General features: G+C 36.7%; 42 protein-coding genes (1 of these 42 only partly in view). 26 read left to right on the top strand and 16 right to left on the bottom strand.

Going from position 1 to position 50,258, the window contains the following annotated elements:
* Positions 1–507: 507 nt before the first annotated feature.
* The gene (locus ACLHG9_RS02685) at positions 508–1,884 is read left to right on the top strand and encodes an exonuclease domain-containing protein (protein WP_410219975.1); all 1,377 of its coding nucleotides are present in this window, start codon (positions 508–510) and stop codon (positions 1,882–1,884) included.
* A gap of 4 nt (positions 1,885–1,888) precedes the next feature.
* Here the strand turns inward: ACLHG9_RS02685 and ACLHG9_RS02680 are convergent, their stop codons facing one another.
* A complete protein-coding gene (locus ACLHG9_RS02680; protein ID WP_410219974.1) occupies positions 1,889–2,437 on the bottom strand; it encodes a hypothetical protein in 549 nt (182 codons plus the stop codon).
* A 121-nt stretch (positions 2,438–2,558) separates the two neighbouring features.
* Positions 2,559–5,195: a valine--tRNA ligase gene (locus ACLHG9_RS02675; RefSeq protein ID WP_410219973.1), complete on the bottom strand. Its 2,637-nt coding sequence runs from the start codon at positions 5,193–5,195 to the stop codon at positions 2,559–2,561.
* A 104-nt stretch (positions 5,196–5,299) separates the two neighbouring features.
* On the opposite strand from ACLHG9_RS02675, the gene ACLHG9_RS02670 reads away from it, so the two are divergent.
* A complete protein-coding gene (locus ACLHG9_RS02670; RefSeq protein WP_410219972.1) occupies positions 5,300–5,770 on the top strand; it encodes a GNAT family N-acetyltransferase in 471 nt (156 codons plus the stop codon).
* Positions 5,771–6,116: 346 nt separating this feature from the next.
* Positions 6,117–7,901, top strand: coding sequence for an aromatic amino acid hydroxylase (locus ACLHG9_RS02665; RefSeq protein ID WP_410219971.1), 1,785 nt, complete (start codon positions 6,117–6,119; stop codon positions 7,899–7,901).
* Positions 7,902–8,033: 132 nt separating this feature from the next.
* On the opposite strand, the gene ACLHG9_RS02660 is transcribed toward ACLHG9_RS02665, so the two are convergent.
* On the bottom strand, positions 8,034–8,588 hold the full coding sequence (locus tag ACLHG9_RS02660; RefSeq protein ID WP_410219970.1) for a PhnA domain-containing protein: 555 nt from the start codon (positions 8,586–8,588) through the stop codon (positions 8,034–8,036).
* A 163-nt stretch (positions 8,589–8,751) separates the two neighbouring features.
* Between ACLHG9_RS02660 and ACLHG9_RS02655 the strand changes: the two genes are divergently transcribed.
* Together ACLHG9_RS02655 and ACLHG9_RS02650 are read left to right on the top strand one after the other, a co-directional pair.
* Complete coding sequence (locus ACLHG9_RS02655; RefSeq protein WP_410219969.1) at positions 8,752–9,453, top strand: SDR family oxidoreductase; 702 nt, start codon at positions 8,752–8,754, stop codon at positions 9,451–9,453.
* A 79-nt stretch (positions 9,454–9,532) separates the two neighbouring features.
* Positions 9,533–10,099 (top strand): C40 family peptidase, encoded by a 567-nt coding sequence (locus ACLHG9_RS02650; protein ID WP_410219968.1) that lies wholly within the window; start codon positions 9,533–9,535, stop codon positions 10,097–10,099.
* A 75-nt stretch (positions 10,100–10,174) separates the two neighbouring features.
* Here ACLHG9_RS02650 and ACLHG9_RS02645 read toward each other — a convergent pair whose 3' ends face one another.
* Entirely contained in the window at positions 10,175–11,062 is an 888-nt protein-coding gene (locus tag ACLHG9_RS02645) for a flavin reductase family protein (RefSeq protein WP_410219967.1), read from the bottom strand.
* 1 nt (position 11,063) lies between these two features.
* On the bottom strand, positions 11,064–12,062 hold the full coding sequence (locus ACLHG9_RS02640; protein ID WP_410219966.1) for a fumarylacetoacetate hydrolase family protein: 999 nt from the start codon (positions 12,060–12,062) through the stop codon (positions 11,064–11,066).
* A gap of 311 nt (positions 12,063–12,373) precedes the next feature.
* Between ACLHG9_RS02640 and ACLHG9_RS02635 the strand changes: the two genes are divergently transcribed.
* The 3 genes from ACLHG9_RS02635 to ACLHG9_RS02625 all read left to right on the top strand — a co-directional run bounded on the left by ACLHG9_RS02635 (position 12,374) and on the right by ACLHG9_RS02625 (position 15,918).
* Positions 12,374–13,540: a homogentisate 1,2-dioxygenase gene (locus ACLHG9_RS02635; protein WP_410219965.1), complete on the top strand. Its 1,167-nt coding sequence runs from the start codon at positions 12,374–12,376 to the stop codon at positions 13,538–13,540.
* A gap of 26 nt (positions 13,541–13,566) precedes the next feature.
* Positions 13,567–14,694: a 4-hydroxyphenylpyruvate dioxygenase gene (gene hppD, locus ACLHG9_RS02630; RefSeq protein WP_410219964.1), complete on the top strand. Its 1,128-nt coding sequence runs from the start codon at positions 13,567–13,569 to the stop codon at positions 14,692–14,694.
* A gap of 294 nt (positions 14,695–14,988) precedes the next feature.
* The gene (locus ACLHG9_RS02625; RefSeq protein ID WP_410219963.1) at positions 14,989–15,918 is read left to right on the top strand and encodes a YihY/virulence factor BrkB family protein; all 930 of its coding nucleotides are present in this window, start codon (positions 14,989–14,991) and stop codon (positions 15,916–15,918) included.
* Here ACLHG9_RS02625 and ACLHG9_RS02620 read toward each other — a convergent pair.
* Together ACLHG9_RS02620 and ACLHG9_RS02615 are read right to left on the bottom strand one after the other, a co-directional pair.
* Positions 15,915–16,193, bottom strand: coding sequence for a hypothetical protein (locus ACLHG9_RS02620; RefSeq protein ID WP_410219962.1), 279 nt, complete (start codon positions 16,191–16,193; stop codon positions 15,915–15,917). The two genes, ACLHG9_RS02625 and ACLHG9_RS02620, sit on opposite strands and share 4 nt — an antisense overlap.
* A 277-nt stretch (positions 16,194–16,470) precedes the next feature.
* Entirely contained in the window at positions 16,471–16,770 is a 300-nt protein-coding gene (locus ACLHG9_RS02615) for a hypothetical protein (RefSeq protein ID WP_410219961.1), read from the bottom strand.
* A gap of 139 nt (positions 16,771–16,909) precedes the next feature.
* Between ACLHG9_RS02615 and ACLHG9_RS02610 the strand changes: the two genes are divergently transcribed.
* Entirely contained in the window at positions 16,910–18,058 is a 1,149-nt protein-coding gene (locus ACLHG9_RS02610; protein WP_410219960.1) for a tetratricopeptide repeat protein, read from the top strand.
* A gap of 6 nt (positions 18,059–18,064) precedes the next feature.
* Here ACLHG9_RS02610 and ACLHG9_RS02605 read toward each other — a convergent pair whose 3' ends face one another.
* From ACLHG9_RS02605 to ACLHG9_RS02590, 4 genes are all read right to left on the bottom strand, one after another.
* Positions 18,065–18,529 (bottom strand): DUF4268 domain-containing protein, encoded by a 465-nt coding sequence (locus ACLHG9_RS02605; RefSeq protein ID WP_410219959.1) that lies wholly within the window; start codon positions 18,527–18,529, stop codon positions 18,065–18,067.
* Between the two features lie 24 nt (positions 18,530–18,553).
* Positions 18,554–19,138, bottom strand: coding sequence for a riboflavin synthase (locus ACLHG9_RS02600; RefSeq protein WP_410219958.1), 585 nt, complete (start codon positions 19,136–19,138; stop codon positions 18,554–18,556).
* Positions 19,138–20,622, bottom strand: a complete 1,485-nt coding sequence (accC, locus tag ACLHG9_RS02595; protein ID WP_410219957.1) for an acetyl-CoA carboxylase biotin carboxylase subunit — start codon at positions 20,620–20,622, stop codon at positions 19,138–19,140. Before accC ends, ACLHG9_RS02600 begins: the two co-directional genes overlap by 1 nt.
* Positions 20,623–20,694: 72 nt before the next feature.
* Positions 20,695–21,723 (bottom strand): threonine aldolase family protein, encoded by a 1,029-nt coding sequence (locus ACLHG9_RS02590; protein WP_410219956.1) that lies wholly within the window; start codon positions 21,721–21,723, stop codon positions 20,695–20,697.
* A 282-nt stretch (positions 21,724–22,005) separates the two neighbouring features.
* On the opposite strand from ACLHG9_RS02590, the gene ACLHG9_RS02585 reads away from it, so the two are divergent.
* Positions 22,006–22,854 carry an N-acetylglucosamine kinase gene (locus tag ACLHG9_RS02585; RefSeq protein ID WP_410219955.1) on the top strand — a complete coding sequence of 283 codons (849 nt, stop codon included), beginning with the start codon at positions 22,006–22,008 and terminating at the stop codon, positions 22,852–22,854.
* A 67-nt stretch (positions 22,855–22,921) separates the two neighbouring features.
* Here the strand turns inward: ACLHG9_RS02585 and ACLHG9_RS02580 are convergent, their stop codons facing one another.
* Positions 22,922–23,611, bottom strand: coding sequence for an NUDIX hydrolase (locus ACLHG9_RS02580; RefSeq protein ID WP_243357459.1), 690 nt, complete (start codon positions 23,609–23,611; stop codon positions 22,922–22,924).
* Positions 23,612–23,748: 137 nt separating this feature from the next.
* Between ACLHG9_RS02580 and pfkA the strand changes: the two genes are divergently transcribed.
* The 4 genes from pfkA to ACLHG9_RS02560 all read left to right on the top strand — a co-directional run bounded on the left by pfkA (position 23,749) and on the right by ACLHG9_RS02560 (position 27,175).
* The gene (gene pfkA, locus ACLHG9_RS02575) at positions 23,749–24,735 is read left to right on the top strand and encodes a 6-phosphofructokinase (RefSeq protein ID WP_410219954.1); all 987 of its coding nucleotides are present in this window, start codon (positions 23,749–23,751) and stop codon (positions 24,733–24,735) included.
* A gap of 8 nt (positions 24,736–24,743) precedes the next feature.
* Positions 24,744–25,586, top strand: coding sequence for a hypothetical protein (locus ACLHG9_RS02570; RefSeq protein ID WP_410219953.1), 843 nt, complete (start codon positions 24,744–24,746; stop codon positions 25,584–25,586).
* Positions 25,587–25,592: 6 nt separating this feature from the next.
* The gene (gene gap, locus ACLHG9_RS02565) at positions 25,593–26,594 is read left to right on the top strand and encodes a type I glyceraldehyde-3-phosphate dehydrogenase (protein ID WP_410219952.1); all 1,002 of its coding nucleotides are present in this window, start codon (positions 25,593–25,595) and stop codon (positions 26,592–26,594) included.
* Between the two features lie 365 nt (positions 26,595–26,959).
* Positions 26,960–27,175 carry a hypothetical protein gene (locus ACLHG9_RS02560; RefSeq protein WP_410219951.1) on the top strand — a complete coding sequence of 72 codons (216 nt, stop codon included), beginning with the start codon at positions 26,960–26,962 and terminating at the stop codon, positions 27,173–27,175.
* A 74-nt stretch (positions 27,176–27,249) separates the two neighbouring features.
* Here ACLHG9_RS02560 and ACLHG9_RS02555 read toward each other — a convergent pair whose 3' ends face one another.
* On the bottom strand, positions 27,250–29,628 hold the full coding sequence (locus ACLHG9_RS02555) for a PAS domain-containing protein (RefSeq protein ID WP_410219950.1): 2,379 nt from the start codon (positions 29,626–29,628) through the stop codon (positions 27,250–27,252).
* 232 nt (positions 29,629–29,860) lie between these two features.
* On the opposite strand from ACLHG9_RS02555, the gene ACLHG9_RS02550 reads away from it, so the two are divergent.
* The 10 genes from ACLHG9_RS02550 to ACLHG9_RS02505 all read left to right on the top strand — a co-directional run bounded on the left by ACLHG9_RS02550 (position 29,861) and on the right by ACLHG9_RS02505 (position 44,021).
* Positions 29,861–30,427 (top strand): RNA polymerase sigma-70 factor, encoded by a 567-nt coding sequence (locus tag ACLHG9_RS02550; protein ID WP_410219949.1) that lies wholly within the window; start codon positions 29,861–29,863, stop codon positions 30,425–30,427.
* Between the two features lie 71 nt (positions 30,428–30,498).
* On the top strand, positions 30,499–31,638 hold the full coding sequence (locus ACLHG9_RS02545) for a FecR family protein (protein ID WP_410219948.1): 1,140 nt from the start codon (positions 30,499–30,501) through the stop codon (positions 31,636–31,638).
* A gap of 135 nt (positions 31,639–31,773) precedes the next feature.
* A complete protein-coding gene (locus ACLHG9_RS02540; protein ID WP_410219947.1) occupies positions 31,774–35,157 on the top strand; it encodes a SusC/RagA family TonB-linked outer membrane protein in 3,384 nt (1,127 codons plus the stop codon).
* Between the two features lie 10 nt (positions 35,158–35,167).
* A complete protein-coding gene (locus ACLHG9_RS02535; RefSeq protein WP_410219946.1) occupies positions 35,168–36,619 on the top strand; it encodes a RagB/SusD family nutrient uptake outer membrane protein in 1,452 nt (483 codons plus the stop codon).
* A 17-nt stretch (positions 36,620–36,636) separates the two neighbouring features.
* The gene (locus tag ACLHG9_RS02530) at positions 36,637–37,410 is read left to right on the top strand and encodes a DUF4843 domain-containing protein (RefSeq protein WP_410219945.1); all 774 of its coding nucleotides are present in this window, start codon (positions 36,637–36,639) and stop codon (positions 37,408–37,410) included.
* Between the two features lie 18 nt (positions 37,411–37,428).
* On the top strand, positions 37,429–38,979 hold the full coding sequence (locus tag ACLHG9_RS02525; protein WP_410219944.1) for a PKD-like family lipoprotein: 1,551 nt from the start codon (positions 37,429–37,431) through the stop codon (positions 38,977–38,979).
* A 78-nt stretch (positions 38,980–39,057) separates the two neighbouring features.
* Complete coding sequence (locus ACLHG9_RS02520; RefSeq protein ID WP_410219943.1) at positions 39,058–40,440, top strand: TlpA family protein disulfide reductase; 1,383 nt, start codon at positions 39,058–39,060, stop codon at positions 40,438–40,440.
* Between the two features lie 64 nt (positions 40,441–40,504).
* Complete coding sequence (locus ACLHG9_RS02515) at positions 40,505–41,692, top strand: TlpA family protein disulfide reductase (RefSeq protein WP_410219942.1); 1,188 nt, start codon at positions 40,505–40,507, stop codon at positions 41,690–41,692.
* A 10-nt stretch (positions 41,693–41,702) separates the two neighbouring features.
* Entirely contained in the window at positions 41,703–42,872 is a 1,170-nt protein-coding gene (locus tag ACLHG9_RS02510) for an aspartyl protease family protein (RefSeq protein WP_410219941.1), read from the top strand.
* Positions 42,873–42,878: 6 nt separating this feature from the next.
* Complete coding sequence (locus ACLHG9_RS02505; RefSeq protein ID WP_410219940.1) at positions 42,879–44,021, top strand: thioredoxin family protein; 1,143 nt, start codon at positions 42,879–42,881, stop codon at positions 44,019–44,021.
* A 112-nt stretch (positions 44,022–44,133) separates the two neighbouring features.
* Here ACLHG9_RS02505 and ACLHG9_RS02500 read toward each other — a convergent pair whose 3' ends face one another.
* The 3 genes from ACLHG9_RS02500 to ACLHG9_RS02490 all read right to left on the bottom strand — a co-directional run bounded on the left by ACLHG9_RS02500 (position 44,134) and on the right by ACLHG9_RS02490 (position 47,973).
* On the bottom strand, positions 44,134–46,578 hold the full coding sequence (locus ACLHG9_RS02500) for a bifunctional YncE family protein/alkaline phosphatase family protein (protein WP_410219939.1): 2,445 nt from the start codon (positions 46,576–46,578) through the stop codon (positions 44,134–44,136).
* Between the two features lie 104 nt (positions 46,579–46,682).
* Positions 46,683–47,417, bottom strand: coding sequence for a hypothetical protein (locus ACLHG9_RS02495; protein WP_410219938.1), 735 nt, complete (start codon positions 47,415–47,417; stop codon positions 46,683–46,685).
* Positions 47,410–47,973 (bottom strand): RNA polymerase sigma factor, encoded by a 564-nt coding sequence (locus ACLHG9_RS02490; RefSeq protein ID WP_410219937.1) that lies wholly within the window; start codon positions 47,971–47,973, stop codon positions 47,410–47,412. Before ACLHG9_RS02490 ends, ACLHG9_RS02495 begins: the two co-directional genes overlap by 8 nt.
* Positions 47,974–48,142: 169 nt before the next feature.
* Between ACLHG9_RS02490 and ACLHG9_RS02485 the strand changes: the two genes are divergently transcribed.
* Positions 48,143–49,114: a hypothetical protein gene (locus ACLHG9_RS02485; RefSeq protein WP_410219936.1), complete on the top strand. Its 972-nt coding sequence runs from the start codon at positions 48,143–48,145 to the stop codon at positions 49,112–49,114.
* Between the two features lie 117 nt (positions 49,115–49,231).
* On the top strand, positions 49,232–50,258 hold the 5' portion of the coding sequence (locus ACLHG9_RS02480; protein WP_410219935.1) for a PKD domain-containing protein. It continues 977 nt past the right edge of the window; 1,027 of the gene's 2,004 nt are visible here — the first part of the coding sequence; its start codon is at positions 49,232–49,234; its stop codon lies beyond the right edge, outside the window.

Raw genomic sequence — 50,258 nt, 5'->3', positions numbered from 1 at the left:
TTACCTCCGTAAGCGGAGTGCAAAGGTAGAAATCTTTTCGGCTTCCGCAAAATATTTCTGAAAATATTTTGAAGTTTTTTTCCCCTGGACCCATCCCGCCAAAATCCCCACAAAAACTCCCTCAAAGTATCCCTACAAGCTTTTCAACCATCGTCCCTTACCTCCGTAAGCGGAGTGCAAAAGTAGAAATCTTTTCCCGGTTTGCAAACTTTGAACAAACCTTTTCCAAAGACAAAAACATAACTACATAACTATCAGGGAGAAAAATTTTGAAATTTATTTATATTCAGTTAACACAGTCTTAACTTAAGGTCTAAAAACCCAATTTACGAGCAATATTTTAAAGTATTTTTTTCATTTTAATCTTAGAAATGGTTGATAAAAATATCAAATAACGGTATTAAAGAGTTAAAACTATATCATCTTAATCACTTTTACTCCATTTTTTGAGCTCAGATATTTACAAAAGTCATTTTACTAAATAAATTAGCATTATATTTGCGTATAATGAAACCTCAGCAACAGCCTCCTTTATTTGCCATTGTAGATATTGAGACCACCGGAAGCTATGCTTCTGCAAACGGTATTACTGAAATTGCTATTTATATATATGATGGCAACAAGATCATAGATGAGTACCAAACCTTAATTAATCCTCAGCAACCTATTCCTTATTATATAGAAACGTTAACGGGCATCCATAATGACATGGTACAGAACGCACCTGTTTTTGAAGATGTAGCTTATATTATATATGAGAAATTAAAAGATAAGGTATTTGTAGCCCATAATGTAAATTTCGACTACAACTTTGTTTCTCATCAACTCAAAACTGCTGGTTTTGATTTTAAAGCACCTAAGTTATGTACTGTGAGATTAGCCCGGAAATATCTACCCGGATTTGCTTCTTATAGTTTAGGTAAATTGTGCGATCATTTAGGCATTAATATTACAAGCCGTCACCGTGCTGCTGGCGATGCCAGAGCAACTGTAACTTTATTTGAACAAATTATAAAGAAAAGCGGTTTTGACGCACTCTTATCTTCTGGCAAACTTAAGGTAAAAGAGCAACGCTTTCCATCTCATGTTAACAGCGAAGACCTTAAGCTGCCAGACAGACCTGGTGTTTATTTTTTCAGAGATAAAGCAGGTAAACTTATTTATGTAGGCAAAGCAACCAATATCAGAAAACGGGTTAACAGTCATTTTATTGGAGAAAATCTCTCTGCCCGGCGGCAAAAGTTTATTGATGAGATATTTCATATTGATTTTGAAGAAACAGGCACCGAATTAATGGCTCTACTTAAAGAGTGTCATTATATTAAACAGCACTGGCCTACTTACAATAATGCGTTAAAAAAGTATGAACCCAAGTTTGGCCTTATTGATTATATAGACAACAGAGGTCTATTGAGGCTTTGTATTATAAAAATGAAAAAGGGTTTAACGGCACTAAGGTATTTTCAGAACGTATATGAAAGCACAGCCTATTTACTTAAACTTATCCATGAGTTTGACCTGAGTTTTTCGCTATGTAGTTTTTATGCTGAAAGTCCGGCACGGGAGGATCAGAAAAAAGTCTTAACAGAAATTGATTTCGATGGTTACAATGAAAAAGTAACCCAAGCAGTAGAATTTATTAAAAACGACACTGAAAGTTTTGTACTTGTAGATAGCGGAAGAAACCCGGAAGAATACAGTTATATATATTATAGGAATAACAGCGTATATGCTTTAGGTTTCACGGAAAAAGATAATTCTTTTAACAGCACAGAAGACCTGGTTAAAAATGAAGATCTATGCCACAGTAATTATTATATGTGTAATCTGGTAAAAAACTATGCGTTAAAATTCCCTTATAAAGTAAAGGACATTACAATTTAATTGTTTATTTCGTTTTTAGGGGTTTAATAGAATTAATTACAAAAGTGTATTTTCCCAAATCGTATCCTCTAAAATCGGCTACCTGAATATACTTTACATCAGCTCTTTTTCCTTGACGTTGTAAACTGGCCTGTATAGTATAATGTTGCCCTTTTTCTAGTTGTTTAGCCTGATTATCTGAAATAATGCCATTTATTGTGATTTGTATGTAATTAAGTAAGCTGTTTAATGGTCTTGTTGTATCGCTGTACCCTGTAAAAACAGCTATTTTAACGGGCTGTCCGCTTTCTACCGTATCTTTTAACGTCTCTACCTGCAAAGGCATGTTCTGTAAAAAATCAGGTTCGTTACTCCAATGGATCACTTCCCGTTGAAATTTATCGGTAGTTTCGGGGTTAGCTTCATTATTCTCTACCCAGTTTTTATGCTGGTTAATAAATTCGCTCAATTTTTTTTCTATTACAACATTTGATTTTAACTCTTCAGTTTGCTTTTGATCTCCACTGCAAGAAAATAAAAACATTAATAAAATTAATCCAAAAGAAACTCTCATAATTATTGTAATAAAGGTTGTACGGACTAAAATAAGATTTATTTTAGAATTTATTCTTAGCAGCATAAAAAAAGCCATCTGGATTTAATCCCTATGGCTTTTTCATATTTCAAATTAATTATTATAAAGCTGCTAAGCTTTCTTTTATCGTAGCAATTTTCGATTCTGCATCTGCTTTCTTGTTGCGTTCATTTTCCACAATGTCTGCTTTTGCATTCTGTACAAATCTTTCGTTATTTAATTTAGCATCTACAGATTTTAAGAAACCTTCTAAGTATTCAAGTTCTTTAGTTAAACGTTCTTTTTCTGCTTCAATATCTATGTTCTGTGCTAAAGGAATAAAGAACTCGTCTTTACCCACCAAAAAGTTAGCTGCTCCTGCTACTTTTTCAGTAACAAAAATAATTTCATTAATATTAGCCAGTTTACTGATTACATTTAGCCATTTACTGTAATCTGTGCCAGATTGTACATTTATATTTAAGCCGAGTGCTTCTTTGGGTGAAATCTGACGTATATTTCTTACATTCCTGATTTCAGAAACCAATGTTTTTATCAATTCGGCTTCTTTGAGTAATTCTTCATGAACAGAACCAATAACCGGGTACTGTGCCACAATACAGCATTCTTTTTCGTTACGTGCACCAAACAATTCATCGTGATACAATTCTTCTGTAATAAAAGGCATGAACGGATGTAATAAACGTAAAATCTGTTCAAAGAATTGAATAGTGGCTTTTCTTGTTTCTGCATCAACCGGTTGTTGGTATGCAGGTTTTACCATTTCAAGATACCACGAACAGAAATCATCCCATACCAGTTTATAGCTGGCTGTTAAGGCTTCTGATAAACGATATTGTTTAAAGTTATGTTCAATTTCAGTTAAGGCTTCATTAAAGCGACTTTCAAACCAGGCTATAGTTTGTACATTCGGGTTTTCTAAATTGCGATCAACTTCCCAGCCTTTAACTAAACGGAAAGCATTCCAAACTTTATTGGCAAAGTTTCTTCCTTGTTCACAATAGGCTTCATCAAACATCAAATCGTTACCTGCAGGCGATGACATTAACATCCCTACCCTAACTCCATCAGCACCGTACTGCTCAATTAAACCAATAGGATCTGGTGAGTTACCTAATGATTTAGACATCTTACGTCCTATCTTATCCCTTACAATACCTGTTAGATATACATTGGTAAATGGCTTTTTACCCATAAACTCGTGCCCGGCCATAATCATACGCGCCACCCAAAAAAACAGAATTTCAGGAGCAGTAACCAAATCATTGGTAGGATAATAATAATTGATGTCCGGATTATCTGGGTTTTTAAATCCATCAAATACCGAGATAGGCCATAACCATGAGGAGAACCAGGTATCCATTACATCATCGTCCTGACGTATGTCGTTAGCTGAAAAACTTAATTCAGTACCATTGGCCTGTCTTTTAAATTCTTCATAAGCTTCTTCTCTAGTCTTTGCAACTACCCACTCATCTTTAGGATTATACCAGGCCGGAATACGCTGTCCCCACCATAACTGGCGTGAAATATTCCAGTCTCTTACATTTTCCATCCAATGACGATAAGTATTGATAAACTTATCGGGAATCAATTTTACTTCTCCGTTTACCACCGAATCCAAAGCTGGTTGAGCCAGCTCTTTCATCTTAACGAACCATTGCAACGAAACTTTAGGTTCTATAACCGCATCAGTACGTTCAGAAAAGCCTACCTGCGATTTATAGTCTTCTACTTTTTCAAGATTACCAGCTTCTTCCAGCATCTTGGCAATTTTTTTACGGGCAATAAAACGGTCTTCGCCAATTAAAATTTCGGCTTTCTCATTCAATTTACCGTCATCATCTAAAATATCTAAAAACGGGGTAAGATTATACTTAATACCCAGTTCATAATCATTAATATCATGAGCTGGAGTAACTTTTAAACAACCTGTACCAAATTCCATATCCACATACTCATCGGCCATGATTTCAATTTCACGACCAATTAAAGGAATGGTTACTTTTTTACCCAACAGATCTTTGAAACGCTCATCGGCGGGGTTCACAAAAACAGCTGCATCAGCCATGATGGTTTCAGGCCTTGTAGTGGCAATGGTTACATATTTATCGGTACTGCCTGTTACAAAATATTTAATATAGTATAGTTTTTGGTTAACTTCTTTACGAATTACCTCTTCATCAGAGATAGAAGTTTTTCCAAGTGGATCCCAGTTTACCATACGGTAACCTCGGTAAATCCAACCTTTTTTATATAAATGGATAAAACAATCTATAACCGCTTCAGAAAGATCATCTTCCATGGTAAAACGAGTACGGTCCCAATCACAGCTGGCACCTAGTTTTTTTAACTGCTCAAGGATAATGCCTCCGTATTTTTCTTTCCATTCCCAGGCATGTTCTAAAAATTTCTCGCGGCTTAAATCGGCTTTATTAATACCCTGCTCTTTAAGCATAGCAACCACTTTAGCTTCTGTTGCAATAGAAGCATGGTCAGTTCCAGGTACCCAACAGGCATTTTTACCTTGCATACGAGCTTTTCTAATCAATACATCCTGTATGGTATTGTTAAGCATATGCCCCATGTGCAATACGCCCGTAACATTTGGCGGAGGTATTACAATAGTGTAAGGTTCACGTTCATCGGGTTCTGAATGAAAAAATTTATGCTCTAACCAGTAGCTATACCACTTTTCTTCGGTTTCTTTAGGATTGTATTTTGTAGCTATACTCATGTAATAAGGTATTCAAATCTTTGCAAAAGTACGTTTTTAGGCACATATTTTAAAGGGTATGGAACCGAGAAAAGTTTACCTTTACAGTTGTAACCAATTAGCTTATGAGAATAGTTAGCCAAAGCAATTTAAGCAACACAGAGAAAAAACAGGTTTTAAACTTATGGAACAATGAGTATCCCGAGAAACTTGCTTATGAGCATATGGAAGCTTTTCAAGAATATCTAAATCATTTAAGCGATCAAAACCACTATCTCTTAAAAGATGATACAGGCAACATACAAGGCTGGGGATTCACTTTTAAGAGATCAGATGAGAAATGGTTTGCGATCATTATTTCTGAGCAACTTCAGGGAAAAAGAATCGGCAGTGAAATGTTGAGTCGTCTAAAACAGGAAGAAAACGAATTAAATGGATGGGTAATAGATCATCACAACGACAAAAAATCAAATGGTAATCTCTACAGGTCACCTATCGCATTTTATCTGAAAAACGGATTTGAGATTATTTCAGCAACAAGGCTCGAACTTGTAACACTTTCAGCAGTAAAAATAAGATGGATAAGACAACACTAGCAAAGCAGAAATATAAAGAATGAAATAAAGTTGATTACCACGTAACACTGAAAATTGACCTGGCGAAATGAAAAAAGGAGATCAGCTTCAACTTTAAGGAAAATCCGTTTTTGAGTTTTCTGTAAATGATAAATATTATCAAACTGACAGATATAGGTTAGCATTAACAAGCATTTTGTAAATTGGATTCTGAAGCTAAGAATCCATAGTCTAAATGGTATCCGCTTAAACAGTCTTTTGGTCTATTAACCTGTAAACAAAACGTTAAAAAAATCAAAACACGCTTGTTTTCTTTGATTCGTAGGTAAAACCATCTAATTTAGACTCTTTAAAAGAACATGCAGAGATGAGCGATTTTAATGATTTTAATAATCAGCAAGTAGCTAAATTGCCTAAACATTTAAGGCAGTTTATTGTAGATCAGAATTATGAAAAATACACGCCAATTGACCAAGCTGTTTGGCGTTATGTAATGCGTCAAAACTACAGTTATTTAAAGCATGTGGCTTATTATCCTTACATCAAAGGCTTGCAACGGGCAGGGTTAAGTATTGAATATATCCCTGACTTGCAAACCATGAATGATAATTTAGGTAAAATTGGCTGGGGCGCAGTTACGGTCGATGGTTTCATCCCTCCCGCAGCATTTATGGAATATCAGGCTTACAGGGTACTGGTAATTGCTGCAGATATTCGCCAGATCAATCATATCGAATACACGCCTGCTCCGGATATTATACATGAAAGCGCAGGGCACGCACCTATTATTGCCGATACCGATTACAATAACTATCTAAGTTATTTTGGTTCCATCGGTGCTAAAGCTATGTTTTCCAGCAAGGATTTTGAACTTTACGAAACAATCAGGAAGTTATCTATCTTAAAGGAAGCACCTGATGCCGATGAAGCCGAAATTGCCAAAACAGAAAAAGAACTGAAGTTCATTTCCGAAAATATGGGAGAGCCTTCTGAAATGGCTTTATTAAGCCGTTTACACTGGTGGACAGTAGAATACGGGCTGATCGGCACTTTAGAAGATCCTAAAATTTACGGAGCCGGGTTACTTTCTTCTATCGGAGAAAGCGCAAGTTGCATGGATCCTAAAGTTAAAAAGATCTGGTATGATATAAATACCGTAAATTATGCTTACGATATCACCAAAGAACAACCACAATTGTTTGTAACCCCTACGTTTCAGAACTTGATCGATGTACTGGAACAGTTTGCCGATACAATGGCCTTCAGACGTGGAGGTAGCGAAAGTATTTTAAAAGCCATTGAATGTAAAAACCCCGGTACGGCTGTTTACAGCTCGGGCTTACAGGTTACGGGTATATTTACTGATTTAGGCTTAGATGAGAAAAACGAATTAACCTTCATTAAAACAACAGGGCCTTCTGCGCTTGCTTTTGGTAATAAAGAACTTTCTGGACATGGAAAGACTTATCACCTTGATGGTTTTTCTTCACCTGTGGGTAAACTGAAAAATGTGCAAAAAGCACTTGAAGATCATAACATAAATGAATTAGCAGAATTAGGTATTGTTAAAGATCAGGTTTGTGAGCTTGTTTTTGAAAGTGGAATCAGAGTTAAAGGCGCATTAAGCGCAATGCTTTTCAAAGAAAATAAATTGATTCTCCTCACTTTTGAAAACTGCGAAGTGAAAGAAGAAAATGGCAATATCCTGTTCCAACCTGAATGGGGTGTTTATGATATGGCCGTTGGCGAAAAAATCATATCTGTATTTAATGGTGCTGCCGATAAAGATGCTTACGAGGAGATTACACACATCAGCAATCAGTTTACCCATAAAATTACTTATGATGAGGCTACTAAACGCTTACATTTATTGTATCAGCAGGTAAGAGATATTCGTGAAAGCGGAAAAGGTAATGAAAATCTGGTCAATATTTTTAATGAGCTAAAAACCGCATACAGGCACGACTGGCTATGCGCTATGCAGGTATTAGAAATTCTACACGACAGGAAATTTGATCCATCATTAGAAAAAGAAGTGAAGATTTACCTGGAAATGAAAGCGGCAACCGAAAAAGAATTGGCCAAATTAATCAATGATGGTTTCCATGTCATCAAAAATCCGGTTACGCAATTAATTACAGTTGAAGATTAATGAAATAACTATACCTCAATAGAGAAAGTGAAATCATTCGCTATAGGCTGTCAGCAATTTTTTATAAAAAATTACAGCTATTAAATAAAAAGGGGCGAAATCTAAAATTCGCCCCTTTTCTTTTATAAATGTTTAGTTATTCTTTTTCACATACTTGGTTAAAATCACAATCATCTGGTCGTTTATTTTACCTTCAATCTGTTCAATATTATCCTGTACTAGTCTTATACGTTTAACTACGGTTCCTTTAGGCGCACTGAAATTGGTTCCTTTTACATCCAAAGCCTGGGTTAAAACTACGGTATCTCCGCTTTCCAGTACATTACCAAATGCATCTTTATGTACTTCTGCAGTTTCTAAACCATTCAATGCCCACTGCACAGTGTCTTCATCTAAATCTACCATGCTCAATACATTTTCAGCCCAGTCTTCGCTTTTATAAGTATGTAGCAAACGATAGCTTAAAGCCTGTACACTTGGCTCAGGACTCCAGATACTACCTTCTAAACAACGCCAGTAGTAGCCTTTATCATTTCCTTCCATATTAGCCATACATTCATTACATATCGCCACCTGATTGTCTATACTGTCGTCCTTTTTCGGGCTTATCGTATAAGCAATTGTCGCTTCATTTTTACTACATAACTCACATAAACCTCCGCTGCGCTCTTGTAATTTGCTTACCATGTTCTCTGAATTTGATTTTGCGCAAAGGTAAGTTTTACAGCTATGCTTTCAAAACAGCCACCTCAAATATGGGAGTGGCAGATTTATCTTATCTTTGTAGCCATACTGATATTAAGAACCAGCGGATAAATTCGCTCTGTTCTTTTCCTCTAAGTTATTTAACATGAATATTATTATTACGGGAGCCAGTAGCGGCATTGGCTTTGAAGCTGCACTTGAATTTACTTTAGACCCCAAAAACACTGTTTTGTGTATTGCCCGTTCGGCTGATAAATTAAGAAAACTGCATGAAATAGCTACAAGTATTACCCCTGACTGTAAATTATTACCCGTTGCTTTTGATACTGTAAGAGACGATTACAATGCCTTAATTCCTTTCATCAAAGAAAAATTAGGTAAGATTGATATCCTGATTAACAATGCCGGAGCTTTAGTAAATAAACCATTTTTAGAAACTACTGAAAATGATCTGGCCGATATGCTCGAAACCAATGTAATGAGCCATTTTAAAATGATCAAATACACAGTACCTTTTATGGAAAAAGGAAGCCACATTGTAAATATTGGCAGCATGGGCGGTTTTCAGGGCAGTGTTAAATTTGCAGGTCTATCTGCCTATTCGGCCAGCAAAGGCGCATTACATACTCTAACAGAATGCCTGGCGCAAGAACTGGTAGATACAGGTATAAAAATCAATTGTCTGGCTTTAGGTTCTGCGCAAACCGAAATGTTAGAAGCTGCTTTTCCAGGGTACGAAAGTCCGGTAATGGCTTTTGAGATGGGAAAATACATTGCTGATTTCGCTAAAACAGGTCATAAATTTTTCAACGGTAAAATATTGCCCGTAGCAGTTACTACCCCTTAAAAACATGTAAAAATCCAAACTAAAGCAATAGTTTTCAACAATTTAAGCTTTTTTTGTTTTGTTTATTTAATTTGCGAACATGAAGAACACCCTTGTAATTATCTTCTTTTTAATGACTGTAAGCTTAAGCAGTTTTGCACAGCAGCAAAAGACAGAAAAATTAGAAAAAGAGAAAGAAGTTTCTTTACCACAACAATATCGCGAAATCGTAACCGGTATTTTAAGTAAAATACCTGATGCTGCATCTTCTAAAGTAAGTCAGATGATGGATTTTGCAAAATCTCTGTTAGGTACCCGTTACAGGTATGCATCAAGCAACCCTGAAAAAGGTTTCGATTGTTCGGGTTTTGTTACTTATGTGTTAAAGCAGTTTGGCTTTAGTGGTGCACGTTCATCGGTTGATTATGCCGCGAAAGGTAAGACCATAAAATTAGCAGATGCCAAAGTTGGCGATGTACTGGTATTTACAGGCAGCAATGCAAAAATCAGAAGGCCTGGCCATGTAGGGATTATTTATTCTATTGATCAGGATGGTAATATTAAATTTATACACTCTTCATCAGGCAAGGCCAAAGGTGTAACTATTACCGATTTAGAAGGTTATTACAAAACCCGTTTAATGAAAGCCGTAACAGTGGTAGAATAATCGCTAAAAAAGACCATAAAAAGCCCGGTAATTTTAAACAAATTACCGGGCTTTAATTTTTATCACAATTGAGGTTTATAGTAAAACTACTTTCAATGCATCAACCACATTACCTTCTTTTAAGAATAATTTAGCCAACTCGTGCAGCTCTCTTTCCCTGTTACTTTCATCGCCAATGGTTGCATCTAAAATATCTTTAACATTAACTTGGTAACGAATGGCTTCTATTTCTTCTGCGGTCGGTAAATGTTCTACATTGCCTAGCATACCCAGATCATTTCCGCTAAGCACTTTTGAATTACGTACGTTATGCGGTAACTTGTCTATGCCTATACCTAAAGTAGCCAAAGGTTTAGCCACTTTAAACAGGCTTTCTGCCGTAACACGGCAATACCAGTCGCCACCCAAACGTGCTACCAAATCTATTTTCTGCTGGTCTATTTTTCCATCAGCATCCAATATTTCTTCTTTGATATGAATACGTTTGATTTCGGCAATAACAAGATTACCTGCGCCATTCTGTTCACCCAAAGCAATTACATCATTAATTACGCATTCTAATTGAACAGGTGCTTCCGCTACCCTTGGTGGTTTAACTAAATCCGACTTCAGCATGGTAAAACCAGCTTTCTCAAATTCGTTTATGCCTTTAGCATATTCAGTACTAGCCAAACTGGTTTGTTGTACCATTGCATAATTAACAATATTAATTACACATTCTTTAACGGCTAAAACATTTTCGAGCGTATGTTTGGTAGTATTATCTCTAACTCTTCTTGCTGGCGAAAACACACATACCGGTGGATTTGAACCCATTAAATTAAAAAAACTGAAAGGGCTCAAGTTAACATTACCTACTGTATCTATGGTACTGGCAAAACAAATAGGCCTCGGTGCAATGGCATATTGCAAATAATTCTGCAATTGTACAGGACTCAGATCTTTACAATCAAGACTTAGCATTTTATTTCTTTTTAAGCGCCAGGATAGAGAAATCTGTTTCTTCTTTGGTAATTATGTTGGTTAAACAACCTAAACCGGTAATTTCCATTTCCACATTATCGCCCGGTTGCAACCATTGTACTTGATAATCAGGATTATTTAATAAACCTGTACCATTCAATTCTAAAAAGCAGCCTGTTCCTACTGTACCAGAACCTATTACATCTCCTGGTAAAATATCCACACCATAAGCGCAGCGCTCAATAATCTCTGCGAATGTCCAGTCCATATCGGCCATATTGCCTGCAGAAACCTCTACACCGTTAACACGACAAGTCATTTTCAAGTTATAGTTATTACCTACATGCCCTTCTTTAGCTGGTACTTTATATGCCTCTAATTCATCAGGTGTAACCAGCCATGGCCCAATTACGGTACTGAAATCTTTACCTTTGGCCGGTCCTAGATTAAGCAGCATTTCTTCCATTTGCAAGGTACGTGCACTCATATCGTTCATGATCATATATCCGGCAATATACTCATCTGCTTCGGCTGCTTTGATGTTTCTACCTTTTTTACCGATCACTACCGCTACTTCCAATTCAAAATCCAGTTTCTGGAAATGATCAGGCATACACAGAATTTCTCCCGGCCCTTGTATAGCATTGTGATTGGTAAAATAGAAAATAGGGTACTGATCAAACTCCGCAATCATATCAACCTTACGGTTACGGCGGGCTGCTGCCACATGCTGACGAAAAGCGTAACCATCTCTGCATGAAGTTGGATGTGGTACAGGTGCTAATATCTCATAAAATATCTCTTCTTTAGGACTGATTTTTCCCGAAAGAATATCTTCATTTACCTGCTTGGCTATTTCCATTAACGGTTCGCCACCTTGCAAAAAAGCGTTCATATCATTTGGGATAAGCTTATTGCATGAGTTTAAATTATAGATATGTCCGTTTGCATAAATTCCTAAAAGCTCTTTATCATCGGTTTTATAAGATACCAGTTTCATAATCTAATATTTGATTTTTTCCGTTTCAAAGCTATGAAAAATTAATTAAGCCCTGTAAAATGATGTTCAAAATATTATATTTGGATTGTACCGATAAAAAGAGTTAAATTTGTAAAACACCAGATATGAGTTTAGTTCTAACATACCGTAACCATGATGCAGCTTCTGTACTTGCTGCTTTCAAATACGCTATGCTTTCTAAGATTATATTTGCTCAGTATTCTTTTTAGTCGTTTTCTTTATACGTCTGCATTAAGCGCTTTCGCGTTTGTTTTATATACACATTAAACCTTAATCAATTACCTAAAGTTATGCCTATATATCATACATTAGGGCAAATCCCACCCAAAAGACATACGGTTTTTCGTAAACCTGATGGAAATCTTTATGCCGAAGAATTAGTTTCTACGGAAGGGTTTTCAAGCTTGTATTCTTTGGTTTACCACTGCCATCCGCCAACCATTGTAAAGGCATTGGGCGAACCTTATTCAGTAGAACCTAAAATTGCCCGTGCAAAGCATTTGCGCCATACAAGTCTGATCGGCTTTAACATCAAACCTGCGGATGATTATCTGGAAAGCAGGAAACCTGTTTTGGTAAACGACGATTTACATATTTCGTTAGCGGCCCCGCGTAAATCGATGACCGATTACTTTTACAAGAATAGTCAGGCCGATGAAATGATTTTTGTACACGAGGGTTCGGGTAAATTAAAAACAGGCTTTGGAGAAATCAAATTCGAATATGGAGATTATGTGATCGTACCACGCGGAACGGTTTACCAAATGGAATTTGATACAGAAAACAACAGGTTGTTTATTGTGGAGAGCTTTAGTCCTTTACGTACACCTAAGCGTTACCGTAATGCTTTTGGACAGTTAGAAGAACATTCTCCTTTTTGTGAGCGCGATATTAAACGCCCGGAAAATCTTCAGACCTTTGATGAAACCGGCGATTTTAAGATTCTGATTAAAAAACAAGGGTTGATTTATCCTTATGTTTACGGCACTCACCCTTTTGATTACATAGGATGGGACGGTTTTCATTATCCGTGGGCCTTCTCGATCCATAACTTTGAACCGATCACAGGCCGTTTACACCAACCACCTCCAGTACACCAAACCTTTGAAGCTCATAATTTTGTGGTATGTTCTTTCGTGCCACGAAAATATGATTATCATCCCTTATCTATACCTGCTCCTTACAACCACAGCAATGTTGACAGCGATGAAGTACTGTATTATGTTGATGGCGATTTTATGAGCAGAAAAAGTGTAGTGAAAGGACAGATTACTTTACACCCGGGCGGTATACCTCACGGACCGCATCCTGGAACCGTAGAAAAATCTATAGGACAGGAAAAAACAGAGGAGCTGGCTGTAATGATAGATCCTTTCAGACCATTAATGTTAACTGAAGATGCCATTGCTATTGAAGATGAAAGTTATCACAAAAGCTGGCAAATTAATATTGAATAACTTATTATACTTAATATTCACACAAAATGACACAGACATTTGCAGAGAAAATTGCCAAGGCACAGGATTTTCTTCCTATCAACGGAACAGATTATATCGAGTTTTATGTGGGTAATGCCAAACAGGCAGCTCATTTTTATAAAACTGCCTTTGGCTTTCAATCACTGGCATATACCGGACCAGAAACCGGTGTTAAAGACAGGGCTTCTTATGTTGTACAACAAGGTAAGATCAGACTGATTTTTACTACTGCATTAAAATCAGATCATGCTATATCAGAACATGTAAAAAAACACGGAGACGGTGTTAAGGTTTTAGCACTTTGGGTTGATGATGCTTACAGCGCTTTTGAAGAAACCACTAAACGTGGTGGTAAACCATTTTTAGCTCCTCAAACTTTAACCGATGAATTTGGTGAAGTAAAAATGAGTGGTATCTATACTTATGGTGAAACCGTACATATGTTCATTGAGCGCAAAAACTATAAGGGTACTTTCATGCCAGGTTACGAAGCCTGGAACAGTGATTACAACCCTTCTGAAACTGGTTTGCTTTATATAGATCATTGCGTAGGTAATGTGGGTTGGAACCGCATGAACGAAACTGTAAAATGGTATGAAGATGTAATGGGTTTTGTAAACATTTTATCGTTTGATGATAAGCAGATCAATACAGAATACTCAGCTTTAATGAGTAAAGTAATGAGCAATGGTAATGGCTTTTCTAAATTCCCGATCAATGAGCCGGCAGAAGGCAAGAAAAAATCGCAGATTGAGGAATATTTAGAGTTTTATGAGGGCGAAGGTGTGCAGCACATTGCCGTAGCCACTAAAGATATTGTAAAAACAGTAACCGAATTAAAAGCTCGTGGTGTTGAATTTTTAAGTGCTCCGCCTGAAGCCTATTATGAAATGATGCCAGGACGTGTGGGAGAAATTGATGAAGATATCGAACCTTTAAAAGAATTAGGAATCTTGGTTGACTGTGATGAAGAAGGTTATTTATTACAGATCTTTACCAAACCTGTTGAAGACCGTCCTACTTTATTCTTTGAAATTATTCAAAGAAAGGGAGCCCAGTCTTTTGGAGCAGGTAATTTTAAAGCTTTGTTCGAATCAATAGAAAGAGAACAGGCCCGCAGAGGAAATCTTTAAATCTTGCATTAATATATTAATATCTAACCCGGCTTTACAAGTCGGGTTTTTTATTGCCTGGTTTTAACAATGTCCTAAAGCGTAATAAATAATTACAAAAATAACAATGGTAGACAGACAGCCCCCGCCCAGTTTCTTAGCGCTGTACCCGGCAATAACGGTTCTCCAAAAATTGTTCATAAACAGATTCTTTTATAATACAAACCTGCTTTACGTTCAATTTGTTTTCTATTTGGTATTAATATTACCATAGGTTATAAAAGGTTATTTAATTTGTTAATTTTGGGCTTGCTCATGGAAAAACCGGTTTATCAAAGTAAAGCATCATTTTTAGGTTTATATACTAATCTTAAAAACAGTTTCCTGTTACTTAAAAAAAATGATCCTTTAAGATTAGCTGGAGCAACTGCTTTTTTTGCCAATTTTGCTATCCCTCCTATCCTCCTTATACTCATCAGGTTGTTTGGCTTTTTTGTAGATAGAAAAACTTTGGCATCGCAAATATTCGATCGTATCTCCCAAGTGCTTATTCCCAGTAGTGCGAATGAAATAAGACAGGTTTTAAGAAATATCAGAGCTATAGACCATGGCTGGTGGGCCACTATACTGAGCTTTCTTTTCTTCATTTTTGTGGCCACTACCTTATTTAACGTAATCAAGAATTCTGTTGAGCAGATATGGCATATCGGTTTTAATGCCCAGGGTAAGTTTTTACCTACTTTAAAAAACCGCGGACGCTCATTAGGTATTATCTTACTTGCCGGAATCTTGTTTTTTGTTGGGGTTGTTTTTGATAGTATACAAGCTATTATAGGTGCTTACCTAAATGATTCTTCTCCTACTTTTGGCAAATGGCTGTTAACTGTTTTAAATCAACTGATTTTTGCCTTTACCATTAGCATTTGGTTCACTATACTTTTCAGGTACTTGACCAACGCACGGCCTCATTTTAAGATAGCCATACAGGGCGGCCTGCTTATGGGCGTATTATTTACTTTTGGGCGTTATGTGTTACGAATTTTATTACCGCTCAGTAATATTGAAAATATATATGGTGCTTCGGGTTCTATTGTACTGGTGATGCTTTTTATATTTTACACCTCGCTTATTTTCTATTTTGCTGCCTGCTATATAAAAGTGATCAGTGATAAAAAGCATGTTGAAATAAGGCCATTAAGGGGCGCCTTTAATTATGAATTAAAAGAAATTAAAACTCATTTTTAGCTTTTATTTAAACTGAGTTTTTCAAATCCCTGCAATTCAAATACTGCAAGCCTTTCTACTACGTTGAAGTATAGGGTACCAAAAAAGTCAAATAGATACTGGCCGTTTCTGGCAGTGATACAAATCATTTCTTTTAGCATTCCATTTGGTGCAGATTCAGCCTCGTTGAGAATCATATCCTCATTCTGGATCTCTATTGTTGGAATTTCAATCGCGAAGTCTTTGAGCAGATCGGCAAACACTTTACCCTTAAGCAACATTTCTTTAATTTTCATAACACAAAATTTGGAGAAAGAATAACCATTTAGGGGGCAAAAAGTTTGCGAGTGTTGAAAAATAAAAATCAATAAGCTTCCTGCATTACAGATTCTGAATGTCGAGTATAGTTGGAAAGATGCTGAAACGAGCTCAACATGATACACAAAAAGAGCAAATAGCATTACCTACAGAAAGAAGTAAATAATTCTATACTAATAGTACCAGGCTGAGGCTGTTGAAACCAAACTGCTTTGAAAACATTCACGTTCAATACGACCAGTCTTAGCTCAACAATTATTTACGGTTGGCATTATTTAAAGCCTGTTGCTCTTTTAATGCATCAACTTTATTCTTATCTCCAAATTTTTCTGTCTTACTGGCAAAAGCATCTAAAAGTTCTTTGATATTATCAAGGTTATCTGATACTCTTTGGTGCATATCGGGCAGGTCTTTTTCAAGGCGCTGATCACCTAATTCAATATTATCTACCTCTATTTTGCCAATTTTTTGGATGATGGCCTGTTGCGAGTGCTGCAGATCCTCAAGCTCTCTCACAATTTTTTCCATCAGTTCGAATTTCTTTAACGTATCCATAAAATGCTGAGTTGATTAAACATTCATTCTTTTATAATAACCTTTACAGACCTGAATAGTTTTTAATTTTATAAAGCTTTTTGGTTAAAATTTTGATTTAACCAAAACAACTAATAATTTAGTTAAAAATTTTAACATCATGAAAAAAGTTATTTTAGCCGGTCTCCTTTGTTTTTTAGCCTTTTTTTCAAAAGCCCAGACAGCCCAATTAGACAAAGAGAAATTATTCGATTTTTACCAAAGCCAGCGTTATGCAGAAGCGGCTTCTTATTTAAAATCTTTGTATTCTGACGATATCAGTGATCTTAAAATATTATCACAAATGGCTTACAGTTACATGATGTCTGCCAATCTTCCTGAGGCCGAAAAAATCTATGAACAAATAAACCAATTACAACCTAACACTATAGGTACCCTTTTTAATTTGGCCAGCATTAATATGAGAAGAGGCGTAAGAACCAAGACTGTGGCTTACCTTAAACAGATATTAGCCCTCGATAGCAATAATTTTAATGCTTATAAGCAGCTTGCCAATTATCTAGACAGTCCGGTGCTCAAACTAAAATACCTTGAAAGAGCCAATAGGATAAATCCTGCTGAAGGGGATGTAGCCTATGACCTGGCCGATCTTTACAAAACTGAAAAAGAATATGAAAAAGGTTATAATGTTCTGCAGAAAGCTATCAGTGCCGATACAGGGAATTTCATTTTGCAGGAGGCGCTGTTACCACTGGCCATACAGCTAAAAAAATACAAAGAAGTTATTTCTATAGGCGAAAAGCTGCTAAGCAATGAAGCCAGTCCTAATGTAATCCGTGATGTAGGAAAAGCTTATTTCTTTTTAAAAGATTATGAGAAGTGTATTTTCTACTATAAGATAATGGAGAAATTAAATGCACAGAATGAAAACATCCTATATTTCATGACCCTTAGTTACCGTGAGCTGAAAAAATATGATCTCGCCATTGCTTATGCCAAAAAAACGATTGATGAGGCTATTTCTCCGAATACAGCGTTTTACCACAATACGTTAGGTAATCTTTATGAAAACAAAAATCAGCTTACCAATGCCATGTCTGCATTTAAAAGGGGTTTAACTTTTGGCAATGAAAAAGATATTTTATACAGTATAGCTGTACTCTACGATACCAAACTTAATCAGCCTGCCAATGCTTTAAATTATTATAAGCAGTATCTTAAAAGTAAAGAGCTGAAAGAGATGGACAAAGCGCAGGTAGAATATGCCAAACAAAGAGTAGTATGGTTAAGCGCACCACATAAACAATGATACCAATTACGCAGAAAGATCTTCAAAAACAGGTTTGACGTTTGTCCAGAATTCATCTAAAGCAATAATCCTATATTTAAGAAAAGAAATTATTTCGGGCCATTGCTGCTGGTTGTAAACGCTCAGACCTGATCTTTCTGCAAAAACTTTAGCAATGGGTACAGATTGTGTATTTATTGTATCAGGCAACCACTCCCATTCTTCGCTTAAAGTATCATGTAGCATATTTTTAAACATCAAAAGCTGCTCATAAAATAACGCTCTTACACCTGCATCTGGATGGGTGAGTTCTATTGAAATGCTTACTTTTTTCTGATCCGCATCGGTACGAAAAAAAATATGCTTCATACCTGTTTTGTAATTTATCCAGTTTACAGTACCGCCTTCAGCTCCCAAAACGGGCTTCATATATTTACCAAAAGTAATCCAGAATTGCTGACGAAGCCGGGCGGCTTCTTCTTTACTATACATATTAATTAGCGTGTTTATAAAAAATTACCGCTGCATTAATCTTGCCACGTATTTACCTATGATATCAAATTCAAGGTTTACGGTTTGCCCCTGACTAATCTCTTTTAGATTGGTATGCTCATACGTATAGGGAATAATGAAAACTGAGAACTCATCTTCGATAGAATTTACAACCGTTAAACTGATACCGTTTACACATACAGAACCTTTTTCAACCGTTACATTACCTTTTGTGCGGTCATATCTGAAACGGTATTCCCAACTGCCATCCAAAGGTTTCACATACAAACATTCTGCAACCTGATCAACGTGCCCCTGTACAATATGACCATCTAAACGTGCGTTTAGCTGCATACAACGCTCTAAATTAACAATACTGTTTACTTTAAGTGTACCCAGATTTGATTTCTCCAGCGTTTCTGCAATTGCGGTTACTGTGTGAGTATCATCCTTTAAATGTACTACAGTTAAACACACACCATTGTGAGATACACTCTGATCTATTTTTAACTCTTCAGAAATAGCAGATTGAATGGTAAAATGCAGGTTATCTCCTTCTCTTTCGATGTGTTTTACGGTACCCGTAGTTTCTATTATTCCTGTAAACATTAGTATTGTTTTCTGTTTCGAACCCAGTTGCTGTTTTCTGCATTAACGGGGCTTTCACTTGAATTTGTTTCTTTTTTATCCAGTGCCACCACTGCGGCAATAGCTGCAATCAGGGCTTCATCAGGTTTTTCATTAACCAAGCTTTCTGAATTAAAGTATTTGTTAACGAAATGTGTATCAAATTTACCTGAGACAAAAGCCTCGTGCTGCATTACAAATTTACCAAAAGCCAAAGTAGTTTGTATTCCAGTAATGTCATATTCATCTATTGCTCTTATCATGCGCTCTATCGCTTCTTTCCTATCCTTTCCATAGGTAATCAGTTTAGCAATCATCGGGTCATAATAAATAGGAATTTCCATACCTTGTTCAAAACCGTCATCTACACGTACGCCATTGCCCTGAGGGGTTTTATAGGTCTGCAAACGACCTATATCTGGAAGGAAATTATTTTTAGGATCTTCAGCATAAACACGCAATTCAATAGCATGACCGTTCATTTTCACCTCATCCTGTGTAAAGCCGAGTTTTTCGCCTCTGGCAATTTTGATTTGTTCTTTTACCAGATCAAGCCCCGTAATCAGTTCGGTAACTGGGTGCTCTACCTGCAAACGGGTATTCATTTCCAGGAAAAAGAAATCCAGATTTTCGTCTAAGATAAATTCTACCGTTCCGGCTCCTACATAATTTACTGATCTGGCTACATCTACCGCACATTTACCCATTTTCTCCCTGATTTCGGGAGTAAGCACTGAAGAAGGTGCTTCTTCTACCACTTTCTGGTGGCGTCTTTGCACAGAACATTCACGTTCAAATAAATGTACAATATTCCCATGCGTATCGCCCAAAACCTGTATTTCTATATGGCGAGGAGAGGTTACATAGCGTTCTATAAAAACAGAACCATCGCCAAACGCCGAGGTCGCTTCACTTACGGCCAGGTTCATCTGCTCTTCAAAATCGTTTACATTTTCTACTACACGCATTCCTTTGCCACCACCACCGGCAGCAGCTTTAATCAAGATAGGGAAACCCACTTCCAGTGCCCGCTGTCTGGCTTCTGCCACATTGGTAATGGCTTCTTCAGTTCCAGGAACCATAGGAATATTGTATTTTAAAGCAGCAGCTTTAGCTGATAATTTATTGCCCATAATCTCCATTGCCTCTGGAGTGGGGCCAATTAAGGTTAAACCGGCAGTAGCTACCATTTTAGCAAAAGCCGGATTCTCTGATAAAAAGCCATATCCGGGATGTATGCCTTGCGCACCTGTCATTTTACAAGCCTCTATGATTTTTTCTCCCAAAAGATAAGACTGATTTGAAGGGGGCGGACCAATACAAACTGCTTCATCTGCATAACGCACATGTAGCGCATTTCTATCTGCTTCAGAAAAAACTGCTACTGTTTTAATTCCCATTTCTTTAGCAGAACGCATAATGCGCAAAGCAATTTCGCCACGATTGGCAATCAATATTTTATCCATTTATTAATACAGCTTTTTGGTGGTGCAAGATGTTAAAAAATATTTAAAACCCCTGAGGTACTCTTTGTTAAATTATATTTTTATGTTTTTTAAAACAGATACTGCTCTGTCTACATCAGCCGGAGTAATTTCTAAATGTGTTACCCATCTTATAGTTCTTGCTGAAGTAGTATTACATAAAATGCCCTGTTTTTTTAAAGCAGCCACAACCTGTTGTGCAGTTACTTTTTCATGCACATCAAATAAAATGATATTGGTTTCTACCGGCATTACCGATTGTACAAAAGAGGTTTCTTTTAAAGCGTTCTGCAAAGTTTTTGCATGCCAGTGGTCAATACCCAAACGCTCTACATGATGATCTAAAGCATAAATACCTGCTGCTGCCAGATAACCCGCCTGGCGCATACCACCACCCATTACCTTTCTAATGCGTTTGGCCTGTTTAATGGTTTCTTTAGAAGCCAGTAACACCGAGCCTACAGGTGCACCTAACCCTTTAGATAAACATACAGATATGCCATCAAAATACCTGCCATAATCTGCCGCTTTATCACCTGTGGCTACCAAAGCGTTAAAAATACGGGCACCGTCTAAATGTAATTTCAAGCCCTTAATGGTACACAGGTTATGAATAGGCTCTATGTCTTTTAAGCGGTAGCATTTTCCGCCACCCTTATTCACGGTATTTTCCAATACTACTAAACTCGATGCGGGATAATGGATGTTTTCCTCATTAATTTCGGGTTCTATCAACTCAGGTGTTAAAATACCTCTGTTTCCATTTAACAAACGTACCGAAGCCTGCGAATTAAAAGCTATACCTCCACCCTCATATCTGTAAACGTGTGCGGTCTGGTCGCAAATCACCTCGTCTAAAGGCTGTGTAAAACATTTGATGGCAATCTGGTTGCTCATTGTACCCGAAGGGCAGAACAAACCCGCTTCCATATTAAATAAATCCGCCAGTTTTTCTTCCAGTTTTATCACTGTTTCATCTTCACCAAAAACATCGTCGCCTACTCTGGCAGCCATCATGGCCTCAAGCATCTGAGCAGTAGGTTTAGTTACGGTATCACTTCTAAAATCAATTATTTTATCCATGTGCTTTTAATCTATAGAACAAATATGCCTATTTAAATAAAGTATATCAGTTTTAGAATTAAAAAATTTACAAAATAAAAAAAGTACTTTAAACCAATGCCGGAAAAACAACATCATTAGTGTAAAAAATACACTATAAATAAACCACCTTACTAAAGTCAAAGAGCAAACGTTTTAAAACCAATTATTAAGGGCCATTAAAAAACTGATTATTAATTTTATTTTTAGGAAAAAGCCCTTTATATTGGCTCAGTTTTTCATCAATTTTATAAAAACCTAAACATGATAGTTATTGCAGATGGTGGATCTACAAAGACCAACTGGTGTTTGATCAATGAAGCCGGGAGAAAAATTCATTTTAATACAGAAGGCTATAATCCATATTTTGCCAGTACAGAATATATCGAAAAATCGCTCAGAAAAAATTTACCAGACCATGTAGAACCTGAAAAATTAAATGAGGTTTATTATTATGGTGCAGGTTGTTCTACCGATGCGAATAAAAAAATAGTGGCCGACGCCATGAAAAGCGTTTTCATAAATGCCAAAGTAAACATTGACCATGATCTATTGGCTTCTTGCCGTGCTTTATTGGGTGATGAGCCTGGCTTTGCAGCTATATTGGGTACAGGTACCAACACCTGTTTTTATGATGGTAAAGAAATCACACTGAATATAGATTCTTTAGGCTACTTTTTAGGTGATGAAGGTAGCGGCAGTTACATTGGCAAACGTGTGCTGGCCGATTACATGAAAGGTTTTATGCCTAAAAATTTAAGTAAGCATTTCTTTAACGTATTTGGTTTAACCAACGAAGATATTTTTGATGCCATTTACAATAAACCACTTCCTAACCGTTTTTGCGCCAGCTTTAGTAAATTTTTATACGATTACAAAGCAGAATTTCCTGATTATACCCGCAATGTGGTAGAAACAGCTTTTGTTGCTTTCTTTGAAAATCTAGTTATCCACTATCCTAATTACAAAGATTATCTGCTTAACTGTGTAGGTTCTGTAGGTTACAATTTCAGAGATATTTTAAGTTATACTGCTGATAGGTACGAAATGGGCGTAGGCAAAATTATCCGTTCACCAATAGATGATCTGGTCGATTATCATTTAAAGAAATAACAACTGTTCTAAGAAAAACAGCCTGTTTTCTGATGAGAAAACAGGCTGTTTCATATAACAAGACCTATTAAAAAGAAATTTCTTTACCGTACAGTTTGTTGTATTTGCGCTTATCAAACTTATATAATGTAGCTGCCCTGAAAGAAACACCTCTTTGTTTTTCGTCCAGCTCTTTTAGTACCTTAAAGCTTAGTATCTTTTTCCTGAAATTACGTTTGTCTAGCTTTTTGTTCAAAATTAGCTCGTAAACGTTTTGTACTTGTGTTAAGGTAAATTTCTCGGGAAGCAACTCAAATACCAAAGGTAAATGCCTTACTCGTCTTTTTATTTTTTCGAGGCCTTTCTCTAAAATATACTGATGATCAAAAGCCAGCTCAGGCACCTGGTTTACATTTACCCATTGCGCATTACGGGCAAAACTGGTTAATGGTTTCAAAGGTTTTTCACCAGAAAGACGCAACATGGCATAGTAAGCCACAGACACGACCCTACCCTGCGGATGCCTTTTTAGCTCGCCAAAAGTATAGAACTGTTCCATGTACACATCGCTCAGGCCGGTAAGTTCTTTTAAAATCCTGGAGGCAGACTGATCTACACTTTCATCCACATTAACCCTGTTTCCTGGCAAAGCCCACCAGTCTTTAAATGGATCTTCGTTCCTTTCTATCAATAGAATTTTTAACGCGCTCCCATCAAAACCGAAAACCACGCAATCAATAGACAAAGCGAAATTAAAACCTTGTTGTATATTTTTCAAAGCAAAAAACGTTTTAATTAAGTTTAAGTTAGTAAAAAACAAAGAAACAAAATAATGCCAGTAAATTGTTAAAAATTAAAAATTTTGAAAAAAAATTACTTAGTGTAAAAAATACACGCTATATTCGTAATATAAGCATGGAACCGAATATTAAAAATATCGCTGTACTAACTTCAGGCGGAGATGCCCCGGGCATGAATGCCTGTATAAGAGCAGTTGTACGTACCGGCATATATTATGGCAAAAACATGTTTGGTGTAATACAGGGTTATCAAGGCCTTATCAATAACAATATCGAAGCCATGAATGCCCGCTCTGTAAGTAATATCCTTCATCTTGGCGGTACAATTTTAAAAACGGCACGCTGCCTTGAGTTTAAGGAAGACTCCGGCATGGAACTCGCTTATCAAAATCTTAAAGCTAAAGGGATTGATGGTTTAGTGGTTATTGGCGGCGACGGAACTTTTACCGGAGCAAAAAGATTTGCAGAAAAATTCGACATCAAGGTGATTGGTATACCAGGCACTATAGATAATGACCTTTACGGAACTGATTTTACCTTAGGTTATGATACAGCCATCAACACCGTAATAGAAGCCATTGACAAGATCAGAGATACCGCCGATTCTCATGACAGGTTGTTCTTTATTGAAGTTATGGGAAGAGATTCGGGCTGCATTGCTTTAAGAAGTGCTATAGCCAGCGGTGCAGAAGCTGTATTACTCCCTGAACGCGAAACTTCTCTTAAAGAACTAATTACCAAACTTAAAGAAGGTGCTTCTACCAAGAAATCATCGAGTATAGTGATTGTTTCTGAGGGAAATAAATACGGTGGTGCTTATGACATAGCTCATGCTGTTAAACGTAAATTTAAACATTACGACACCAAGGTTACCATTTTAGGGCATTTACAGCGTGGCGGAAGTCCCAGTGGTTTCGATCGCATATTGGGCAGCAGATTGGGTTTTGCAGCCACCAAGGCTTTAATTAAGGGCGAAACCTTAAAAATGGCCGGATTGCATGGCAACGAAATTAAACTGACAAACCTTGCAGATGCCTTAAATAAGAACAACTACAAACTGGAAGACGACCTTCTTGAAATGACACATGTTTTATCTATTTAATTGTTAACATGATTGCAGTAATTTATAGCGGATCTAAAACAGCTTTCTGGAAATTATACGCAGACGATAAAATTGTTGCGGAAACTTCGACCCAGGGGCTTAACCCTTATTTTAATGAAGAAAAACAGATTTTCGCTTTTTTAAATAAAAATACTACGCTGATTAACAACGCCGAAAAAATCAAGAAAATTTACGCGTTTGTTGCCGGTACCCGAACCAAATCTGCCCAAAATAATTTAAAAGAGATCTTAGAAAAGTTCTTTATACATAGCAAAATAAAGATTAAGGACGATTTATATGGTGCATCCATTGCGGCATGTCATCATAAAAGCGGAATTGTGGGCATTTTAGGCAGTGGTGCTAATTGTGCCTATTTTAACGGAAAATCTCCTCAGGAAAACAATTTTGGCTTGGGCTATATTTTAGCCGATGAGGGTTCTTCCAACTATCTGGGAAAAATTTTATTAAAGAACTTTTTAGAGGAAAAAATTCCTGATGACCTGAAGGCGAAATTAGAAAGCAAATACAATTTAGATCGTCCTTCTATATTGGAACGGATTTATAAACGCCCCAATGTACAGAGCTATTTAAGTTCATTCTTTGATTTTTTTGTTGAAAACCGCAAGCATAAATTTATAGAGCAGATCATTGATCAGGGTTTTGAGAAATTTCTGGAGACTTATATCAAACCTACCCGAGCCAAACACCAAAACGAAGAGATACATTTTGTAGGCTCTGTAGCCGGAACTTTCCAGGACAGGTTACGTCTGGTTGCACAAAAACACAATATAGATATCACATCTATAACCAAAGAACCCATACACAACATATTACATTATTACACAAACTGATTTAAAATGACTAAAGTAGGAATAAACGGATTTGGCCGTATCGGAAGACTTGTTTTCAGAGCGGCTTTAAAAAGAAATATAGATATTGTTGCCATTAACGACCTGATTGATCCTAATTACATGGCTTACATGTTAAAATATGATACGGTTCACGGTCAGTTTGACGGTACCATTGAGGTAAAAAACGGCCATTTGGTTGTTAACGGTAAAGAAATCAGGATTACTGCTGAGAAAGATCCTGCTAATTTGAAATGGAATGAAGTAGGCGTTGATATCGTGATCGAATCTACCGGTCTTTTCTTAACCAAAGCTGATGCGCAGAAACACATCGATGCGGGTGCAAAAAAAGTTGTTTTTTCTGCCCCGGCCAAAGATGATGATGTACCTACCTATGTAATGGGTGTAAACCACCAAGATCTTACTGCTGATCAGACTATTGTATCAAATGCATCATGTACCACCAACTGCTTAGCACCAATTGTTAAAGTTTTGCATGATAACTTTGGTATTGTAGAAGGCTTAATGAGCACCGTACATGCTGTAACTGCCACACAAAAAACAGTTGATGGCCCTTCGGCTAAAGACTGGAGAGGCGGACGCGGCGGTTTCTCAAACATTATTCCTTCTTCTACAGGAGCTGCCAAAGCGGTTACCAAAGTAATTCCCTCATTAAAAGGTAAATTAACCGGCATGTCGTTCCGTGTACCTGTAGCAGATGTTTCTGTAGTTGATTTAACTGCGAGATTAGAAAAACCGGCTACTTATCAGCAAATTAAAGATGCCATGAAAACTGCTTCTTTAGAAGGTCCCTTAAAAGGTGTTTTAGGTTATACCGAAGACGAAGTTGTTTCTTCTGATTTTATTGGCAACGACCATGCTTCTATCTTTGATGCCGGAGCTGGAATTTCTTTAAACGATAACTTTGTTAAAGTGGTATCATGGTACGATAACGAATGGGGTTATTCTTGTGCTTTAGCAAAATTTGTGGAATACTATGGAAAAATATAATTGATGCCTCTTCATCATTGACCAGAAAAGCACCTTTAGGGTGCTTTTCTGGTTTTACAGAATGTCACAGATATGTCACAAGGAATTACTAAACATAAATTTAATCTTAGTGTATTACTTACACTAAGAAATTGTTCTTACTTTTGTAATCTCAAAAGAAGAACATTAATTAATAAGATAAAGACATACCCGTTCATACACAGGTTTATATTTGGTTAGAAAGAGAGATGCGTCTGGATGGAGCATCTCTTTTATTTTTCTACAACTGCCTTTCATTTATTTACAATAAAATTTTAATAAATTTATATAGGGTAATGAGTCATATACCTATCTTAAAACTATGACCTGAATTAATTATCTCGATCATGAAGTTACTTAACTTAGGCTCCTCTCTTTCTCGTGAGGAAATGAAAAAAATTAAAGGTGGAGACGATATCCAATTCTGTGGAAAAACAGGACAGATTGCATATAACTTTCCTTTAGGATGTTGTTCCGGACTTTCTTGCTCTCGTACATTTGGAGAGCCCCCACGTTGTTACTCTTTAGATGATGTTTATCCTTGTGAAGTAGCACCTATTTAATTTATAAAGCTCAGGGAAGCCCAATAGATTTCTCTGAGGCTTTTATTACCCAATTAGATCACCCCTCCCACAAATTAATTTACTTTATTCGGCGCAAACAAAATTTTAAAGCTTGTACCTTCATCTAACACACTTTCCACCTCTATTTTGCCTCCCATTGCTTCAATCTGGTTACGGGTAATGAACAGACCTAATCCGCGGGCATCGTTATTACCATTAAAGGTTTGGTAAAGTCCAAATATTTTTCCTTTATTCTTTTGCATGTCAATCCCCAGTCCGTTATCTGTAATGATTAGTGCAACACAGTCATCTTGCATTCGATTTTCGATATTGATAACAGGCTTGCGATCAGGATGCGTATAACGCAAAGCATTGGACAAAAGGTTTAATAAAACACTCTCCAGGTATGACTTGTTAAATATTACCTCAATATCTATAGCAACATGATTATTGATTGTTGCCCGCTGGCTAATGATCTGCCCATTTAAGGTACTAATAGCTGCTTCGACATATTGTTTTAGGTTTAAAGGCTCTTTTAAAATATCAAAACGGGTATTGATATTTACAATATTGCTCAGATTGCTTAAGGTTTCATTAAGGGTATCGACTACTTTTTTAAGCAGATGCAAAAGCTCTTTTTTCTCCTGATCTGTTTGTGCTTCTTCTATAAGTGCTACAATACCATGTATATTGCCTGCATGTGAACGTAAATTATGAGAAACAATATGCGAAAAGTTTAACAGCCGTTCATTTTGCTCCCTTACCAGTGCAAAAGATTTGGATAAAGAGTCTTGGGCTTCTTTTTGAGCTGTAATATCAATCATAATTCCCCGCAGTTTTTCAGGATTTTGGACTGAGGGTGTTACACTCACAATATCTTTTACCCAAACTATAGAACCATCTTTTGCTCTTATACGGTATTCTCTTTCATGGTTTTGTTGTTTCAGCAAAAATTCATTTACATAGTTGAACAGGCCTTCATGATCATCCTCATGCAAATGTTTGGCATGAAAATCAGGGTCAGACAGCCATTCTTCTGGCGTATAGCCTAAAATATCATAAACCTTGTTGCTGATAAATGAACTTTCATAACCGTTTTCATGAATTTCTTTCTCCCACACAATACCATCTATAGAGTTGATCAAGTTGGCGATGTGTTGCTTAGAAGCAATCAGTTCCTGCTCGTAGTCTTTTCTTGAGGTGATATCCTCTACAATGATGATATGGTTGTTGAGCTCCTCGCCTTCACTCCATAATAGGGTTACAAAAACCTGTGCCCATTTAGCCTCACCATCTTTGCAGATATAACGCCTTTCAGCTGTATAATTCTTGATCTGCCCATTAATCATGCTTTTAAACTGGGTACGGTCTTCTCTCAAATCATCCGGGTGAATTAAACTTTTGATTTTAGTTTGCTGTAATTCTGAAGCAGAATACCCCAATAAATTACACAACTGCGCATTCACTTCTAAGAATTCTCCTGTGATGGAATTTACCCTGCCAATACCTACACCAGCATGGTCAAATATGGTTTTGTATTTATTTTCGGCAAGTATGAGCTCGTGCGTCCTCTTATCTAAAATATCTGTAAGCTCTGCCTGTTTACGTAAAAATTTAAATAAAAATATGCTACAAATCAAGGTCATTGAAACGCCAAGCAATAGCACTGGTAAAATGTTAATCAGATTATCGCTGGCATCTTCATCTATGGCATATACTTTCCAGTCGCCTTCAGGAATTGTAATAGATGTTGTATGTCTGTGTTTAAATTCTTTATTATAAGGTAAAAAGAACTCTTCTTTACCTGTTAAAGGATTATTTTTAGCCAGCTGAAACTGATAGTTTTTAGCCTTAACATTTAGGCCGGTCATTGATGAGAGGCTGTCTAAAGTAATGACAACGGCAGAAAATCCCCAAAATTTATTTTTTATAAAAATGGGTAGCCTGCCCACCACACCTATTTTACCTTGCATTAATTTTACGGGTCCTTGATAATAAAGCTGCTTAAGGTTTTCTGATTTTTTCGCTTCTATGAGGTTTAATCCGCCATCCTTAAACAAATCGTGATTAAGTGCTTTTTCGTTCCCTTTTAAAGGATAAACGTATTTGATCACACCATTAGGAACCAACTGAACGGCTTGTAGATAAGGGTTAGATTTAATGATCTTTTCGGCCACTTCTTCAAACTCTCTGGGATTACCTTCATTATCTATGGTTAAAGCCAGGGTTAAGGCAACATTCTGGTTGGTTTTATTCAATTGTTCAAACCGCTGCTTTACATTTTCTAAGATACTGCTGATGTATATTCTTTTCGATTCCTGTACAATCTGGTAACGCTGTCTTACAATAAGAATAACAATAGCAAAAACAATCACGAAAAAAAATGAACTTGAAAGCTTGGCATTTTGCAGTACCCAGCCTATTAATTTCGATCGTTTGGTTTCAATTTCCATGTAGAAGCGTATAAAATTTCAGCGTTTAGTGCAGAATTAGCTAAATTATAAATTAACCTTTACTTATCAATATAAGCATCCCGATTTCCCAAGTTTATTATTTTGTTCTATAAAACATTAAATATCTTAATGTAAGCTGTTTGTATCGTAACACTTTTGTTGTACTTTTGATTTGCAAACCATCAACACCACACAATTTATTATTAGAGTACTATTTTTTTCATTTGCGTAAATGGATAAAGAGGTAAGATTTTCGGATTTAGAATTACTACAAATGTTAAAAAATGGTAGTGCATTGGCATACACTATTATTTATAACCGGTATTTCGAAACCTTATATATTCATGCGCTCCAAAAACTAAACGATAAAGAAGAGGCTAAGGATATTATTCACGAATTATTTACTCAGATCTGGAAAAAAAGAACCGAAATAGAAATTACCGGAGGACTTAAAGCATATTTATATACTGCGGTTAAAAACAAAATTTTAGATTTTATCGCTCATCAACAGGTAGAGAATAAATACATCAACTCATTGCAAAGTTTTATTGATCAGGGCATATGTATAACCGATCATAAAATCAGGGAAAAACAATTGACCGAACTTATTGATAACGGTATACAGCAATTGCCCAATAAAATGCGTGAGATCTTTGAGATGAGCAGAAAACAAAATCTTACTCATCGAGAAATTGCTGTAAAATTGAACATCTCTGAACAAACAGTAAAAACCCAGGTTAAAAATGCTTTAAAGGTATTGAGAACCAAGCTTGGCACCATGTTGTTCCTGAGTCTTTAATTTTTTTTATTTTTTTTCTACCCCCTAACCTATTGTTGTTCGTCTTTTAGTAAAAGGATAAATATTCCAATATGGATACATATAAGGCAAAGTTAATTTTAGATAAGTATAGAGAAGGTACATGCAGTGAAGAAGAGCTGGCTTTGCTTGAATCGTGGTATGTAAATTCTCAGCCTGCTGATATTGATCTTATTAGCGGGCAAGATCTTATTGCGATTAAGAACGACATTTGGAATACGCTGCCCGTACATAACGAACCTGAAATTATACCGGTTAAAAAAATAAAGCTCTCAACTTCTTTCAAATACTGGGCTGCCGCCGCTGTGCTGATCATCCTGTCTGTATCTATATACTTGACTAAACACAACGACTTTATACGTAAGGTAAATAACAAATTTGCCTCAACCGATATTAAACCAGGAAGTGCCAAAGCCACATTAACACTTGCCAATGGTAGCACTATAGTTTTAGATAATGCCAATAATGGAGTTATCGCCGGGCAAAATGGTGCCAGTGTAATTAAAACCAATGGCGAAAACTTATCTTACCAACGTGAAAATAATAACTCATCGGTAGAGACCATTAACCTTTTGACCGTTCCGGCCGGCGGTTTTTATACCATTACTTTATCTGACGGGACCAAAGTATGGCTTAATGCCAAATCTTCTTTAAAATATCCTACCTGTTTTGTGGGCAGCGAAAGAAGAGTTGAGTTAACTGGCGAAGGTTATTTTGAAGTAGCTCACAATACCAATCAACCATTTAAAGTTAAAACCAAGGGGCAGGTTATTGAGGTATTGGGCACACGCTTTAACATCAATGCCTATGGCGATGAAAACAGCATCAGCACCTCGTTGCTACAAGGTAGTATCAAGATATGGGCACAGGATATACCGGCTAAAGTCTTATCTCCTGGCGAGAAGGCTATTTTAGCTGATAACACCCTAAATATTCAGCGTAGCAACGTAGAAGATGAAATTGACTGGGTTAACAATGATTTTATTTTTAACAACAGTGATCTGTGCAGTATCTTGAGAAAGATTTCCAGATGGTACGATGTAGAAATAAACTGCCCTGCTGAATTATCTAACATGAAATTTTCAGGGAAAATATCCAGATCAAAAAATATACAGCAGGTGCTAAATATAATGGAACTAACAGGATCAGTAAACTTCAAAATTGAAGAAAGGAGGATTACAGTAATGCCATAATTTCTACAATAATTTACGGATCTGTTAAAACCGGAGATGCTGCAACACCCCCGGTTAAATACTTTAATAAGTATAGCTCAGGTTCGTTATTAATTAATCAAATCTCAACTAAAACTAAAACCTAAACACTAACAAATGTATGATTTTTACCCGACATTTGCGTACGGGCTATTGCGCCGTGCCCATGTCAAGATTTTGCTACATCTAAAGCTAACTCTCTTTTTAATCCTATTTTCTTTTTTACAGGTTGGCGCTAAAAGTTTTGCCCAGATTACCATTAAAGAGAATGCCACTACTTTAGAAAATGTGCTTCAAAAAATCAGAAAGCAGGGTGGTTACGACTTTTTTTATAGCAGCGCAATGCTTAAAGTAGCAAAGCCTGTTACCATTGATGTAAAGAATGCAAGCGTAGAGGATGTATTGAATATTGCTTTTAAAGAGCAGCCCTTAACTTACACTATTAACCAAAAAACTATTGTTCTTAAATTCAGAGCTCCTCAACTTAATGAAGAGGTTGTTGTAAAACAACAGCTTGCAGTTGTTGGCAAAATCATAGATGAAGACAACAAACCTATACCGGGGGCCTCAGTAAGAATAAAAGGACTTATAAATCCTGTAGCCGTGAGTGATCAGAGCGGTATTTTCAGGATTATCTCTCCAAGTGCAGAGGCTACTTTAATAATAACTTTTATTGGTTACGAAAAACAGGAAATTAGTTTAAAAGACAAAAAACTTCCATTAACCATAAAGCTTGTTGCCCAAGCAGCACAATTAAACCAAGTTGTAATTAATACGGGTTTATTTAAAAAAGCAGACCAAAGTTTTACAGGCGCGTCTACAACAGTAACGGCTCAAGAGCTGGCCGAAAACGGCAATCGTAATTTAATTACTTCATTACGCAATATAGACCCATCTTTTAATATTATTGAAAGCAATGCTTTTGGCTCTGATCCTAACCGTATGCCTGAAATTCAGATACGCGGTAACTCCAGCATTCCCAACGTAGGACAGTTTCAAGATCAAGCTCGCGCTGAATTAAATACGCCGCTGATCATATTAGATGGCTTTCAATCTACTTTGAGAAAATTATATGACATGAATGAGAATGAGGTAGAATCCATTACAATCTTAAAAGATGCCTCAGCTACTGCAATGTACGGTTCTCGTGGTTCTAACGGTGTTATTGTAATTACAACCAAACCACCAAAATCAGGTAAACTACGTCTTACCCTTAGATCTGATGTAAATTTTGAATTACCAGATCTTTCAGACTACAGTTTATTAAAAGCAGCAGACAAACTAGATTTAGAATGGAAGGCTGGATACTATAACAATGTACGCGCAGAATCAGACCTACCTCTAAAAAGATATTATAATTATTTATTAAATGAAGTTAACCGCGGTGTGGAAACCGATTGGATGGCGCTACCTTTAAGAAATGGTATTGGACAGAGACATTTCTTGAAAATAGAGGGCGGGGATAATGCATTCAGGTATTCAGCTTCAGGTCAGGTAAATAACATCGAAGGTGTAATGAAAGAATCTTTCAGGCATACCTTTAATGGTAATATTACCTTAGCTTACACTTATAAAACCTTGAAATTTAGAAATAACTTACAGGTACAGCAAGGCGCCTCTCAAGAATCTCCATATGGAACATTTAGCGACTATGTAAAACAAAATCCTTACTGGGCTCCTTATGATGCAAACGGAAATGTACTCAAATTCTTGGGAGATCCGGGTAATTCTGATTATAGTAATTATTGGAACCCATTACCAACAAACCCGCTATATAATGCTACATTAAAAACATTCGATAAAAGTGCTACTACCGAATTAGTCAACAATACCTCGGTAGAATGGACTGTTATTCCTGATATGACTCTTAGGGCTCAATTCGGCTTAACCAAAGGCAATGTACAATATGATAAGTTCAGACCTGCTGAACATACTGCTTTTGCAACTTACGGAGTAGATGATATTTTCAGAAAGGGTGATTATAACTATAGTGTTAACAACTATTTTGGGTACGATGGTTCATTAAATCTTCAGTACAATAAAATGTTTGGCCGTAACCACTTGCTTACCTTTGGTGCCGACTACAATATTCGTCAGGACCAAAGTTCTACTTATAGTTTCTTAGCAGAAGGTTTCCCTAATGCCAACTTTGATTTTGTGACTATGGCTTTACAATATGCTAAAGACGGCAAACCAACAGGAAGCGAATCTTTAGTAAGATCTATAGGTATTACAGGTAACGTAAACTATAGCTACAATAACAAATATTTTGCTGACGCCTCATTCCGTATGGATGGTTCGTCACAATTTGGTTCAGATAAACGTTATGCTCCATTCTGGTCTGTAGGTGTAGGCTATAACTTGCACAATGAAAGTTTCTTAAAAGACAACAAATACATTAACCGCTTAAAATTACGTGGATCTGTAGGTACCACAGGAGCACAGAAATTCAATGCATACCAAGCCCTTTCAACATATCAGTACTATACCAATGAACGTTATTACAACTGGATGGGTGCCTACCTGTTAGGTTTAGGCAACAATAACTTGCAATGGCAGCAAACAGTTAAATATAATATTGGTCTAGATGCAGAATTCTTTAACGGCAGGTTAAGATTTACTGGAGATTATTATACGGAAACCACAAAAGATCTGGTTTCTTCTGTTAATTTACCCGCTTCTAATGGTTTTACCAGTTACGTAGACAATATAGGTAGTTTAAGAAATAATGGTTTTGAATTAAAAGCTACCGGTTTTATCCTTAAAAATGTAAATGGTTTTACTTGGAGTGTTTCAGCCGCAGCATTACGTAACAGAAACAAGATCATCAGTACCTCTAAAGCACTAAAAGATGCACAAGCTGCTACCCTTAACGGCACTAGCAATCCGGGCACATTATATATTGAAGGTTATTCAAGTAATGCCATTTGGGTAGTACCCTCTTTAGGTATAGATCCAAGTACAGGCAAAGAATTATACTTAGGTAAAGATGGGCTACCAACCTATACCTGGAAAGCATCTGATATTGTAGCCGTAGGTTCGAGAGACCCTAAACTGTTCGGTAACTTTAGTTCAATGTTGCGCTACAAAGATTTTTCTATTAATGCATCTTTCAGATATACTACAGGTGGTCAACAATACAACAGCACTTTAGTGGACAGAGTTGAGTTAACCAGTTACAAGTATAATGTTGATTCCCGCGTATATTACAGTCGTTGGCAACAACCAGGAGACATTGCTGCATTTAAAGGCTTATTGGTTACATCTCCTACTTACAAATCATCAAGGTTTGTTCAGGATGAAAAAACCCTGGTATTGCAAAACGTTAATTTCCAATACAACATAGCAAACAAGCAATGGCTTAAGAATTTAAAGATGGAGAGTTTAAATGTTACACTTAATGCTGCAGATCCATTATATCTATCAAGTATTAAACGTGAAAGAGGCACAAACTATCCTTTCTCAAGACAATTCTCATTAAGTGTTAATGCAACATTCTAAAACTAAAGCAATGAAAAAATTTAATTCAATATTAATCGTGCTATTTTTTGCCGGAATGTTCTTTTCATGCAAAAAATACTTAACCGTAAACCCTAAAACCCAGATGCCTCAGGATGTGATATTCAGCACTGAGGGAGGTTTTAAAGATGCCTTAACCGGGGTTTACATACAAATGAAAAATAATAATACCTATGGAGGTGCATTAACCCAAACCACGATAGAATCGCTTACATCAAGCTGGGATGTTACTTCTAACAGTAATGAACAGCGTTTAGGTCTGTTTAATTATAGCGATGCCGGTGTACAGGGAAGTTTTGAAAATATATGGGGACAACAATATGCCACCATTGCAAGTATAAATGCTATTCTTGGCCAAATAGATGCTAAGAAAAGTATATTTACAACTCCAGGTCTGTATGAAATGATCAAAGGAGAGTGCCTTGCTTTAAGGGCTTATCTGCATTTTGATATGCTTAGATTATTTGGACCGGTTCCCGGAAATACAGCTGGTGCTATGTTACCATATGTTACTGTATTATCTAACAAGCCTAATGCCAGAGTATCTTATACAGAATTTCAAAACGCATTATATAAAGATCTAAATGATGCAGAAAGCATAATTAAAAGTGTAGATCCTATCATTCAATACAGCATTAATCAGTTGAAAAACCCTAGCGTGAGCTCAGGTTTTAATCCAAGTGATACCTTTTTTGCTTTCCGTTATCTACGAATGAATTATTATGCGGTTAAAGGTTTACAAGCCAGAGTTTACCTATGGTTTAACGACGCTCCTAAAGCCTATGAATCTGCTAAACTTGTAATTGATGCCAAGAATACAGATGGTACCAATAAGTTTCGTTTAGGCACCATAGCTGATTATACAGCTAAAGATTTTGTATTAACCAGCGAGCATTTATTTGGTTTATATGATTTTGACATGTATAATAAATATACTTCAAGATACAGCTCTGGCACATACAAGAAAGGCACTACAGAAAGTACCATTAAAACGCAATTGTATGGCAATACAGGTACTGATATCAGAGAAAGTAGTTTATGGGAACTCATTACGCTGAGCAATGGCACAAAATGCTACGTAATTAAAAAATATCAGGCCGCAGCCAACAATTTGGTAACCTCAAGCACAGACTTCAAGCAAATCCCTATGCTCAGGTTAAGCGAAATGTATTTAATTGCTGCCGAAACCGCACCTTACGCAGAAGGAATAGAATATTTTAAAACATTCAGAACTTCACGCAATATCGGCAATATGACCGTACCGGCTAACCCTACAGCATTGCAAACAGAAATCATAAAAGAATACCGTAAAGAGTTTTATGCAGAAGGGCAGGGATTTTTTAATTATAAGAGATTAAATATCCCTAAAGCTAGTTTCTTATTTGCTCCATCGGCAGCTACTATAAATTATTTAGTACCTGTACCAAAAACTGAGGCTATTTAATATAAAGTTTTAATAAAATGAAAAATTTAAAATATGTATTTGTGTTAGCTATAGCAGCAGCTTTCACAGCATGTAAACAAGATCAGTATTACTTATATAATGATATAGCTAGGTTACAGTTTGGGCCTGAGCCTAATCGTATCTATACTACTTCTTATAACTTAGCTGATACGCTTAAAGCTTATACTTTTTATTATAAAGATGCGACAGTAACTCAAGACACCGTTTTTTTTGATGTATATGCTATTGGAGGCACTAAAAATACCGATCGCTCATTTACTTTGGTTCAAGAGCAATTACCTAATGTTCTAAATGCAGAGGCCGGTAAACATTACGTGGCTTTTAACGACCCTAAGGTTACTAAATTCTATGTTATTAAAGCGGGTAGTGTTCACACCAGAGTGCCAGTTGTACTGTTACGTGATGCGAGCTTAAAAACAACAACTCCTAAGCTAAAATTCAAAATTGTATCTGATTCTAATTTTCAACTGGGAGAACCTAATCTGATATGGAGAAAAGTAGAATTTACAGACCGATTAAGTCAACCTCCTCAATGGACTACTTCATTTTCTCAGTATTATTTTGGTAAATACAGCATAACCAAACATGCCTTTTTAATTAACGTAACAGGTCAAAAATGGGATGATGATTTTATCAATAGTTTATATGCCACCGGAGGTTTAATGTCGTATTACCAGATGATGGTTAAAACTGCATTGATAGATTACAACAATGCGCATCCTGGCAATCCGCTCAAAGATGAAAATGACGAACTGGTGGTTTTCCCTTAATGCTAAAAAATGAAAACAATGAAAAGAATCTATATATCCCTTATTGCTTTAGTTGCACTGCTAAGTTCATGCGCTAAAGATCATAGTAACTATGATTACCGTCCAAAAGAAAATATTACGGTAAAAGGAATGGAATCCACTTATACAGTGGTATCAGAAAAAGATAATCTGGTAATTAATCCTGAAGTGAGCTCTACAGAATCCAATGCTCAGTTTGAATACCTGTGGGGCATTTATGAAACCAATGTTCAAGGATCTGTTCCGGTATTAGATACACTGGCAAAAACAAAAAACTTGAATTATGCGGTTAAAAAACCCGCAAAAGGATGGGTATTGGTATACAGAGTTACCAATAAAAGCACTAAGTATTCTCAATATTTTACCTCAAATATTAATATTGTAACTGAATTTACCAGAGGATGGTATGTTGCAAAAGATGATGGTTCACAGGCCGACATGGATATGTTCTTAACACCAACCAACATCATTCCGGAAAGCAAGAAAGAGAATATCTATAGCGCCATTAACGGATCTAAATTAGCAGGGCAAGCACAATTGTTAAGTTATTATACCAGCTACAAATCAGATGTTACCGGAAGCTTAGGCAACACCAAAGCATTGATGTTATCAACCAGCAAAGACGTTGCTGCCATTTACATCAATACCTTAAAAAAGATACGTACCTATGATAATATATTTTTCGAGGCTCCTGCTACAAGAGGCCCTTGTTACGCATTTCTGGGAAGTAGCGCATATTATTTAATAAATGCAGGCCAGGTACATACTATTGTTAATAACTCTGCCAACGTAGGTATCTTTGGTGGACGTTTTTTAAGAGATGCCAATAACTCTCCTTACAATCTCTCTAAATTCTACATGTCAAATTGGCTTACCAATGCCTATATGTATGATGAAACCAGCAGTTCTTTTGTAGCATTAAATTCAGGTTACGGCACATCTTTATCATCTGTTACTGATGATGCAGGATCTGCCATGTCTGGAACCAACACCAACAAGAAGTTGCTTTATATGGGCGTTAAAAATGCTACTTATTTACCAGCTCCTGCATATCGTTATGCACTTACAGGCTGCGCCATTTTTCAGGACAAAAATAATCCCGCAGTAAAAACAATTTCAGAAATATTTGCCGACCAGTTTATGATAAAATTTACCAACACCCCTATCAATACTACTGAACAGGCATATAATGGCGCTAACTTTACTGTACCTTACGGACAGGAAAACATTATGTATTTCTCTGTTAATGGCAACCAGATATGGAGCAGAAATCTGAGCAATAATTTCGAAAAACTAGAATATACCCTTCCTGCCGGAGAAGAAGTAACCTTTATCCGCCATAAAGCCTACAGCTCTGAGGCCGCTTATGCCTATAATTTCATTATGATTGGTTCTCAAACAGGAGGAAATTATAAAATACGCATGTTCAACAAGGCATCTGGCAGTATAACCGGAGGCCCTATAGTAACGCTTGAAGGTACGGGTATAGCAAGAGATGTATTATATATCTCCCCTTCTGTTTCTGAAGGTACATATACCACGCAATGGTAAAAACAAAACTTTCCGGGTTTATTTTAATCCGGAAAGTAACTTTTATAATGAACTAAAACACATAAGTAAACTTTGAAAATGATTAAAAAAACCTTAACCACCGCATTATTACTTGCTGCAACAGCTACGTTTAGCTTAGCTCAGCAACCTGTTCAAATTAAAGGGCAGCTTGATAAAAAATATCCAAGCCCTGTAAAATTATTTAAAGTAAGCAATGGACGTACCATTGAAATGAGTACCAGTACATTATCTTCAGATAAAAAGTTTGGTTTCTTATTTTATCCTGAATATGAAGGATTGTATGTTATCGGTACAGGAAATGAATTTGGCCCAAATGATAACCATGCATTTTACTTTAAATCTGGAGATCAGTTAGATGTTACCATCAATGATTCTACTGCCGTTCTTAATGGCAAATTAAACTCTAAGGAGAATACAATTTTAGCACAATGGCGTGCACTTACCTTACCGTTATACCAAAAAGCTGTTAATTTTAGCAGAGTACAAAGTACATTTGTTGATTATTTCCCTCAACAGGAGGAAATTGTGGCCAAAGCCAAAGCCTTTTTAAATGGCAAAGCATCAGGCAATCCAAAGTTTGATAGAGAAATCAAAAATATCATGCAGATGGATTTAGCTAGTTATGCAACCAATTTCCTGAACACGCCACGCTCTGCACATCCAAGCGTTGAAGAATACAGCCCCTTTTATGGAACTTTAAAAGCTCAAGATATTGCAAAAACAACTTCCAAGGTATATAACTATCCATGGGGACAACGTGTGCTCTCTGCTTTAATTGGTGTAAATATGCGTCAGGATAATAAAGCGTATAAACCGGGAGCTGAAGGTCTATTGATTACACTTTCATATGTGCCAAACGACACTTTAAAAGGAGATCTTGTTCTTGAGAATTTAGGCCGTTACAAAAACTATGATGATTATAAAGGAATTACAAGCCAATTTGGGAAATACATCATTACAAAAGCGCAGAAAGAAAAAGACAATGCTTTAATCGCTCCGTTATTAACCTATAAACCAGGTACTGATGGTTTACAGTTCACTTATCCTGATAAAAACGGTAAACAGGTATCATTTGCCAGCTTAAAAGGTAAAGTGGTATTGGTTGACGTTTGGGCAACCTGGTGTGGACCTTGTCGCGCAGAATTTCCATTTCTTAAACAATTAGAAAAAGATATGGAAGGCCATCCGGTACAGATTGTAAGTATTTCTACTGATGCTGATAAGGATAAAGAAAAATGGTTACAGATGATCAAAGATGAAGGTTTGGGAGGTATGCAGTTATTTGCCGGTGTAAACAACGAGTTTTCTAAATATTATAAAGTGAACACTATCCCCCGCTTTCTGGTATTTGATAAAAATGGAAAAATTGTAAGTGTAGATTCTCCACGTCCTTCAGATCCTAAATTAAAAGCCTTGCTATTAGCTGAAGCTGCAAAATAAAAGCTGAAAGAGGGGTATTACGATACCCTCTTTACAGTCCTTTCTAAAAACTAAAACTCATCAGATGAAAACACTGCAAAAATTGTGTATAGCTCTTGCTTTGTCCATTTTTTCCTTATCGGCCAATGCCCAAACAGATAGCATTACCATTAAAGGTCATCTAAATAAGATGGATAACCAAACCGTAGGGATTGTATTCAAAAATGAAAAAGGACAGACAACAAGTGTTAAAACCATAGCCACTCAGGGTAATTTTTCACTAAAGGTACCCAAACAAGAGATTCCGGTTGTAGCAAGCTTATATACTTCATTAGACCGAAGCCTAAATGCAAAAGTAGGAGAAAGTAATTATGGTGCTCCGGCGCCTAACTTGGACCTGTTCATTTATAACAAAGATCTTAACATCAATGGAGATATCTGGTTATTACAGTTTGCAGAGGTAAATGGAGATGAAGAAAACAATGCTTTAACTGCTTACAAAAAACTGGTCAACCAATATGAGGTAAGAAACTATACCATTTATCGCGATCTGTTTGAAGCAAGGTATCATCAAAAACAACTTAAAGAAAGCGAAGCCCAGTTAGAAAAAGAATTAAATATAGGAAGCAACAAAATAAGGGATATCCAAAAAGACTTTGTACGCAAAAATCCTAATGTATTGGCTACGGTATATTTATTAAGCCGTATGCAAAATTATTACACCGCGCAGGATTATCAGAATATATGGAATACGGTTTCTAATAAATATAAAAATCATCCACTGGCAACAGGTATCAACAGCTACTTAAAAAAGGTAAGCAGTACGCCCGCAGGTTCTCCTGCCATAAATTTTGAAAGAAAAGATAAAGATGGTAATCTGGTTAATTTGGCCAATTACAAAGGACGGGTGGTATTGCTTGATTTTTGGGGTAGTTGGTGCGGTCCCTGCAGAGCAAGCCACCCTCATCTGAAAGAACTTTACAAAAAATACCATTCAAAAGGTTTTGAAATTATTGCCGTAGCCCATGAACGTGGGAACACCATTGAAGAAGCCCAAAAGTCATGGTTAAAAGCTATTGCCGAGGATGGTATCAACTGGACTCATATTTTAAATAAAGATGGTATTGAAAAGCAGGATATTGTTAAAGACTATAACATTATGGCTTTTCCTACCAAAATACTGGTAGACAAAGAAGGCAAAATATTGTTGCGTATATCGGCCAGCGCCACCGATGATATTGATCGTGCTCTCGAAAAAATTTATGGATTTTAAACCACACACAATGAAACTATATAAATTAGTTTTTACCCTTGTAGCGCTGTGCTTATTTTTAAGCAGCAGCGCACAACAAGCGGTAACCACTATTCCTTTTGAGATGGTAAATGGTTCCATCGTGCTTAAAGTTAGGATTAACAACAGCTCGCGTACCTTACGTTTGTTATTTGATACCGGAGCAGATGGAATGGCGGTAAGCAAAGCTTTAGCCGATACAATCGGATTAAAGGTTACCCGTACGCAAAAAGCATCTGTAGTAGGTGGCAGCATGGATATATCTGTTTCTGCTGGTAACGATATTACTTTTGACAATGGCTTTGTATTAAAAGGGCAGAGTATTGCTATTTTTAACGAATTATCTAAAGGACTTGATGGCATTATTGGTAACGCCATGACCTTTCGTTATATTACCAAAATTGATTTCAACACCTACCAGCTTTCTCTTTATAATTTTGATGATTACCAGCCTGAAAAAACAGCCACCATTGTTCCTGTTTCGAGCTCAAGTGGTATTTTTATCATAGATGGTAATGTTGAGTTGCTACCCGGCAAAACCTATACTGGCAAATTTGTATTTGATACCGGTGCCGGTTACAGCTTAATTTGTTTTAGGCCTTTTGTTAAGCAAAACAAACTGTTGGTTAGCGGCTTTAAATCTGAATACCAGTCGAGCACGGTAAGTATGGGGATTGCCTCCCCTACCTTTGGTGGACGTGCCTCAGCATTTTCTTTTACCAATGTACCCGCTCTAAAAAATATTCCTATTACTTTAATGGCAGGTGGTGGGCAAAATGAAAACTGGTCGCCTGGTTTTGATGGCTCTATCGGGATGCGCATTATTACCCGTTATAACTTTACCATTAACCGCAAAAAGAACGAAATCTATTTAACACCAAATCATTCATACGCCTATCCTCACGATTTTATTCTGGGTGGCTATCTGTTAGGCTTTAATCTTTTTGGCGAGCTACAGATCTCCGGGAAAACAAGCCCGGCAGCCTATGAGAATGGGCTACCCGATGGTACCATTATCACCAGTCTTAACAATATAAGCACCAAACAATTGGTTAAAGATCCCAAAAAACTAGAGCAGATCTTACAATTACCAGCGGGAAACACTATTAAGGCTGAGTATATAAAAGATGGAAAACCTCAAACCTTAACCTTAAATCATTAACACACTATGAACCCCATTAAATTTTTAATAGCCGCATTATTGCTTTTTATTAGCGGTATATCATTTGCGCAGGAGAACTTAAAAGATGTGCTTGAACAGGCTAAAAAAAACAATAAACTTGTTTTTGTAGACTGTTATTTTACAGGCTGTATTCCCTGCGAAGAAATGGACCGGGATGTATTTCCTAATCCTGTGGTAAGTAAAGCCATAAATAAAGATTTCATTTTACTGAAAGTGAACATTTTTAAAGATAAGCTGGGCGATACGCTTAAAGTACAACATATTCTTAATGGCTTTCCTACTTTTTTAGTACTCAATGCAGAAGGTCGCTTGATTTTAAACACATCAGGCTTTAAAGATCCCGGAGACTTGATAAATCTGCTAAAAACTGCTAAAGAAAACGCTGTTAAAAATAAATACTTAGATGGCTACTCTGCCAGCTATAAAGAAAGCGATTATCCTGCTTTATATGTAAATTTTGCCCTTACACGAAAAGGATTAACAGCCCAGGCATTGGAAGATTATGCCAGCAGCGTTACTGATTTTAAGGCAAAAAATGCTTTAATGCCTTTCTTAATTGCCAGAACGGCCAACGAGAAAGTAGCTGATCTTGTAATTAAGAATTACCCGACTTATGCCAGTTTATATGGAGCTGATGTATTGCAACCGGTAGTTGACAAAGCACTGCTTACCGCATTGGATAAATCTATAAAGAACGATAACTCGGAACAAGCCTTTAATAATTTTCTTAGCCAGCATAAAAAATACTTCCCGGCAGATAGCTGGAAAGTTAATCTTCAAACTTTGGGTGAAGCTTATTTTTTAAGGCAGAAAAAAGACACTGTAGGTTATTTAAATTTTGCCATTACTAATCCTGTACTCTATACTTTCCATTTCAGTGCTTTATATAGCAGCATTATCGGAAAAAAAGGTTTCAATCCCCAAGTGGCTAATTTATTCTGCAAATGGGCAGATGCCATTATTACGCCAGAAGCAAGCATGGAGCTGATCAAAACCGCAGCTTCCGCAAATAAAAAGGCAGGAAATATGGCGGGGTATAAAAAGTTTATACAAATGGCTATCGATAAATCTAAAAAATACCAAATCCCATTTAAAGATCTGGAAGATATGCTGATAACAGCCAAATAACATAAAAGAAATTCAGCAGTGGATGCTGCTGTTTAATTTAGGATAGTTAATAGCTCCCAAAAAGAGAGCCGGTACTTACCGGCTCTTTCAATTTCTAAGCTATTTATAAGATTTAGTCATCTTTATCTTTCTTGGCGCTTATCTTTAAAAATGCAGCTCTTGTGGGGGTTGGTGCACTTTCTCCTTTTAGTCCCTGCCAAAGAATTTCATTGAACACCAGATCAGGAACAGCGTCCTCTTTAGACCAGTCAAACTTACTGCTTAATTCTGCAAGTTTTCCTGTAGCAGGATTTCTTTCATTCAGATCAACATTAGCAGGTACATGATTAAATGAAGTATAATCTGCTTTGCTGGTAAATGATCTCCACATCGGTATTGCAGCAGCATCAAATTGTGTCATCGGTTTCATTCCTAAGATCAGTTCTATGGTTCTGAGCATTCCCGAAGTAGAATACATGGTATGGTCCACAAATTTTCTTTTCACAAAAGGACTGATCAGATAAGCAGTGCTTCTGTGAGCATCCACATGATCCGGCCCATTTTGAGCATCATCTTCAAGAATAAAAATAGCGCATTCTTTCCAAATTGGGCTTTTGCTAATATGATCTACAAACATACCCACGGCCAGATCGTTATCGGCAACATGTGCATAAGGTGTTTTTTTACCTGCCCTCATGCCTTCTGTATGGTCATTACCAAAACGAATGGTGCTAAGTTGCGGTAATTTCCCTTCTCTAATTAATCGGTCAAAATCAGTTTTCCATTGCCTTACACGTGTGGTATCCGCAACACTTAAGTCATAACCGGTATAATCTTTTGCTACATGACCCTCTAATGATTTTACAGTTGGTTTTCCCTTTTCTGCAAATTCTCCGTAAGTTCTGTAAGTTACCTGATGACGTTTTGCATTATCCCAGATAAAGCCATCTCTGTTATTGGCAATCTCCCTTTCTCCTTCTCCACCGTAGCTGCCACCTCTGCCACCATAGCTCGAAGGCCAGGTTTTCTCCAGATAATCTGTGGCATAGGCCCCCATACTCCAGTTGTGCCCATCGGCACTAACTTCTGCATCTACATAGAAATTATCTAAAAGCACAAATTCCTTTACAATTTTATGCTGATTAGGGGTTATTTTCTCTCCAAACAGACATAGATTTGGATCTCCGTTTCCTTGCGGAAGATCGCCTAAAACCTGATCATAAGTACGATTTTCTTTAATTACATAGAAAACATATTTGATTGGCGAAGGATCGCCAACTTTCATTGGAATAGGGTTTCCGGGTTCTCCCTCTGCATTGAGCTCTTTATCTTTTGAATAAGGCGTGTTCTGATACACTGCATGTGAATAAACAGCTAATCTTTCATGATCCGGAATACCTATAAAGCTTAATGTTCCTTTAAATAAACCGGCAATATATTGTATTTCCTTGGGCTTATTTACATCGCCAGAGTGACGGTCTACTTTCTCTTTTTTATCTGTAGGATTTGGTCCCTGAGGATTTGCTTTGGAAGAAAGTCCTTTACCATTGGTTACCAGAATTTCTTTATTTACCACTTTTACATTTGTTGGATACCAACCAACAGGGATGAAGCCCTTAGAAAATGATTTACCTGGCTTACTGACATCAAAAACCGCCAGGCAGTTGTTATCCGCATTTGCTATATACAATGTTTTTCCATCTTCAGAAAGCGCTACACCATTACTTGTAGAACCACTTGGTGCGTTGGGATATAAAGCAGCATTTAATGTCTCTATTACCTTTCTATCTTTTGTATTGATTACAGAAACAGAATTGTCGTTTGCATTGGCAACGTACAACCATTTTCCGTTTTTGCCCAGCGTTATTTCATTTGGGTGGCTCCCCACATTAATTTCTTTAATTACTTTTTGTAAGGCCGTATCCCATACCAAAAGTTTCTTTACCCCCCAAACACTGATATATAAATACTTAAGATCAGGAGATAATTTACAGGTATAGCCCTCTGCACCTAAATCAATCTTAGATTTTACAGATTTAGTCTGCAAATCAATTACATAAAGCTTTTTATCTTCTCTGGTTACCACATAAAGTTCTTTGCGAATTCTATCATCAATATCCAGTCCTGCGATGCCAATTTTGTTAGGCCAGGCCTTGCCCAGTACAATAGAATCTCGTAAGCTTAATTTGCCCTGATTAACCGCATAGGCTTTTACCATATTATCATGGCCTCCCGATACATATAACAGATCATCTTTTGAAGAAAAAGCCAGGCCATACCAAGATTTAGCGATAACGATGCTATCTGTTTTCTTTTTTTGTGCAATATCTATCAGCTCAATAGTTTGTGTGCTTTGCCCATTATTGGTTACGGCAGCCAGTTTTTTATTATGACTGATCACTAAATTTAAGGGTAAATCGCCCAATTGAAGTTGTGTTCCCGTAGGGGTGAGTGTCCAGCCATTGGGCAAACCTACTTTGCTGCTTTCGAGCTCCTGAACAATTTTATTTTGTCCAAAAAGTAAATAAGGTATACTTAAAAAGCAGATAACGGGCAATAGAACTTTTATCTTTTTCATGATACATAATTATAAAATTATGCAAAAAGACAAAAGCTTCGTTTTTAGAATTAATAAAAATTTAATCCTGTGATTACATTTTTACTTATTCTGCCTCCTCTACCTTACAATTTTTTTAACAACTTTTGCGCATTTTCATATTTAGCGGTTCCTGAAGGTATTTTCTCAAGCCACAGTTTACAATTCGCTTTATCGTTATTTTTAAGATAGCTTAAGGCAATTGCATACGCAGCATCAAATTTATAGACAGAATTACCTGCTGCCAGTTTTTCTAATATTCCACGAGCTTTTTCATGCTGATCAAGTGCTGCTAATGAACAACCATAATAAAACGCGGTTAATGCATTCTCGCTATCTTTTTTATACAGCTCTGCTAAAATAACAGCAACTTTGTCAAATTCCTGATGATTATAGAAAACCGCGGCTTTATCTAAGTCAGAAGCGGTTTGGCCACGTTCGGTAACCAGCATCTTATTATCATTTGCATACTGCTTGTATAGATTGTCATTCCAAGGTGCCCATATAAATAAGCTTATTACCAGTACAGCCGCCACAGATATCCATTTGACATAAGTTTTTAAAGAAACAATCTTAGGATCTGTCATCTTATCTACGGTAAAATATTGCTGATTGAAATTTTGCAAAGTAGACCGGAGTCGGTCACGCTGTTGGTCATGAGCAAAATGCATTTTCAGGTTTTCTTCTGCTCGCTTATATTGTGCTACATATTGTTGCAGTTCTGTATCTGTAAGCAGTCTTTGTTCAAACCGTTCGCTTTCGGCCGCATCTAAATCACCGCCAATATATCGCGCCGTTAATAAAATTTTGTCCTCAGTCATGATTTTTACCTATTAACTTTATAAGACCAGCCATACATTCAGATTTCTTTTTTCTCAAATATCCATAAGTAACACCTAAAATTTCAGCTACCTTTTCCTGAGCTTCGCCTTTCATACTCCATTTTAAGATTTCTTTACAACGTTCGCCCAATTGAGCAAATGCTTTTAAGAACATACTAGCCTGTTCTTGTTGTAATGCCAGTTGCTCTGCCTGTTCAAATGTATCCTCGCCAACATGTAATAAATCATCATCTGTTTTTGTTACCGGTAAAACAGCTCTTTTTTTCAATTCATTTAACCATTTACGCTTACATACCAGTAAAAGAAAGGGTTCAAACGGGCAAGTGAGTTCCAGATTTTTGTATTTAGCCTGATTGTATATATCTACCAGAGCCTCCTGTAAAATATCTGCGGCATCATCGGCACTGCCATTGTTAAAGGTAACGAACGACTTCACCTTTACGGCGCATTTCTTATAAATCTCATTCACAACCAATGTATCATTATGGAGCAATGCAGTAATATACTTTTGATCTTCGTGTATTTTTTTTGCCATACCTGTCAGCTAAACTCAATAAGCTCTTCTAAAATAGTTTTTTAGCTCTTTCAAAAAAAATTAAAATTTCAAGGGTAACATTTTGCAAACGGCATTGATATATCTGCAAAAGTAAAAGGCGACCGCTGAAAAGCCTGAAAAGAGTAAGCAGCATTAAAATTTAGAAATCATGAAAAAGTTAAACCCGACCTATGCGCTCATAATCATATTAATTTTATTTTCTGCAGCCTGTAAAAAAGATAAAGGCGGCAACAGAAATTCGGCTTACGACGCCAAAGAATTTACTACTCTATTTGGCCCTAAAGTGCAAACCATACAAATAGATGCGGGCACCAGCAATACCTTTACCCTAAAAGGAGGTACAAAAATTACCATACCAGGTGGAATCTTTAGAAAGAATGGTGTTACGGTTACGGGGGCTGTTACCATTAGTGCCCGCGAATTTTTAGACCGTAGTTCTATCTTATTTGGCGGAGCTAACACTAATCACATCAGCGGAGCTCCCTTGCACTCAGATGGCTTTATTTACTTAAATGCAAGTGTTAACGGGCTAAGTGTAGATAAAAAACTTGATCAATTCATTTCTGTTTCTATTCCTGCCAAAAGAACCGGTTTTACTCAAATATGGGAAGGTGCCGAAAATGTAAACAATGATAATCAGTTTGCGTGGCAGGCACCTCTTAAAAATGCTAATGGCGCCAATGGAATCCGTTTGGAAACAGGCTCTGTTCAAGGATTTTACAATTTTGACATGGGTAACTTAGGCTGGATCAACTGCGATGTATTTTACTCATATACTAATCCTAAAACTACTGTAAAAGTAAACTTGGTAAATAACCCTGGCCGATTAGCTTCTTTTATGGGTTTAGATGGAGAAACATTTGTGTACTTCTGTGCAAAAGGTAGCAATGTAGTTGCTCAATTATATACACCAGAAGGAACTAATGCGGTTAAAAGTTATGATGACATGATGCCAGTTGGAGCAGAAGGTAAATACATTTCATTTTCTATAAAAGGAGGAAAATATTATATGGCTGTACAGGAAAGTACGGTCACAGCTAATCAAGTAATTACGCTAAACCTAACTGAAGTAAATGAGCAACAAATACAAGATGTAATTACCTCTTTGAACAATTATTAAGCAATCTCCCAAAAATTCAGCAATAAGATGGAGCCTTAATTGGCTTCGTCTTTTTTTGGTTGAAAAGGATCTGCTTTAGCGCTTATTATTATTAATTTATTTATTATTTTTATGAGTATGAGAACGGTATTATTTACTTTATTTACCTGCCTGAGCTTAGCAAAAGTTATAGCTCAAACACCTGTAGCCATTCCTGCAACAGATACCATTCCTCCTAAAATTATTACCCTCACAGAAAATGGAGCTACAAAATTTAGTGCAGAGTTAAGGCCCTTGCGTCCTATTGCTGGTGCTCCCGCTCCTTTTTATACTTATTTCTGGGAATTTGGAGATGGTGGGTTTAGTTTCGAAGAAAATCCTTCTCATATATTTAAAAGTTTAGATTCTGTCAAAGTACGTTTGTTTGCCACCAATAATTACGATGACGGCAAACGTCCGCCTACCCGCCCAAAACCCATAAAGCCTGCTGGCAATAAACCACTTATGGCATCCAACACTTCACAACCAGATTTCTTTAAAATGGGAGGCAGTACGGAGCTAAAAAGTAATTGTATGCCTAAACCAGGTGATGAAATGATGCTGGTTTTAGGCTACCGCAATAAAGCTGAAAATGGCATTCAAAACCTAAACGGTACCTTGGCTATCCTCTATAATGATAAAGAATTTAGCAACAACAATTTTATCTTAGAAGAAGCGAGAACTTACAACCAGGAAAAGAAATCTGACATCAATCTGCTGGTCAATACAGCTTTTGTGTCCTCGCAAAAAAGCAATCAAGAACCCGTTTACTATGCCTCAACCCAACCTTACTTCCATTCAGATAAGGTTGAAAAAGTTTTACTCAAAGAAAAACTAAAGGACTTTAGGAATATACAAGCATGGCACTTCGAAAACCTTAAACCCCATGAAGAGCGCTTTGTTTTTTTGCAGTTTAAAACTACTCCAGAAATGTTAAAAGACACCAATGCCGTAGTACGATTATCCGGTGCTTTTATACCTGATCATCCTTTACTTGAAACAGAGTTCTTTACCATTGAACTACAGATTGTGGCGTCACATGACCCCAATAAAATGGTACTCCGCAAAAGCAGATTAAATTACCGCTTTACCAGCAGGAACCGCGAGCTTACTTACAAAGTAAGAT

It is taken from the genome of Pedobacter sp., from assembly GCF_046462515.1.
Taxonomy (GTDB): domain Bacteria; phylum Bacteroidota; class Bacteroidia; order Sphingobacteriales; family Sphingobacteriaceae; genus Pedobacter.
Note: the sequence above shows the minus strand (reverse complement) of the source record. Positions and strands in the feature narration are given on the sequence as shown.

Excerpts from the sequence above, each read along its gene's own strand:
- ACLHG9_RS02685 (WP_410219975.1), top strand. The coding sequence starts at position 508 with ATGAAACCTCAGCAACAGCCTCCTTTATTTGCCATTGTAGATATTGAG.
- ACLHG9_RS02680 (WP_410219974.1), bottom strand. The coding sequence starts at position 2,437 with ATGAGAGTTTCTTTTGGATTAATTTTATTAATGTTTTTATTTTCTTGC.
- ACLHG9_RS02675 (WP_410219973.1), bottom strand. The coding sequence starts at position 5,195 with ATGAGTATAGCTACAAAATACAATCCTAAAGAAACCGAAGAAAAGTGG.
- ACLHG9_RS02670 (WP_410219972.1), top strand. The coding sequence starts at position 5,300 with ATGAGAATAGTTAGCCAAAGCAATTTAAGCAACACAGAGAAAAAACAG.
- ACLHG9_RS02665 (WP_410219971.1), top strand. The coding sequence starts at position 6,117 with ATGAGCGATTTTAATGATTTTAATAATCAGCAAGTAGCTAAATTGCCT.
- ACLHG9_RS02660 (WP_410219970.1), bottom strand. The coding sequence starts at position 8,588 with ATGGTAAGCAAATTACAAGAGCGCAGCGGAGGTTTATGTGAGTTATGT.
- ACLHG9_RS02655 (WP_410219969.1), top strand. The coding sequence starts at position 8,752 with ATGAATATTATTATTACGGGAGCCAGTAGCGGCATTGGCTTTGAAGCT.
- ACLHG9_RS02650 (WP_410219968.1), top strand. The coding sequence starts at position 9,533 with ATGAAGAACACCCTTGTAATTATCTTCTTTTTAATGACTGTAAGCTTA.
- ACLHG9_RS02645 (WP_410219967.1), bottom strand. The coding sequence starts at position 11,062 with ATGCTAAGTCTTGATTGTAAAGATCTGAGTCCTGTACAATTGCAGAAT.
- ACLHG9_RS02640 (WP_410219966.1), bottom strand. The coding sequence starts at position 12,062 with ATGAAACTGGTATCTTATAAAACCGATGATAAAGAGCTTTTAGGAATT.
- ACLHG9_RS02635 (WP_410219965.1), top strand. The coding sequence starts at position 12,374 with ATGCCTATATATCATACATTAGGGCAAATCCCACCCAAAAGACATACG.
- hppD (WP_410219964.1), top strand. The coding sequence starts at position 13,567 with ATGACACAGACATTTGCAGAGAAAATTGCCAAGGCACAGGATTTTCTT.
- ACLHG9_RS02625 (WP_410219963.1), top strand. The coding sequence starts at position 14,989 with ATGGAAAAACCGGTTTATCAAAGTAAAGCATCATTTTTAGGTTTATAT.
- ACLHG9_RS02620 (WP_410219962.1), bottom strand. The coding sequence starts at position 16,193 with ATGAAAATTAAAGAAATGTTGCTTAAGGGTAAAGTGTTTGCCGATCTG.
- ACLHG9_RS02615 (WP_410219961.1), bottom strand. The coding sequence starts at position 16,770 with ATGGATACGTTAAAGAAATTCGAACTGATGGAAAAAATTGTGAGAGAG.
- ACLHG9_RS02610 (WP_410219960.1), top strand. The coding sequence starts at position 16,910 with ATGAAAAAAGTTATTTTAGCCGGTCTCCTTTGTTTTTTAGCCTTTTTT.
- ACLHG9_RS02605 (WP_410219959.1), bottom strand. The coding sequence starts at position 18,529 with ATGTATAGTAAAGAAGAAGCCGCCCGGCTTCGTCAGCAATTCTGGATT.
- ACLHG9_RS02600 (WP_410219958.1), bottom strand. The coding sequence starts at position 19,138 with ATGTTTACAGGAATAATAGAAACTACGGGTACCGTAAAACACATCGAA.
- accC (WP_410219957.1), bottom strand. The coding sequence starts at position 20,622 with ATGGATAAAATATTGATTGCCAATCGTGGCGAAATTGCTTTGCGCATT.
- ACLHG9_RS02590 (WP_410219956.1), bottom strand. The coding sequence starts at position 21,723 with ATGGATAAAATAATTGATTTTAGAAGTGATACCGTAACTAAACCTACT.
- ACLHG9_RS02585 (WP_410219955.1), top strand. The coding sequence starts at position 22,006 with ATGATAGTTATTGCAGATGGTGGATCTACAAAGACCAACTGGTGTTTG.
- pfkA (WP_410219954.1), top strand. The coding sequence starts at position 23,749 with ATGGAACCGAATATTAAAAATATCGCTGTACTAACTTCAGGCGGAGAT.
- ACLHG9_RS02570 (WP_410219953.1), top strand. The coding sequence starts at position 24,744 with ATGATTGCAGTAATTTATAGCGGATCTAAAACAGCTTTCTGGAAATTA.
- gap (WP_410219952.1), top strand. The coding sequence starts at position 25,593 with ATGACTAAAGTAGGAATAAACGGATTTGGCCGTATCGGAAGACTTGTT.
- ACLHG9_RS02560 (WP_410219951.1), top strand. The coding sequence starts at position 26,960 with ATGAAGTTACTTAACTTAGGCTCCTCTCTTTCTCGTGAGGAAATGAAA.
- ACLHG9_RS02555 (WP_410219950.1), bottom strand. The coding sequence starts at position 29,628 with ATGGAAATTGAAACCAAACGATCGAAATTAATAGGCTGGGTACTGCAA.
- ACLHG9_RS02550 (WP_410219949.1), top strand. The coding sequence starts at position 29,861 with ATGGATAAAGAGGTAAGATTTTCGGATTTAGAATTACTACAAATGTTA.
- ACLHG9_RS02545 (WP_410219948.1), top strand. The coding sequence starts at position 30,499 with ATGGATACATATAAGGCAAAGTTAATTTTAGATAAGTATAGAGAAGGT.
- ACLHG9_RS02540 (WP_410219947.1), top strand. The coding sequence starts at position 31,774 with ATGTATGATTTTTACCCGACATTTGCGTACGGGCTATTGCGCCGTGCC.
- ACLHG9_RS02535 (WP_410219946.1), top strand. The coding sequence starts at position 35,168 with ATGAAAAAATTTAATTCAATATTAATCGTGCTATTTTTTGCCGGAATG.
- ACLHG9_RS02530 (WP_410219945.1), top strand. The coding sequence starts at position 36,637 with ATGAAAAATTTAAAATATGTATTTGTGTTAGCTATAGCAGCAGCTTTC.
- ACLHG9_RS02525 (WP_410219944.1), top strand. The coding sequence starts at position 37,429 with ATGAAAAGAATCTATATATCCCTTATTGCTTTAGTTGCACTGCTAAGT.
- ACLHG9_RS02520 (WP_410219943.1), top strand. The coding sequence starts at position 39,058 with ATGATTAAAAAAACCTTAACCACCGCATTATTACTTGCTGCAACAGCT.
- ACLHG9_RS02515 (WP_410219942.1), top strand. The coding sequence starts at position 40,505 with ATGAAAACACTGCAAAAATTGTGTATAGCTCTTGCTTTGTCCATTTTT.
- ACLHG9_RS02510 (WP_410219941.1), top strand. The coding sequence starts at position 41,703 with ATGAAACTATATAAATTAGTTTTTACCCTTGTAGCGCTGTGCTTATTT.
- ACLHG9_RS02505 (WP_410219940.1), top strand. The coding sequence starts at position 42,879 with ATGAACCCCATTAAATTTTTAATAGCCGCATTATTGCTTTTTATTAGC.
- ACLHG9_RS02500 (WP_410219939.1), bottom strand. The coding sequence starts at position 46,578 with ATGAAAAAGATAAAAGTTCTATTGCCCGTTATCTGCTTTTTAAGTATA.
- ACLHG9_RS02495 (WP_410219938.1), bottom strand. The coding sequence starts at position 47,417 with ATGACTGAGGACAAAATTTTATTAACGGCGCGATATATTGGCGGTGAT.
- ACLHG9_RS02490 (WP_410219937.1), bottom strand. The coding sequence starts at position 47,973 with ATGGCAAAAAAAATACACGAAGATCAAAAGTATATTACTGCATTGCTC.
- ACLHG9_RS02485 (WP_410219936.1), top strand. The coding sequence starts at position 48,143 with ATGAAAAAGTTAAACCCGACCTATGCGCTCATAATCATATTAATTTTA.